General features: G+C 71.8%; 60 protein-coding genes and 1 pseudogene (1 of these 61 only partly in view). 32 read left to right on the top strand and 29 right to left on the bottom strand.

Features of this window, described 5'->3' with window-relative positions:
- Positions 1 to 193: part of a lycopene cyclase family protein coding region (locus AC156L_RS22745; RefSeq protein ID WP_484407241.1), annotated on the top strand (this coding region is incomplete at its 5' end). Its footprint begins 913 nt before the window's first position; the window shows 193 of its 1106 annotated nt.
- Between the two features lie 45 nt (positions 194 to 238).
- On the opposite strand, the gene AC156L_RS22740 is transcribed toward AC156L_RS22745, so the two are convergent.
- The 4 genes from AC156L_RS22740 to AC156L_RS22725 form a co-directional block, all read right to left on the bottom strand.
- The gene (locus AC156L_RS22740; protein WP_330880251.1) at positions 239 to 619 is read right to left on the bottom strand and encodes a hypothetical protein; all 381 of its coding nucleotides are present in this window, start codon (positions 617 to 619) and stop codon (positions 239 to 241) included.
- A gap of 98 nt (positions 620 to 717) precedes the next feature.
- Positions 718 to 1521 carry an ABC transporter permease subunit gene (locus AC156L_RS22735; RefSeq protein WP_330880249.1) on the bottom strand — a complete coding sequence of 268 codons (804 nt, stop codon included), beginning with the start codon at positions 1519 to 1521 and terminating at the stop codon, positions 718 to 720.
- Positions 1511 to 2413, bottom strand: coding sequence for an ABC transporter ATP-binding protein (locus tag AC156L_RS22730; RefSeq protein ID WP_330880247.1), 903 nt, complete (start codon positions 2411 to 2413; stop codon positions 1511 to 1513). Before AC156L_RS22730 ends, AC156L_RS22735 begins: the two co-directional genes overlap by 11 nt.
- A complete protein-coding gene (locus tag AC156L_RS22725) occupies positions 2410 to 3033 on the bottom strand; it encodes a hypothetical protein (protein WP_330880245.1) in 624 nt (207 codons plus the stop codon). The genes AC156L_RS22730 and AC156L_RS22725 overlap by 4 nt, the downstream gene beginning before the upstream one ends.
- Positions 3034 to 3286: 253 nt before the next feature.
- Here AC156L_RS22725 and AC156L_RS22720 point away from each other — a divergent pair, with 253 nt between their 5' ends.
- Both AC156L_RS22720 and AC156L_RS22715 read left to right on the top strand, forming a co-directional pair.
- The gene (locus AC156L_RS22720; protein ID WP_330880243.1) at positions 3287 to 4651 is read left to right on the top strand and encodes an MBL fold metallo-hydrolase; all 1365 of its coding nucleotides are present in this window, start codon (positions 3287 to 3289) and stop codon (positions 4649 to 4651) included.
- A gap of 101 nt (positions 4652 to 4752) precedes the next feature.
- Positions 4753 to 5355 carry a DUF21 domain-containing protein gene (locus AC156L_RS22715; protein ID WP_330880240.1) on the top strand — a complete coding sequence of 201 codons (603 nt, stop codon included), beginning with the start codon at positions 4753 to 4755 and terminating at the stop codon, positions 5353 to 5355.
- 197 nt (positions 5356 to 5552) lie between these two features.
- Here the strand turns inward: AC156L_RS22715 and AC156L_RS22710 are convergent, their stop codons facing one another.
- Entirely contained in the window at positions 5553 to 5930 is a 378-nt protein-coding gene (locus tag AC156L_RS22710) for a helix-turn-helix transcriptional regulator (RefSeq protein ID WP_330880238.1), read from the bottom strand.
- Between the two features lie 243 nt (positions 5931 to 6173).
- On the opposite strand from AC156L_RS22710, the gene AC156L_RS22705 reads away from it, so the two are divergent.
- Positions 6174 to 7118: a TerC family protein gene (locus AC156L_RS22705; protein ID WP_330880236.1), complete on the top strand. Its 945-nt coding sequence runs from the start codon at positions 6174 to 6176 to the stop codon at positions 7116 to 7118.
- 389 nt (positions 7119 to 7507) lie between these two features.
- Here AC156L_RS22705 and hypE read toward each other — a convergent pair whose 3' ends face one another.
- From hypE to AC156L_RS22680, 5 genes are all read right to left on the bottom strand, one after another.
- A complete protein-coding gene (hypE, locus tag AC156L_RS22700) occupies positions 7508 to 8548 on the bottom strand; it encodes a hydrogenase expression/formation protein HypE (RefSeq protein WP_330880234.1) in 1041 nt (346 codons plus the stop codon).
- A complete protein-coding gene (hypD, locus tag AC156L_RS22695; RefSeq protein WP_484407239.1) occupies positions 8545 to 9642 on the bottom strand; it encodes a hydrogenase formation protein HypD in 1098 nt (365 codons plus the stop codon). The genes hypE and hypD overlap by 4 nt, the downstream gene beginning before the upstream one ends.
- On the bottom strand, positions 9639 to 9884 hold the full coding sequence (locus tag AC156L_RS22690) for a HypC/HybG/HupF family hydrogenase formation chaperone (RefSeq protein WP_330880230.1): 246 nt from the start codon (positions 9882 to 9884) through the stop codon (positions 9639 to 9641). Before AC156L_RS22690 ends, hypD begins: the two co-directional genes overlap by 4 nt.
- Before the next feature lie 7 nt (positions 9885 to 9891).
- Entirely contained in the window at positions 9892 to 12138 is a 2247-nt protein-coding gene (gene hypF, locus AC156L_RS22685; RefSeq protein WP_330880228.1) for a carbamoyltransferase HypF, read from the bottom strand.
- A gap of 123 nt (positions 12139 to 12261) precedes the next feature.
- The gene (locus AC156L_RS22680; protein WP_330880226.1) at positions 12262 to 12714 is read right to left on the bottom strand and encodes a universal stress protein; all 453 of its coding nucleotides are present in this window, start codon (positions 12712 to 12714) and stop codon (positions 12262 to 12264) included.
- Between the two features lie 162 nt (positions 12715 to 12876).
- On the opposite strand from AC156L_RS22680, the gene AC156L_RS22675 reads away from it, so the two are divergent.
- From AC156L_RS22675 to AC156L_RS22665, 3 genes are all read left to right on the top strand, one after another.
- The gene (locus AC156L_RS22675) at positions 12877 to 13347 is read left to right on the top strand and encodes a universal stress protein (protein WP_330880224.1); all 471 of its coding nucleotides are present in this window, start codon (positions 12877 to 12879) and stop codon (positions 13345 to 13347) included.
- Positions 13348 to 13441: 94 nt separating this feature from the next.
- Positions 13442 to 14020: a CBS domain-containing protein gene (locus AC156L_RS22670; RefSeq protein WP_330880222.1), complete on the top strand. Its 579-nt coding sequence runs from the start codon at positions 13442 to 13444 to the stop codon at positions 14018 to 14020.
- Positions 14017 to 14895 (top strand): universal stress protein, encoded by an 879-nt coding sequence (locus AC156L_RS22665; protein ID WP_330880220.1) that lies wholly within the window; start codon positions 14017 to 14019, stop codon positions 14893 to 14895. Before AC156L_RS22670 ends, AC156L_RS22665 begins: the two co-directional genes overlap by 4 nt.
- 56 nt (positions 14896 to 14951) lie before the next feature.
- Here the strand turns inward: AC156L_RS22665 and AC156L_RS22660 are convergent, their stop codons facing one another.
- Positions 14952 to 15377 (bottom strand): universal stress protein, encoded by a 426-nt coding sequence (locus AC156L_RS22660; protein ID WP_330880218.1) that lies wholly within the window; start codon positions 15375 to 15377, stop codon positions 14952 to 14954.
- A gap of 183 nt (positions 15378 to 15560) precedes the next feature.
- Here AC156L_RS22660 and AC156L_RS22655 point away from each other — a divergent pair, with 183 nt between their 5' ends.
- Together AC156L_RS22655 and AC156L_RS22650 are read left to right on the top strand one after the other, a co-directional pair.
- Entirely contained in the window at positions 15561 to 16073 is a 513-nt protein-coding gene (locus tag AC156L_RS22655; protein WP_330880216.1) for a universal stress protein, read from the top strand.
- A 34-nt stretch (positions 16074 to 16107) separates the two neighbouring features.
- The gene (locus AC156L_RS22650) at positions 16108 to 18744 is read left to right on the top strand and encodes a bifunctional acetate--CoA ligase family protein/GNAT family N-acetyltransferase (protein WP_330880214.1); all 2637 of its coding nucleotides are present in this window, start codon (positions 16108 to 16110) and stop codon (positions 18742 to 18744) included.
- A 282-nt stretch (positions 18745 to 19026) separates the two neighbouring features.
- On the opposite strand, the gene AC156L_RS22645 is transcribed toward AC156L_RS22650, so the two are convergent.
- Together AC156L_RS22645 and gap are read right to left on the bottom strand one after the other, a co-directional pair.
- On the bottom strand, positions 19027 to 19497 hold the full coding sequence (locus AC156L_RS22645) for a Crp/Fnr family transcriptional regulator (RefSeq protein WP_330880212.1): 471 nt from the start codon (positions 19495 to 19497) through the stop codon (positions 19027 to 19029).
- A gap of 26 nt (positions 19498 to 19523) precedes the next feature.
- Entirely contained in the window at positions 19524 to 20534 is a 1011-nt protein-coding gene (gene gap / locus AC156L_RS22640; RefSeq protein WP_484407236.1) for a type I glyceraldehyde-3-phosphate dehydrogenase, read from the bottom strand.
- Positions 20535 to 20734: 200 nt separating this feature from the next.
- On the opposite strand from gap, the gene AC156L_RS22635 reads away from it, so the two are divergent.
- From AC156L_RS22635 to ppk2, 3 genes are read left to right on the top strand one after another with little or no spacing between them, the layout of a single operon-like run.
- Entirely contained in the window at positions 20735 to 21328 is a 594-nt protein-coding gene (locus tag AC156L_RS22635; RefSeq protein ID WP_330880206.1) for an Rv1733c family protein, read from the top strand.
- Between the two features lie 23 nt (positions 21329 to 21351).
- Positions 21352 to 21795, top strand: coding sequence for a CBS domain-containing protein (locus AC156L_RS22630; RefSeq protein WP_484407235.1), 444 nt, complete (start codon positions 21352 to 21354; stop codon positions 21793 to 21795).
- Positions 21795 to 22604: a polyphosphate kinase 2 gene (gene ppk2, locus AC156L_RS22625; RefSeq protein ID WP_330880202.1), complete on the top strand. Its 810-nt coding sequence runs from the start codon at positions 21795 to 21797 to the stop codon at positions 22602 to 22604. The genes AC156L_RS22630 and ppk2 overlap by 1 nt, the downstream gene beginning before the upstream one ends.
- Before the next feature lie 137 nt (positions 22605 to 22741).
- Here the strand turns inward: ppk2 and AC156L_RS22620 are convergent, their stop codons facing one another.
- The 5 genes from AC156L_RS22620 to AC156L_RS22600 all read right to left on the bottom strand — a co-directional run bounded on the left by AC156L_RS22620 (position 22742) and on the right by AC156L_RS22600 (position 27413).
- Positions 22742 to 24163 carry an alpha/beta hydrolase family protein gene (locus tag AC156L_RS22620; RefSeq protein WP_330880200.1) on the bottom strand — a complete coding sequence of 474 codons (1422 nt, stop codon included), beginning with the start codon at positions 24161 to 24163 and terminating at the stop codon, positions 22742 to 22744.
- 101 nt (positions 24164 to 24264) lie between these two features.
- Positions 24265 to 24978, bottom strand: a complete 714-nt coding sequence (locus AC156L_RS22615) for a hypothetical protein (protein WP_330880198.1) — start codon at positions 24976 to 24978, stop codon at positions 24265 to 24267.
- Between the two features lie 94 nt (positions 24979 to 25072).
- Positions 25073 to 26464, bottom strand: a complete 1392-nt coding sequence (locus tag AC156L_RS22610; RefSeq protein ID WP_330880196.1) for a wax ester/triacylglycerol synthase family O-acyltransferase — start codon at positions 26462 to 26464, stop codon at positions 25073 to 25075.
- 38 nt (positions 26465 to 26502) lie between these two features.
- Positions 26503 to 26745, bottom strand: coding sequence for an SHOCT domain-containing protein (locus AC156L_RS22605; RefSeq protein WP_330880194.1), 243 nt, complete (start codon positions 26743 to 26745; stop codon positions 26503 to 26505).
- A gap of 83 nt (positions 26746 to 26828) precedes the next feature.
- Positions 26829 to 27413, bottom strand: coding sequence for a DoxX family membrane protein (locus tag AC156L_RS22600; RefSeq protein WP_330880192.1), 585 nt, complete (start codon positions 27411 to 27413; stop codon positions 26829 to 26831).
- A 266-nt stretch (positions 27414 to 27679) separates the two neighbouring features.
- Between AC156L_RS22600 and AC156L_RS22595 the strand changes: the two genes are divergently transcribed.
- From AC156L_RS22595 to AC156L_RS22580, 4 genes are read left to right on the top strand one after another with little or no spacing between them, the layout of a single operon-like run.
- Complete coding sequence (locus AC156L_RS22595) at positions 27680 to 30070, top strand: phosphoketolase family protein (protein WP_330880190.1); 2391 nt, start codon at positions 27680 to 27682, stop codon at positions 30068 to 30070.
- Positions 30070 to 31161, top strand: coding sequence for an acetate/propionate family kinase (locus tag AC156L_RS22590; protein WP_330880188.1), 1092 nt, complete (start codon positions 30070 to 30072; stop codon positions 31159 to 31161). The genes AC156L_RS22595 and AC156L_RS22590 overlap by 1 nt, the downstream gene beginning before the upstream one ends.
- A gap of 15 nt (positions 31162 to 31176) precedes the next feature.
- A complete protein-coding gene (locus AC156L_RS22585) occupies positions 31177 to 31485 on the top strand; it encodes a CBS domain-containing protein (protein WP_330880186.1) in 309 nt (102 codons plus the stop codon).
- The gene (locus AC156L_RS22580; RefSeq protein ID WP_330880184.1) at positions 31482 to 31814 is read left to right on the top strand and encodes a BON domain-containing protein; all 333 of its coding nucleotides are present in this window, start codon (positions 31482 to 31484) and stop codon (positions 31812 to 31814) included. Before AC156L_RS22585 ends, AC156L_RS22580 begins: the two co-directional genes overlap by 4 nt.
- 57 nt (positions 31815 to 31871) lie before the next feature.
- On the opposite strand, the gene AC156L_RS22575 is transcribed toward AC156L_RS22580, so the two are convergent.
- The 5 genes from AC156L_RS22575 to AC156L_RS22555 form a co-directional block, all read right to left on the bottom strand.
- A complete protein-coding gene (locus tag AC156L_RS22575) occupies positions 31872 to 32486 on the bottom strand; it encodes a CBS domain-containing protein (RefSeq protein ID WP_330880182.1) in 615 nt (204 codons plus the stop codon).
- 3 nt (positions 32487 to 32489) lie between these two features.
- Positions 32490 to 33272: a universal stress protein gene (locus AC156L_RS22570; RefSeq protein ID WP_330880180.1), complete on the bottom strand. Its 783-nt coding sequence runs from the start codon at positions 33270 to 33272 to the stop codon at positions 32490 to 32492.
- On the bottom strand, positions 33269 to 34291 hold the full coding sequence (locus tag AC156L_RS22565; protein ID WP_330880178.1) for an Acg family FMN-binding oxidoreductase: 1023 nt from the start codon (positions 34289 to 34291) through the stop codon (positions 33269 to 33271). The genes AC156L_RS22570 and AC156L_RS22565 overlap by 4 nt, the downstream gene beginning before the upstream one ends.
- A gap of 156 nt (positions 34292 to 34447) precedes the next feature.
- The gene (locus AC156L_RS22560) at positions 34448 to 35269 is read right to left on the bottom strand and encodes a universal stress protein (RefSeq protein WP_330880176.1); all 822 of its coding nucleotides are present in this window, start codon (positions 35267 to 35269) and stop codon (positions 34448 to 34450) included.
- A 180-nt stretch (positions 35270 to 35449) separates the two neighbouring features.
- On the bottom strand, positions 35450 to 36460 hold the full coding sequence (locus AC156L_RS22555; protein ID WP_330880174.1) for an Acg family FMN-binding oxidoreductase: 1011 nt from the start codon (positions 36458 to 36460) through the stop codon (positions 35450 to 35452).
- A 218-nt stretch (positions 36461 to 36678) separates the two neighbouring features.
- Between AC156L_RS22555 and AC156L_RS22550 the strand changes: the two genes are divergently transcribed.
- Positions 36679 to 38370 carry a sensor histidine kinase gene (locus tag AC156L_RS22550; RefSeq protein ID WP_330880172.1) on the top strand — a complete coding sequence of 564 codons (1692 nt, stop codon included), beginning with the start codon at positions 36679 to 36681 and terminating at the stop codon, positions 38368 to 38370.
- A gap of 2 nt (positions 38371 to 38372) precedes the next feature.
- Here the strand turns inward: AC156L_RS22550 and AC156L_RS22545 are convergent, their stop codons facing one another.
- Positions 38373 to 39029, bottom strand: coding sequence for a response regulator transcription factor (locus AC156L_RS22545; protein ID WP_330880170.1), 657 nt, complete (start codon positions 39027 to 39029; stop codon positions 38373 to 38375).
- A 143-nt stretch (positions 39030 to 39172) separates the two neighbouring features.
- The gene (locus AC156L_RS22540) at positions 39173 to 39667 is read right to left on the bottom strand and encodes a universal stress protein (RefSeq protein WP_330880168.1); all 495 of its coding nucleotides are present in this window, start codon (positions 39665 to 39667) and stop codon (positions 39173 to 39175) included.
- A gap of 167 nt (positions 39668 to 39834) precedes the next feature.
- On the opposite strand from AC156L_RS22540, the gene AC156L_RS22535 reads away from it, so the two are divergent.
- Positions 39835 to 40452: a hypothetical protein gene (locus AC156L_RS22535; protein WP_330880166.1), complete on the top strand. Its 618-nt coding sequence runs from the start codon at positions 39835 to 39837 to the stop codon at positions 40450 to 40452.
- Here AC156L_RS22535 and AC156L_RS22530 read toward each other — a convergent pair.
- On the bottom strand, positions 40427 to 40879 hold the full coding sequence (locus AC156L_RS22530) for a universal stress protein (RefSeq protein WP_330880164.1): 453 nt from the start codon (positions 40877 to 40879) through the stop codon (positions 40427 to 40429). The genes AC156L_RS22535 and AC156L_RS22530 overlap by 26 nt on opposite strands.
- 175 nt (positions 40880 to 41054) lie before the next feature.
- Here AC156L_RS22530 and AC156L_RS22525 point away from each other — a divergent pair, with 175 nt between their 5' ends.
- From AC156L_RS22525 to AC156L_RS22470, 12 genes are all read left to right on the top strand, one after another.
- Entirely contained in the window at positions 41055 to 41501 is a 447-nt protein-coding gene (locus tag AC156L_RS22525; RefSeq protein WP_330880162.1) for a universal stress protein, read from the top strand.
- Between the two features lie 93 nt (positions 41502 to 41594).
- Positions 41595 to 41984 (top strand): hypothetical protein, encoded by a 390-nt coding sequence (locus AC156L_RS22520; protein ID WP_330880160.1) that lies wholly within the window; start codon positions 41595 to 41597, stop codon positions 41982 to 41984.
- Between the two features lie 61 nt (positions 41985 to 42045).
- A complete protein-coding gene (locus tag AC156L_RS22515) occupies positions 42046 to 43086 on the top strand; it encodes a zinc-dependent alcohol dehydrogenase family protein (protein WP_330880158.1) in 1041 nt (346 codons plus the stop codon).
- Positions 43087 to 43111: 25 nt separating this feature from the next.
- Positions 43112 to 43993, top strand: coding sequence for a universal stress protein (locus AC156L_RS22510; RefSeq protein WP_330880156.1), 882 nt, complete (start codon positions 43112 to 43114; stop codon positions 43991 to 43993).
- A gap of 34 nt (positions 43994 to 44027) precedes the next feature.
- A complete protein-coding gene (locus tag AC156L_RS22505) occupies positions 44028 to 44549 on the top strand; it encodes a flavodoxin family protein (RefSeq protein ID WP_330880154.1) in 522 nt (173 codons plus the stop codon).
- A gap of 21 nt (positions 44550 to 44570) precedes the next feature.
- On the top strand, positions 44571 to 47150 hold the full coding sequence (locus AC156L_RS22500; protein WP_330880152.1) for a cation-translocating P-type ATPase: 2580 nt from the start codon (positions 44571 to 44573) through the stop codon (positions 47148 to 47150).
- Between the two features lie 103 nt (positions 47151 to 47253).
- Positions 47254 to 47598 (top strand): hypothetical protein, encoded by a 345-nt coding sequence (locus AC156L_RS22495; RefSeq protein ID WP_330880150.1) that lies wholly within the window; start codon positions 47254 to 47256, stop codon positions 47596 to 47598.
- Positions 47599 to 47682: 84 nt separating this feature from the next.
- The gene (locus AC156L_RS22490) at positions 47683 to 48879 is read left to right on the top strand and encodes an HAD-IC family P-type ATPase (RefSeq protein ID WP_330880148.1); all 1197 of its coding nucleotides are present in this window, start codon (positions 47683 to 47685) and stop codon (positions 48877 to 48879) included.
- 49 nt (positions 48880 to 48928) lie between these two features.
- Positions 48929 to 49624, top strand: coding sequence for a CBS domain-containing protein (locus tag AC156L_RS22485; RefSeq protein WP_330880146.1), 696 nt, complete (start codon positions 48929 to 48931; stop codon positions 49622 to 49624).
- A 45-nt stretch (positions 49625 to 49669) separates the two neighbouring features.
- Positions 49670 to 49867 (top strand): DUF4342 domain-containing protein, encoded by a 198-nt coding sequence (locus AC156L_RS22480; protein ID WP_330880144.1) that lies wholly within the window; start codon positions 49670 to 49672, stop codon positions 49865 to 49867.
- Between the two features lie 110 nt (positions 49868 to 49977).
- On the top strand, positions 49978 to 50247 hold the full coding sequence (locus AC156L_RS22475; RefSeq protein WP_330880142.1) for a DUF1918 domain-containing protein: 270 nt from the start codon (positions 49978 to 49980) through the stop codon (positions 50245 to 50247).
- Positions 50248 to 50588: 341 nt separating this feature from the next.
- Complete coding sequence (locus tag AC156L_RS22470; protein WP_330880140.1) at positions 50589 to 51020, top strand: pyridoxamine 5'-phosphate oxidase family protein; 432 nt, start codon at positions 50589 to 50591, stop codon at positions 51018 to 51020.
- A gap of 23 nt (positions 51021 to 51043) precedes the next feature.
- Here the strand turns inward: AC156L_RS22470 and pflA are convergent, their stop codons facing one another.
- From pflA to AC156L_RS22455, 3 genes are all read right to left on the bottom strand, one after another.
- Complete coding sequence (gene pflA / locus AC156L_RS22465) at positions 51044 to 51769, bottom strand: pyruvate formate-lyase-activating protein (RefSeq protein WP_330880138.1); 726 nt, start codon at positions 51767 to 51769, stop codon at positions 51044 to 51046.
- Positions 51766 to 54012 (bottom strand): formate C-acetyltransferase, encoded by a 2247-nt coding sequence (gene pflB / locus AC156L_RS22460; protein WP_330880136.1) that lies wholly within the window; start codon positions 54010 to 54012, stop codon positions 51766 to 51768. Before pflB ends, pflA begins: the two co-directional genes overlap by 4 nt.
- Before the next feature lie 178 nt (positions 54013 to 54190).
- Entirely contained in the window at positions 54191 to 54634 is a 444-nt protein-coding gene (locus AC156L_RS22455) for a hypothetical protein (protein WP_330880134.1), read from the bottom strand.
- A gap of 193 nt (positions 54635 to 54827) precedes the next feature.
- Here AC156L_RS22455 and AC156L_RS22450 point away from each other — a divergent pair.
- A pseudogene (locus AC156L_RS22450) lies at positions 54828 to 55046 on the top strand (alcohol dehydrogenase catalytic domain-containing protein); the annotation flags it as partial.
- A 76-nt stretch (positions 55047 to 55122) separates the two neighbouring features.
- Complete coding sequence (locus AC156L_RS22445; protein ID WP_330880132.1) at positions 55123 to 55668, top strand: zinc-binding dehydrogenase; 546 nt, start codon at positions 55123 to 55125, stop codon at positions 55666 to 55668.
- Positions 55669 to 55881: the final 213 nt, after the last annotated feature.

The following is a 55881-nucleotide window of genomic DNA, read 5'->3' as shown; positions in this document are numbered from 1 at the left end:
TCTGCTCGACGTGGTCACCCGCGAGCCGGGGGAACTGGAGCGGGCGTTCGCCGCGCTGTTCCGGGGTTCCTCGGCGGAACCGGCGCTGCGCTTCCTCGACGAGCGCAGTTCGTTCGCGCAGGAGAGCCGCCTGTTCGCCGCGATGCCCGTCGGGGTCTACCTGAAGGCGGTCGGCAGGCGGTTGCGGGCGTAGCGCGGCCGTGGTCGCGCGGGTGCGCGGCCACGGCCACGTGGTTCGTCAGGTGTGATCGGCCGTCGTGCCCATGTGACGACCCGCGGGCAGCACCTTCGTGTGGATCAGCGTTCCGAGCGCCCACGTGGCGACCATCAACCCGATGAACGTCGCCAGCAGTACCTCGTCCTCCGTCCACAGCGCGGCGATGCCCGTTCCGAGCGCGGCGATGCCGAGCACCAGCGCAACCCTCACGAACGTCCCGCGTGCCAACGCGGTCCGCCCGGTCAGCAGAGCTGCCGCGGCGCCGAGCACGATGCCGGTGGCGGCCATGCCACGGGGATCCTGGATGAAGGGCATGTCGCCCCTGATCAGGTAACCGAAGTAGGGAACCACGACCGCCGCGACGAGCACCGCGGCCAGGGTGTCCTTCCAGGTGAACCTCATCGTCTCCACCTCCTTTCCCGACAGCTCCAGCGTCGTCGTCGCGGACGGGAGGGTGAAGGGCCCAACGTCCTCGGAGTGGCGGCGTTGGGCCCGGTTCGTCACGGTGAGGCGAGGTCGCGGCGCTCGAACGCGAGCACGGCGAGCACGAGCAGGACCGCGGTCGCGCACAGCAGCACGACCGCGCCCACCCCGTTCGCGTTCCCGGACAGCGCGTCACCCACCGCGGCGTGGTGGAACGGCGACAGCACCCGCCACGGCCGCAGCCAGTCCGCGAGTTCGGCCAGCGTCTGCAGGAGGAACGCCGCCACCGCCGCACCGATCGGGATCGCGACGGCGAGTCCTCGGCGGCCGGTGAGCGCACCGACGAGCAGGGCCAGCGCGCCGAACGGCAGGGCGAGCAGCGCGGCGAGCAGGCTCGCGGTGACCAGGTCCGCGGGAGGAACGTCCAGACCGACCAGCGCGTTCGACGCGAGGAGCACCGCCGCGAGCGCCGCGGCGACCACCAGCAGGTCCACCAGCACGGCAAGGGCCTTGTCCAGCAGCAGTTCCCGCCGGGACACCGGGTTGACCGCCAGCAGGTCCATGGTGCCCGCCCGCTCCTCGCCCGCGGTGGACCGCCCGGCCTGACCGATGACGACCCCGAGCAGCACGAGCGGGGCCAGGAACCCGAACACCTCGGCCCGGATGTAGCCGACGCCACTCGTGAACGCGCCCTGCACGTCGAACATGGCCTTGAACGCCTCGGGGTAGGACGCCAGCAGCTGCTCGAAATCCCCGGCGGCCTGCTTCACGGTGGGGTAGACGGCCATCTGGAGGGCGACGCTCGCGACGAGCGCGGCGCCCCAGCCGATCGTCCCCGACCTGTTGTCCCGCAACGACTTGGTCACCAGGTCACGCGACATGGGATTCCCGCCTCTCCACGTAGTCCAGGAAGATCTCCTCCAGGTCCGGCTCCGCGCTCGTGACGTTCACCAGGCCCAGACCGGCGGCCGCGCGGACCAGGTCGCCGACGTCGCCCACCACGTGGCAGGCGACGGTGGCACCGTTCGACGTCACCTCCCGCACACCGGGGATCCGCTCGAACACCTCGGCGTCCACCGGCGCGGCGAACGTGAACGTCAACGCGCGCAACGCGGTGGCCTTCAGGTGGTCGACCCTGTCCACCACCACGAGCCTGCCGTCGAGCAGGATGCCCACCCGGTCTGCGACCTGTTCGACCTCCGACAGCACGTGCGAGGAGAACAGCACGGTCCCGCCCGCTGCGGCGTGCTCGCGGACGGCGGCGTGCAACTCGCGCTGTGCCAACGGGTCCAGTCCGCTCGCGGGCTCGTCCAGCACCAGCAGGTCCGGTTCGTGCTGGAATGCCTGCACCACGCCGAGCTTCTGCCGGTTGCCCTTCGACAGCTCTCCCGCCCGACGGCCGAGGTCGAGTTCGAGCCGCTCGGCGAGCCGCAGCGCGGCGGTCACGTCGCGGTGCCCCCTCAGCCCGGCCAGCAGCTTGAGCAGTTCGACGCCGGTCAGGTCGTCGTAGAGCGCGAGGTTCCCCGGCAGGTAGCCGACCCGGCGACGCGCTCCGACAGAGTGCGACGCGAGGTCCTGGCCGAAGAGCAGCACCCGGCCACGAGTCGGGCGGATGAGGTCGAGCAGCAGCCGCAGCGTGGTGGTCTTGCCCGCGCCGTTCGGGCCGAGCAGGCCGAACACCTCGCCTTCGCGCACCTCCAGGTCGAGGTCGCGCAGCGCGGAGGTGTGCCCGTACCGCTTGGTCAGCCGCTCGGTCCGCACGACGGGGGTCATCGCGGTCCGCCGTGCTCGGCGGTGTCGGCGATGGTCCGCAGCGTGGCGCGCTGGATCGCGCCGACGAAGGGCCTGACCAACCGCCAGTACCTGCGGAACCCCACCCAGGACAGCGGGTCGTCGAGGATCGTGCGCACCTCGTAGGTGACCAGCGAGCGCCTCGTGCCGTAGGGCAGCACGGACAGCGAACAGACGATCTTGCCGAAACCGGGTTCGGCGAAGTCGGTGAAGTCGCGCGGCTCGATCGGACGCCATTCGACCACCGGCTGCCAGAAACGGCCCACGGCACCGAAGGTGATCTCCTCGCCGGGCCGTTCGCCGAGCACGACCCAGTCGGACCCCGCGGTGAGGTCGTCCAACGTCATCCTGGTCGGGACGCGCACCGGACCGCGCTTGCGCGACCTCATCCGCTCGGGGATGGCGCGGATCAACAGCGACGCGTCGACCAGCGCGCCGTGGACCTCGGTGAAGTCCAGTTCGCGCACCGCGCGGTACGCCGTCTCCGGATCGGCGTCCACGACCCGGTGGCCGGCCAGGGCGAAGTCGGACCGGGGCGCGAAGCGGTCGATCAGCAGCTCCCGCGGGACGGTCGTCGGGTGCTCGGCGTAGATCTGGGACATGGCGGAGGACCTCCTCGTGTGGTGCGGAACGCGGCAGCGCGACGCGGCGTCGCCCGACCTGCCCCCACGGTCGCGCGCGCGGGTGCGGCCCGACAGAGCTGGGCGCAACCTCCACGGCGGGACCGAAGTCCCCGCACACCGGGGCCCGGCGCTGGTGGAGCAGCGCTCAGATCACGAGCACGGTGATCTGGCGAACTGGCCGACATCGAAGGGAACGACGGACGCGATGGCACATCACGGGAGAACGGCCGCGGTGACGTTCCTCGGCGGAACGGGCACGGTGACCGGCAGCAAGTTCCTGCTCGAATCGGGGAGGTCGCGGGTGCTCGTGGACTGCGGTCTCTTCCAGGGGCTCGCCCCGCTGCGGCGGCGCAACTGGCGGCCGCCGCCACTGGACCTGGGCGCACTCGACGCCGTCGTGCTGACCCACTCGCACCTCGACCACTGCGGCTACCTGCCGGTGCTGGTTCGCAACGGCTGGCACGGTCCGATCCACTGCACCCCCGGCACGGCGGACCTCGCGGCGATCGTCCTCGCCGACAGCGCCCACCTGATGGCGGAGGACGCCGCACAGGCCAACGCGGGCGGCTGGACCAAGCACCACCCCGCCCTGCCCCTCTACGGCGCGGACGACGCCGCGCGCACCACCCGGCTGTTCCGACCGGTGGACTTCGACGTGAGCCGGATCATCGCGGACGGCGTCGAGCTGGAACTCGGTCGCGGGGGCCACATCCTGGGGTCGGCGTGGGCCCACCTGGGCCTGTCGGGCCGCGATGTCGTGGTGAGCGGCGATCTCGGCCGGCCGGTGCACCGGGTGCTCCGGCCACCGCAGCCCCGGCCCGCGTGCGACGCGCTGCTGCTGGAGTCGACCTACGAGGACCGCACCCACGACGATGCGGCCGCGGCCACCCTGTTCGCCGACACGATCCGCCGCACGATCGGCCGCGGCGGTAGCGTGCTCATCCCGGCGTTCGCGGTGGACCGCACCGAGGTGATCCTCGTCGAGCTGGCCCGCCTGGTCCGCGAAGGCGACATTCCCGACGTGCCGGTCCTGGTGGACAGCCCGATGGCCTTGGCATCGCTGCGCGTCTACCGCCGGGCGGTAGACGCGGCGTGGCCCGAGGTCCGCCCCGAGCTGGTGGGCGCGGCCGACCCGTTCGATCCGGGCCACCTCGCCGAACTGCACACCGCCCAGCAGTCCATGACGGCCAACGAGCCGCGCACGCCGTCGATCGTCATCTCGGCGTCGGGCATGGCCACCGGCGGGCGGGTGCTGCACCACCTGGAGCGCGTGCTGCCCGAGGAGAAGCACACCGTGCTCGTGGTCGGCTACGCCGCTGCGGGCACCAGGGCACGCAGGCTCGTCGACGGCGCACGGGAGATCAAGATCCACGGCCGCTACGTCCCGGTGCGGGCCGAGGTGGTGGTGATCGACGCGTTCAGCGCACACGCCGTCGCCGACGAACTCGTCGACTGGGCCACGGCCGGACCACCGCCCACCACGACCTACCTCGTGCACGGCGAGCCCGCGGGGGCGACGGCGCTGGCGTACCGCCTTTCCGCGAAGCACGGGTGGACCGCGGTCGTGCCGGAGGACGGTGAACGCGTCCTGCTGTGAACTGGCCTTCGACCGCGGAGCCGTGCGCGCGGCCGTTCGCCGCCGAGGTTCGTGCACTGCTCGCCGTGCTCGGTCGCCGTGGTGCGCGAGACGGGGAGGCCGTGATCCGCGCCGTCTCGTCCGCGGCGGTCTCGACCTGTCCGGCGGGCCGGTGTAGCCGAAGATCGACCGGTGCGGTCGGGTACGGCTTCGACATCGTGCTGGTCGCGGCGCTGGCGTTGACCAACGCGGTGTTCGCGGGCGGCGAGATGGCGTTGATCTCGTTGCGCGAAGGGCAGTTGCGGGCGTTGGAGCGCGACGGCGGACGCGGTGCGCCCACGCTGGTGAGGCTTGCCCGCGACCCGAACCGTTTCCCGGCGACCATCCAGATCGGCATCGCGCTGGCGGGATTCCTCGCCTCGGCGACCGCCGCGGTGTCGCAGGCCCAACCACTGGTGCCGTTGCTGGGTTTCCTGGGAGGCGCGGCGAACGCGGTCGCCGTGGCGTTGGTGACGATCGTGCTGACGCTCCTGACCCTGGTGTTCGGGGAATTGGCGCCCAAGCGGCCGGCGATGCAGCACGCCCAGGGGCGGGCGCTGCTGGTCGTGCGTCCGCTGGATCTCCTGTCGACGATCTCCCGTCCAGTCGTGTGGACGTTGAGCGCGGGGACCAACGTGGTCGTGCGGGTGTTCGGTGGTACCCCGACGCGGGCGACGAGGACCTGAGCCCCGAGGAACCGCGGGATCTGGTCGCCACCCGGAGAGGTCCCAACCCCGAGCAGCGCTCCCGGCGGGAGCACGGCGATCCAGCCGCCGCGGCACAGCACGGTCTCGATGAGTTCGTCGACGGCGTCGGCGATGACCTCGGGGTCGTCGACGCCGTTCGAGAATGACGAACTGTGGTTCGCCTGTCAAGTGTGCGGTCAGGCGGTTCCCCGTGACGGCCGGACGGCGCGGGACGTTCGACGCGGCGGGCCGAGGGCGGTGATGAGGTCTCTGATGCTGTGGTGGGCTTCCAGCGGGTGGCGCAGGCGGCCCTCGGTGTTGACGCGGTATTGGTTGCGGCGGCCGACCTTGGTGCGCTCGACGTAGCCGTCCCGGATCAGGTCGGCCAGGATGAGCTGGACCCCGCGGCTGGTGATGCCCACCTGCTCGGCGATCGTCGACAGTGTCTGGTGCGGGTCCGCGGCCAGGCACAGCAGGACGTGGCCGTGGTTGCTCAGGAACGTCCACGACCCGCTCGCCGTCCCAGCGCGCGTCACGGCGGAGTCGTGGTCGGCGGAGGGATCGGTGGGCCTCATGGCGCAGACCATAGGCCATTCCTCCACGGTGCGTGCCGTGACATCGACGAACCGCGGTTCGTCTGTCTCGGGTTGACAGACGAACCGTGGTTCGTCATTCTGGTGGTGCGGAGGGGAGTACCCGCCTCATCCGGGATCGTCACTACGGAAGCCCCGTGCGGCTGCCCGGTCCCGGACGCCACCGCTGGACGTGGTGGTCGGGGAGACCTCTGGTTCATCCGAGTGGACCGGAGGTGCGTTGTCGTGGTTGTGCCGTTGTGGGCGTGGGCCGCAGTGCTCGGCGTGATCCTGGTGATGCTCGCGATCGACCTGTTCGCCCACCGCAGGGCGCACGTGGTCGGTGTGCGGGAAGCAGCCGTGTGGTCGGGCGTCTGGGTCGCGTTCGGCCTGGGGTTCGGCGCCGTCGTGTGGTGGGCGTGGGGCGGGGAGTTCGCCGCGCAGTACTTCGCGGGCTACGTCATCGAGAAGTCGCTGGCCGTGGACAACGTGTTCGTCTTCGCGATCATCTTCGGCTACTTCGCCGTGCCGCGGGAGTACCAGCACCGCGTGCTGTTCTACGGGGTGCTCGGCGCACTGGTGTTCCGAGCGGCGTTCATCGCCGCGGGCTCCGTCCTCATCGCGAGCTTCGCCTGGGTCCTGTACGTGTTCGGCGCGTTCCTCGTGGCCACCGGTGTCCGGATGGCACTCCACCGCGACGAGACCATCGACCCCGACCGCAGCGTGGTGCTGAAGCTGTTCCGCCGCGTGGTCCCGGTCACCGACACCTACCACGGCAACAAGTTCGTGATCCGGCGGGCGGGGCGTTGGGCGGCCACCCCGTTGCTGGCGGTGCTGGTGCTCGTGGAGGTCACCGACATCGTGTTCGCGGTCGACTCCATCCCGGCCGTCTTCGCCGTCACGCAGCAGGCGTTCCTGGTGTTCACCTCCAACGCGTTCGCGATCCTCGGCCTGCGCGCCCTGTACTTCCTGCTGGCCGACCTGATGCACCGCTTCGTCTACCTCGAGCTCGGCCTCGCGCTCGTGCTGGTGTGGGTGGGGGTCAAGATGCTGCTGCTCGACCTCTGCAAGATCCCGACCGGGCTGTCCCTGGCGGTGGTGGCCGCGACCCTCGCCATCGCGGTGACCACCAGCTGGATCCGCACTCGAACCGCGCCGGAGGCGCAGGCGTCCGGCGCGGAACGGGGATGATGCGAGCACCGCGGCGAATCCCGGCACACGCGCACCACCGGTGGCGGACGCGCCGACTACGACCACTGGCCGCTGTTCCTCGACAAGACCGTCGGCGTGACTGGGTGACCCTGTCGTCAGCGTGGTCCAGCTCGAGTGGTCGACGCCACACACGGGGTGGTGCTCCACGATCGCCCGGATGTCGTCGATGGACGGGTCGGGCGTGGCGGCGGCGGATGACGGCTCGGCCCCTGGCGGCCCCGGACGTTCCTGACCCGCTGGGACTCCCCGGCGAGCGCTACCAGGTGGTCCTCGCCCTGGTAGCGGGTTCGCAGGACCGGCACCCGCCGATGCCCGCCGGACGTGCGGCCCCGGACCTGAAGGGGCACCGCGGCCCGAGGCATTCCGCGTCAGCAGATCCGGGGGAGCTGTTCGCCCACCAGAACGTCCACGATGCGGGACGACCCGACCAGTGTGCGTGCGGTGACCCGGCCCGCGGGACCTTCCCGCACCTCGCCGAGCACCACGCTGTGCGCTCCTTCCGGACAGGCGCGCATCGCGTCCAGCACCGCGCCAGCCGACGCGGGCGCCACCAAGGCGACCAGACAGCCCTCGTTCGCCACGTGCAGGGGATCGAGGCCCAGCAGTTCGCACGCGGCGGCCACCTGCCTCGGCACCGGCAGCGCGGACTCGACGATCTCGATGGCCACCCCCGACGCCGTGGCGACCTCGTTCAGCGCGCTCGCCAGGCCGCCGCGCGTCGGGTCGCGCAGCACGTGCACGTCGCCGCCGCCCGCTCGCACCATCGCGGCGACCAGGTCGTGCAGGGCACGGCTGTCCGACTCGATCCCCGACTCGAAGCCGAGTCCTTCGCGTGCGCTGAGGATCGCGGTGCCGTGCAGGCCGATCGGACCGGACAGCAGCACCACGTCGCCCGCCACTCCGTTCGCGGCCGACGGCCGCGCGCTCGGCAGCCGGGTGCCGATCCCGGTGGTCGTGACGTACAGGCCGTCGGCGGCGCCGCGGCCGACGACCTTCGTGTCGCCGGTGACGACCCGGACGCCCGCGGCGTGCGCGGCGCGGGCGACCGACCGGGTGACCGCGCGCAGCTCGGCGAGGGGCAGCCCTTCCTCGACGAGGTAGGCCAGGCTCAGCGCGACCGGCCGCGCGCCGCGCATGGCCAGGTCGTTGACGGTGCCGTGCACCGCGAGCGAGCCGATGTCGCCGCCGGGGAAGAACCTCGGGGTCACCACGAACCCGTCCGTGCTGAACACCACCTCCGCGCCGTCCACCGCGACCACCGCCGCGTCCTCGAGCGGGCCCGTCACCCCGAGTTCGGTGTTCACCACCTCGTCCAGCAGTTCGGCCATCAGCTGCCCGCCCGAGCCGTGGCCGAGCAGCACGCGCTCGGTCTCCACCGCGGGCACGGGGCACACCGGTTCCCCGGTCATCGCGCCACCAGCCCCCGCCCCGCGTTGTGGAAGGCCGCACAGGTGCCCTCGCTGGACACCATCGGCGCCCCCAGCGGCGTTCGGGGTGTGCACGCTCGCCCGTAGGCGGGGCACTCGGTCGGCAGGCGGGTGCCCCGCAGGATCTCGCCCGCGACGCACACCGGTGGCTCACGGGTCACCACCCCCGCCGTGTCGAACCTCGCCTCGGCGTCGTGAGCGCTGAACTCGGGTGCCAGCGCGAGGCCGCTGGCGGCGATCGGCCCGATGCCCCGCCACGTCCGGTCCGTCACCCGGAACACCCGCCCGACCGCGTCCCTTGCGGCGGTGTTGCCCTGGCGGCGCACCGCGCGGACGTACTGGTTCTCCACGACGGAACGGCCCGCCTCCAGCTGCCGCACCGCCATCAGCAGGCCCTCCAGCAGGTCCAGCGGCTCGAACCCGGTCACCACGATCGGCACGCCGTAGCGGGCCGCGATCGGCTCGTACTCGGTCCACCCCATGACCGCGCACACGTGGCCCGCGGCGAGGAAGGCCCGCACCTGGTTGTCCGGGTCGTCGAGCAGCGCGGTCATCGCGGGCGGCACCAGCACGTGGCTCACCAGCACGCTGAAGTTCGCCGTCCCGGTGTTCGCCGCGTGCAGCACGGCCATCGCGTTCGCGGGCGCCGTCGTCTCGAACCCGACCGCCAGGAACACCACCTCGCGGTCCGGGTTCTCCCGCGCGACGCGCACCGCGTCCAGCGGCGTGTACACCACCCGCACGTCCGCTCCGCGCGCCTTGAGCCCGAGCAGGTCGCCCGAGGTGCCCGGCACCCGCAGCATGTCGCCGTAGCTGGTGAACACCACGCCGGGACGGGCGGCGATGGCGAGGGCCTTGTCGATGGTCTCCAGCGGTGTCACGCACACCGGGCACCCCGGCCCGTGGACCATCCTCATCCCGGCGGGCAGCAACTCGTCGATGCCCTGGCGGACGATGGTGTGCGTCTGCCCGCCGCACACCTCCATCACCGTCCACGGCCGGGTCGCGGTGGCCCGCAGCTCGGCGAGCAGCCTGCCCGCCAGCACAGGATCGCGGTACTCGTCGAGGTGCTTCACGGTCCCAGCTCCGATTCGACCGCGTCCGGCATCGCCCGCAGCACCGCGAGGGTCCTCGCGGCCTCGTCCTCGTCCACGACGCTGATGGCGAACCCGACGTGCACGATCACGAAGTCGTCGACGTCGGCCCCCGGCGTGTAGGCCAGGCAGACGGCTCTGCGCACGCCGTCGAAGTCCACCGTCCCGACGCGCAGCCCGTCGTCGGTGACGCTCACGATCCGTCCGGGGATGCCGAGGCACACGGTTCCCTCACCTCCCCGCCAGCCGAGCCGCCGCCACCGCGGCCTGCCCGTAGGCGATGCCGCCGTCGTTGACCGGCACCCGTTCGCCCACGTGCACCTCGTAGCCCAGTGCGTCCAGGCCGCGGACCACCGCGTCGGTGAGCCTCCGGTTCTGGAACACACCGCCGCCCAGGCACACCGTGTGCACACCCGTCGCGTCCGAGACCTTCTCCACCAAGGCCGCGGTGACCTCGGCGACCGTGGTGTGGAAGCGGGCGGCCAGCACCCCCGGCGGGCCACCCGCCGTCAGCAGGTCGGCCAACGTCGGCACCGGGTCGTACACCCACAGGTCGTCCCGCCGGTGCAGCGCCCACTCCAGTGCCTTCCCGTCGGGGTGCCCGGTCGCGGCGGCCTCCAGCAGCACCGCCGCCTCGCCCTCGTAGGAGTTGTCCTGGCACAGCCCCAGCGCCGACGCCGCCGCGTCGAACAGCCTTCCCGCACTGGAGGCGAGCGGGCTGTTGACCCGGCGCGCGATCATGCGCCGGACGATCTCGCGGTCGCGCTGCTCGGGCAGGAGGTCCAGGGGAGGCGCGGGAGCGCCGAAGTCCTCCGCTCCCAACAGGTAGCCCAGCGCCATCCGGGACGGGTGGCGCACCGCCGCCGCGCCACCGGGCAGCGGGGCCCGCCCGAAGCGGGCCATCCGCCGGAACCCCCGGTAGGTCGCGAGCAGCACCTCACCGCCCCACAGCGTCCCGTCGTCGCCGAAACCGAGGCCGTCGTAGGCCACGCCGAGAAAACGTCCGCGCACACCGTGCTCCGCGGCCGTCGCGGCGACGTGCGCGTGGTGGTGCTGCACGGGCACGCGCCGTTCCCGCGGCCAGTGCCGTGCCGCGTGCCTGGTCGACAGGTAGCCGGGGTGCTGGTCGTGCGCGCAGAACCCCGGTTCGACGTCGTACCACCGGCACAGGGCCTCCGCGGTGCGCTCGAACGCGGCGTAGGTCTCCGCGTCCTCCAGATCACCAGTGTGGGGGCCCAGCACGGCGCGACCGCCGATCGCGAGTGCTGTGGTGTGCTTGAGCTGCGCGCCGAGGGCGAGCAGGGGAACAGGTGCCGCGGAAGGCAGCGGCAGCGTGCCGGGTGCGTGGCCCCGCGCCCTGCGCACCAGCCGTCCCGCGCGCACCACCGAATCGTCGTGGCGCAGCACGATCGCCCGGTCGTGGGACAGGACGCCGTCCACCAGCGGTCCCAGCGTCCTCAACGCTCGCCGATCGGACGTCACGATCGGTTCACCACCGACGTTCCCGCTGGTGACCACCAGTGGTCGCCCCAGGTCGGCCAGCAGCAGGTGGTGCAGCGGGCTGGTCGGCAGGAACACCCCCACCTCGGGGAGTCCGGGGGCCACGGCCGCGGACAGCGGCGCGCCGGGCAGCCGGGGGAGCAGCACGATCGGCGCCGCCGCGGAGCAGAGCGCCCGTTCGTCGGCAGAGGTCACCGCCGACAGCCTCCGGGCGTCGTCGAGACCGGCCACCATGACCGCGAAGGGCTTGCTGGGACGCTGTTTCACGGTCCTCAGCCGGTGCACGGCGACCTCGTCGTCGGCGTCGCACACCAGTTGGTAGCCGCCGATCCCCTTGATCGCGACGACCCCGCCGCTCGCGACCACCTCCACGGCCGCGGTCAGTGCGGCCGCGCGGACCGCGCCGTCGTGCCAGCGCAGGTGCGGGCCGCAGTCGGGGCACGCGACGGGCTCGGCGTGGAAGCGGCGGTCGTCGGGGTCCCGGTACTCCGCCGCGCACTCGTCGCACACCGGGAAGTCGCGCATCGCGGTGCGGGACCGGTCGTAGGGCAGCGATTCGACGATCGTCGCCCTCGGTCCGCACTCGGCGCAGTTGGTGAAGGGGTAGCGGTAGCGGCGGTCGTCGGGGTCGAACAGCTCGGCGACGCACGCGGCGCAGGACACCAGGTCCGGCGGCACGTCGCGCGGACCGGAGCCGAATCCGCTCTCCCGCACCACGAACCGGTCCGCCGCGGTGTTCCCGCGCAACGCGGTGACGGTGATCCCGTCGATCCTGGCGTGTCGGGGCGCGTCGTCGCGCACGGTCCGCTGGAAGTCGGCGAGCACCTCGTGCGAACCGGTCGCGGTGATCACCACGTGGCCGCCGACGTTCCGCACGTCACCGCGGATGCCCAGTGTGGTGGCGACCCGGAAGACGTGAGGTCGGAAGCCGACACCCTGCACCGTGCCGTGCACCTCGATGCGGTGCGTCTCGGTCACCGGGTCTCCCTCCCACGCGGTGGAACCCGACCGTGGCACAGCCGGCTCGGGTGTTTGAGTGCCAGAGGTCCCCGAACACCAGGGACTGTCGGCACCCGTGCCCGGGAGGTGTGCGTGACGGGATCAGTCGACGGCGGCAGGAGGGATGACCACCACGGGGCAGGCGGCGTGCCGCACGCAGTGCGCCGTCACACTGCCGGGGAACACGTCCGCGATCCGGTTGTGCCCCTTGGCGCCGAGCACCAGCAGGTCGGCCCGCCGCGACGCCTGCACCAGTGCGACGGTCGGGTCGCTGGCCACGACGATCTCCGCGACCTCGGGCGCGCCCGGTACCCCGGCCGTGACCTCGGTGACCACGTCGTGCAGCTGCCGGTCCGCCGGGCGGCGGCGTTCTGCTTCGGGCTTGTAGGCGTACGGGTAGACGCCCAGCGACGTCGCGGGCACGAACGCCGGTTCGCGGACGGCCGCCACCACCGCCTCCACCGTGTTGTCGCCTTGTGCGATGGCCCACCGCAGGGCGCTCTTGCTCGCCGCGGAGCCGTCCACGCCCACGACGATGACTTTTCTGTGCGACACCGGAATTCTCCTCTCGGCCCCCACCACGAAGGCTCCTCCGGTGGCCGAGCGGCGGCGAGGGTATTCCGGTCCCCGTGCCGTGGACCTTCGGACCTGTTCCGCGGCCACGTCCGATCCCAGGCTGGAACCGACACAGCGGATTCGGACGAGTCGGGAGTGGTGATGGACGAGCAGAAGGTGATCGTCGTCGGTGTGGACGGGTCCGAGGCGGCGCAGCACGCGCTGGACTGGGCGCTGGACGAGGCACGGATCCGCGGGTGCGCCGTGCGCGCCGTGCGGGTGTGGAACTTCGAGCCGATGTCCGACTGGGTGCCGACGACCCTTCAAGAGGTGCGGGCGAGCGCCGTGGAGGCGCTCGCCGAGTCGGTGCGGACGGCCGTGGCGGGCCGGTCGGAGGCGCCCCCGGTCGAACAGGTCACCACCGAGGGTGACGCCGCCACCGAACTGGTTCGCGCGGCGCACGACGCGGCGCTGCTGGTCGTCGCGGGACACCGCGGTGAACGGCTCCGCAAGGTGGTGCTCGGCTCGGTCAGCTCGGCCTGCGTCCGGAAGTCCCACGTGCCCGTCGTCGTGCTGCCGCCGAAGCTCGACCTGACCGCCGACGTCGAGGACGCCGAGAAAGCGTGGGCATGACCGTCGGACCCCGCGTTCTCGGGACCAAGGACCACGTCGCGGGGCAGGTCGTCCTCCTAGCTTGGGAAGTGGAATCCCGAGGAGGAGGAACACCATGCGCGCCCAGGACATCATGACCCGTCCGGCGGTGACCGTGACACCCGACGTGCCGATCCGCGAAGCGGCGGCCCTGCTGGTGTCGCACGGGTTCACCGCGCTGCCCGTGGTCGACGCGGACCAGCGCATGGTCGGCATCGTGACGGAGGCCGACCTGCTGCACAGCCGCTACGACACCCGGTCCGAGTCGCCCAGCGCCCCGGTCCAGCAGGTGATGACCTCGCCCGCCTTCGGCATGGGAGCGGGGTCGTCCGTGGAACTGCTCGCCAGGGTCATGCTCGACGACCGCGTGCGGTGCCTGCCGATCATCGAGACCTCGCGGGTGGTCGGCGTGGTGACGCGGCGCGACCTGGTCCGCGCGCTGGCCAGGACCGACACCGCCATCGCCGCGGACGTGCGCCGCAGGCTGGATATCTACGGCGGACCGCGCGAGTGGTCCGTGGACGTTCACGACGGTGCCGTGACCATCAGCGCGGAATTCGTCGACACCGAGTCCGCACGGGTCGTCACCGCGCTGGCAGAAGGAGTGCTGGGCGTCGCGACCGCGACCGTCCGCACCGGAAGGGACTCGTCATGACCACAACACCCGCACCCATCGTCGCTGGCGTCGACGGGTCGAGTTCCGCGCTTGACGCCGTGGAGTGGGCGGCACGGGAGTGCGCGCGGCACCGGGTGCCGCTGCGCCTGGTGCACGCCCTGCTGATCCCCGTTCAGGGCTATCCCGAACTCCTGATCAGCGCGCACGAGGCGCGCCAGGCCATGGAAGGCCAGGCTGAGGCCTGGCTCGCCGAGGCGGAGAAGGCCGCGCGCGCCGCCGCGCCGACCGTCGACGTCGAGGCCGTGCGGTTGAGCGGGGCGGTGGTGCCGGTGCTCGTCGAGGAGTCCCGCGAGGCCCGGATGGTCGTGCTGGGCTCGCAGGGGCTCGGTGGTTTCACCGGCCTGCTGGTCGGTTCGACGGCGGTGGGGCTGTCGGCTCACGGCCTCTGTCCGGTCGTGGTGGTCCGCGGCGACCCGGGCCCTGACGCCCCGGTGGTCGTCGGCGTGGACGGGTCTCCCGCGAGCGAGGCGGCGATCGGGTTCGCCTTCGAGGCCGCGTCGACGCGTGGTGCGCCGCTGACGGCGGTGATGACGTGGACCGACTTCCTGGTGGACAGCCCGTACAACGAGGCGCGGCTGGCGATCGACTGGGAGCGGGTGGAGGAGGCCGAGCGCAGGCTGCTCGCCCAGCGGATGGCCGGGTGGCAGGAGAAGTACCCCGACGTGCGCGTGAACCGCCTCGTGCTGCGGGACCGTCCGGTCCGCGCACTGCTGAAGCTGGCCGAGGACGCGCAGCTCCTCGTCGTCGGCAGCCGTGGACACGGCGGGTTCACCGGGATGCTGCTGGGTTCCACCAGCCAGGCTCTGGTCTACCACGCCCCGTGCCCGCTCGCCGTGGTGCGCCCGACGTCCTAGAGCACCGGAACGGGCCGCGTCCCCCTTGCTGGGCGAGGGGACGCGGCCCGTTCGCGTCAGAGCGCCATGCCGGGTGGGATCACCACGACCGGGCACGCGGAGTGCCGCACGCAGTCTGAGGCGACGCTGCCCATCACCAGGTCGACCAGCGGTCCGCCTCCCCGCGTGCCGACCACCAGCAGGTCCGCCTGCCGCGACGCGCCGACCAGTACGGACGAGGGATCGCCGACGACCGTCACCTCGGCCACCTCAGGTGCGCCGGGGACCTCGGCGCGGACCTCCTCGACCACCTGGTGCAGGTCCCGCGCCGGGTGCTTGCGCACGGGCGGCCCGCCACCGGTCGCCACGGCCGGTTCGCGCTGCCAGGCCGTCGTCGCCTCGACGAACGCGCCGGTGCGGGTCGCCTCCCCGAGCGCCCAGCGCAGCGCTGTCCTGCTGGCGGGTGATCCGTCCACGCCGACCACGATCACGGATGACGTCATGCCGAACCTCCTGGGGTTGCCGAGCTCCTGGTTCAAGGCTGCTCCCCGGTCGCACCGCTCGGCAGTGGCGAACGCGCCGGCCCATCCAGTGACGAAGGTCCCGGCCACGCGGGACCGCCGCCACTGACCCGGTTCCGAGCCGAACGGCGAAGCTCGGTGGAACCAGCACAGGAGGAGCGGACCATGACGAACATCGATCCCCGGCCCATCGTGGTGGGCGTGGACGGGTCCCCGGCGAGCCGGGCGGCGCTGGCGTGGGCGGCGGAGGAGGCCGAGCGGCGCGGCTGCGCCGTCGAGGCGATCACCGGCGAGCACCGGGACTTCGGCATGGCGGTCGGCGCCGTGCCGATCGACATGGTGCTCGGGCTGCTGCCCGAGGAGTTGCGCGCCGCACAACAGAAGGTGCTCGACGACGCGATCGCCGGGGTGACGTCCTCCGCGGAGATCCGCACCGCCCCGGCCACCGAGGAGGCGAAGTTCGCCCTGACCAAGGCCTCCGAGCACGCCTCCTTGCTGGTCGTCGGCAGGAGGGGCCTCGGCGCGGCGATGGCGACGCTGCTGGGCTCGGTGAGCCTGTACTGCGTGCACCACGCGTCCTGCCCGGTCGTCGTGATCAACGACCCCGCCGCCGCGGAGCCGGTGCCGGAGCCCTCGCTGCGCTCCACCGAGCCGATCACGCCCGGACCCCTCTGCTGACCACGCTCGACCACGATGCCGAGAAAGGCTCGTCATGGCCGTGAACCTCGAACCCGACCGCGCCCTGCTCACCGACGGCACAGTGGTGGCGGTGCGCGAACTGGGGGCGGGCGACGCCGGTGCGCTGCTGGAGCTGCACGAGTCGCTGCCGCTGGAGGACCGCTACCTCAGGTTCTTCTCGACCTCGCCCCGGCAGGTGGAGGACTTCGTCAGCCGGGTGATGACGCCTGACGACCCCAGGCACGTCACGGTCGGCGCCTTCCGCGACGGCAGGCTGCTCGGCGCGGCGAGCTGCATCGTGCTGGACGAGCCGTCCGAGGCGGAGGTGGCGCTGGTCGTCACGCACGCCGAGCAGACGCACGGCGTCGGCACGCTGCTGCTCGAACGCCTCAGCTCGCTGGCGGTCCGCCGGGGGGTGCGGCGCTTCGTCGCCGACGTCATGACCATCAACTCCCGGATGTTGCACGTCTTCACCGACATGGGTCTGGTGTGGACGGTCACAGCCGACCGCGACGTCGTGCACGTCGACCTCGGCCTGGAACCGGTCGAGGCGTACCTCGACGCGGTCGCCGACCGGGAGCTGACCGCGGACGTCAACAGCCTGCGCGCGGTGCTCGAACCGACGTCGATCGTCGTCATCGGCGCGAGCCGCGAGGAGAGCGGCGTCGGCAACGCCGTGCTGCGCAACCTGGTGTCGGGCGACTTCACCGGCGACCTCTACGCGGTCAACCCGCACGCCACCTCGATCGCGGGTGTGTCCTGCTACGGCTCGGTCGCCGAGGTGCCCGACGTGCCCGAACTGGCGGTGCTGTGCGTCCCCGCCGCGCAGGTTCCCGCGGTCGCCGAGCAATGCGGACGTCGAGGCGTCAAGGCACTGGTCGTCATCACCGCGGGCGTCACCGAACACCCGGAACTGGCGAACGGGCTCGCGGCGGCGGTCCGCGAGCACGGGATGCGGATCGTCGGGCCCAACTGCCTCGGCGGCTCCACCGGTGAACCCGGTGTGCGGATGGACGCCACGTTCGCCCGGAACAAGACCACCGCGGGCGACATCGGCGTGGTGACCCAGTCCGGCGGGATCGCGATCGCCGTGGTCGAACGCCTGCGCCGCATCGGGCTCGGCACGTCCAACCTGGTGTCCACCGGCGACAAGTACGACGTGAGCGGCAACGACCTGCTGCTGTGGTGGGAACGCGACGAGCAGACCCGTGCGGTCGTGCTGTACCTGGAGTCCTTCGGCAACCCGCGCAAGTTCTCCCGGCTGGCCCGCCGGGTCGCCCGGCGCAAGCCGGTGCTGGCGATCCGGTCGGCCAGTTCCGCGGCGGGGCAGCGCGCCGCCGCGTCGCACACCGCGGCGACCGCCACCCCCACGGTCACCCGCGACGCGTTGTTCCGCCAAGCCGGGATCACCGCCGTGGACGGCGTGTCCGAACTGGTGGACGTGCTCGCGGCCCTGCACACCCAGCCGCTGCCCGCCGGTCGCGCGGTGGCCGTGCTGAGCAACGCGGGCGGACTCGGCGTGCTGGCGGCCGACGCGTGCGTGCACAACGGCCTCGACGTGGCCGAGCTGTCACCCGCCACGGTGGCCGCGCTCCACGCGCTGCTGCCCGCCACCGCCAGCGTGCACAACCCCGTCGACACCACCGCGGTCGTGGACGAGCAGACCTTCGCCCGGTGCCTCGACGTCATGGCAGCCGATCCCCGTGTGCACGCCGTCATCGCCGTCACGGTCCCCACCGCGCTCGGCGACCCGGCGGCCGGTGTCCACCCCGTGCCCGGTGGCAAGCCCGTCCTCGCGGTCGACGCCGGGCAGGACGAGGCGGTGCGGTCCGGCGCGGCGCCCAGCTACACCGATCCCGCCCAGGCCGCCGCCGTGCTCGCGAAGCTGGCCGAGCGCGCGGAATGGCTGGCGCGCCCGCCCACCGGAGGCGATGAACTCGACGGGATCAACCCGGCCAAGGCCCGGTCGGTCGTGACCGACCACCTCGCCGACGAACCCGACGGCGGATGGCTCGGCCCGGACCAGGTCGTCGAACTGCTGGGCGCGTTCGGGCTGCCTGTCCTCGGCGGGATCGTCGTGGCGACGGCCGAGGCCGCGGCCTCGGCGCAGCGCGGGTTCGGCTGCCCCGTCGTGCTCAAGGCCATCGCTGCGGACCTGCTGCACAAGAGCAGGGGCGGCGGTGTCGTGCTCGACCTGGACGCACCGGACGCCGCGGCGGAGGCGTACGACCGGTTCCGGACGTCGTTCGGCGACCGGCTGGGCGGTGCCTTCGTGCAGCCGATGGCGGGCCGTGGCCGGGAACTGCTCGTGGGCGTGGTCAACGACCAGCAGTTCGGCCCGCTCGTGGTGACCGGGCTCGGCGGTGTCGACACCGACCTCCTCGACGACCGCGCCGCCGCGCTCGCCCCGCTGTCCGACGCCGCCGCCGATGACCTGCTGCACGGGTTCCGCGCCGCCGGAGGGGTGTTCCGCGACGTGGCGGAGGCCCCGGTGCGCGACGTGCTGCTGCGGGTGGCGAAGCTGGCCGATCTCCTACCCGAGGTGGTCGAACTGGACCTCAACCCGGTGATCGCCACCGCTGAGCGCTGCCAGGTCGTGGACGCGCGGGTGCGTGTGGTGCCCGCGCCGCCGGTGGACCCGTTCCTGCGCGGCCTGCGCGCGAAGGGCTAAGGACTGACCATTCCCCCCCACCACCGCCGAACACGTGCACACCGCCGTTCACCACGGGATGCCGCCGCACGAGCACGCTCGCGCGGCGGCATCCCGTTCATGTCGACCGTCCTGCTCGGGGCGTAGTTCGGCGTGCTCCACTGGTGGCTCGCCTCCGACACCTCGCCGGACAAGTGGCGGGAGCGCGCAACAGCCCGTCGGCGGGAAGTGCCCGACCGGAATGAGGAGACGTCGGATCCGCGCAACCCTGGGGGGATGGCGCGGATCCGGCGTGCGTCGAGATCAGTCGAGCGCGGGGTGGTCGTGCAGGTCGAGCAGCCGGGTCCTGGTGGCTTGAAGACGGTTGAGCAGCGCTTCGACGAGGATCAGCGAGAGCTGGTAGCCCAGCGCCGGATCGGCGTTGGCGAGCTTGCGCAGCTCCTCGGCGTCGACCACGACGGCGGTGGTGGGGGAGACCACGGTGGCGCCGAAGTGCCACCGGTAGGGTGGGATCAGCCAGGACCAGCCGAGCAGCTCGCCGGGACCGACGCTCTGCACCGCCATCCGACCGTGGTCGGGCGCGTCGGAGTCGATCACGGCGCACCCCTTGAGGACGATCCAGCAGCGGTCCGCGGGCGTGCCCTGCTCGAACAGCGTGGTGCCGGGGTAGTAGTCCTCGCGCCTGCTGATCCCGGCCATCGCGGCGCGATGGGTGTGCGACAGGGCCGCCAGCAGCGGCAGCCCGTCGAGTTCGATCATGACCGCGGACGTCATCGTCTTCTCCCAGCGGTAGGAGCGGTCTACGGCAGCGTGCGGGCGACCAGGTTGGCGAGGTCGATCGTGCGGTTGGCGTAGCCCCACTCGTTGTCGTACCAGCCGAAGACCTTGACCAGTCGACCGTTGGCCTTGGTCAGGCTCGCGTCGAAGACGCAGGAGGACGGGTCGCCGATGATGTCCCTGGAGACGATCGGGTCGGTGGTGTAGCGCAGGTAGCCCTTGAGCCCGCCCTCGGCGGCGTCCTTGAACGCCCGGTTCACCTGGGCGGCCGTGACCGGCGTGTCGAGCATGGCGGTGAGGTCGGTCAAGGACCCGTCCTCCAGGGGGACGCGCACCGCGAGCCCGTCGAGCTTGCCGTCCAGCGCGGGGATCACCTGGCCGACCGCGCGGGCGGCGCCGGTGGAGGTGGGGATCATGTTGACCGCCGCCGAGCGCGCTCGGCGCAGGTCCTTGTGCGGTCCGTCGAGCAGCGACTGGTCGTTGGTGTAGCTGTGGATCGTGGTCATCTGCCCGGCCTGGACGCCGAAGCGCTCGTGCAGGACCCAGGCCATCGGAGCCACGCAGTTGGTCGTGCAGGAGGCGTTGGACACGACGTGGTGGCGCTCCGCCTCGTAGTCGTCGTCGTTGACGCCCATCACGATGGTCGCGTCGACGTCCTTGCCCGGCGCCGTGATGATCACCTTCCGGGCCCCGCTCGTCAAGTGCGCCCCGGCGGCCTCACGGGTGCGGAACCGGCCGGTGGCCTCGATCACGATGTCGACCCCGTGCCTGCCCCAGTCCACCTTGGACGGACAGGCTTCCGAGGTCACCGCGATGCTCCGCCCGTCGACCACGAGTTCGTCCCCCTCCACCGCGACGGTGTGGGACCAGGGGCCGTAGGTCGAGTCGAACGCGAGGAGGTGGCCCAGCGTGTCCGGTGTCGTGAGGTCGTTGACCGCGACCACCTCGAACGCGGTGTCGCCGCGCTCGACCGCGCTGCGCAGGACGTCCCGCCCGGTCCGGCCGAACCCGTTGATGCCGACGCGTACCACCATGGTGCCCTCCTCGTGAAAAGTCCTGACCTGTCGATGCTCTCCCCACCGGGCTTCGCGTTCCAGAGAACGAGGGCGCCAGGCCGAGGGACCAAAGACCTTGTCGTCACAGGACGTGCCGCGCGAACCGGTCCGACGGGCGACCCTGTGACCGCGCCGCCGCGCGGAGAACCCTGGTTGCCGAGCAACCGAGGGAGGAAGTCGTGAGCACCCAGTCGATGTCACCGGCCGCGCGCCTGGCGAGGCGCGTGTTCCACGGACGCAACCCCCTCACGCGGACGAGCGACCGCGTCGAGAGCGCGGTGTTCATGACGGCACTCCTGATCGCCCTGCTCGGCGTGCCGATCGCCGCGGCGACCGGCTCCGAGGTGTACGCGCGGGAGTCGGTCAGCTCGGCCGAGCAGCTGCGCACCCGCCACCAGGTAGAGGCCACCCTGCTGGAGGACACCGGAACGCATGTCGCGACCGGGGTGACCGGCCCGGTGGTCCGAGCGTCATGGCAGTCGCCGGACGGCACACCGCGGCAGGGCGGGGTCACCGCGGCCTACGACCTGAAGACCGGCAGCACGGTCCTGGTGTGGATCGACGAGAACGGGGCGGTCACCACCCCGCCGCTCACGTCGGAGGGTGCGGTGATCACCGCCATCGGCTGGACGGCGACGATGTTGCTGGGGCTCGTGTGCGCGCTGTGCTCCGCGCACCTGCTGACCGTCCACCTCAACAGGCGGCGGAACGCCCGGCGGTGGGAAGCCGAATGGGCGGCGGTCGAACCCGAGTGGACACGACGACGTCGCTAGGCGACGAGGACCGGAGGACCGGCATGGCTGAAGCGACCGTCAACTCGGTGATGACCGACGAGGTCGTCACCGTCGGCATCGACACCCCCGTCGAGGACATCGTCCGGACGCTGTCGGAGCACCGCTTCGGCGCGGTGCCGGTCATCGACGACCTCGGTCTCGTCGCGGGGGTGGTGTCCGAGGCCGACCTGGTCGCCCGGATCGAGTTCGGCGGGCCGTCCGCGGTTCCTCCGACGAGCCGGGCCGCCAAAAGCAGGCTGCGCAAGGCAGGCGGACTCGTCGCCTGGCAGGTGATGACCCGCCCGGTGGTCACCGTCGACCGGAAGGACCCGGTCGGCTTGGCCGCGCGGCGACTGGCGGAATCCGGGGTGCGCAGGCTTTTCGTCCTCGGTGACGACGAACTCGTGGGCGTGGTGACCCGAGGTGACCTGCTCCGACTGCTCGCGCGGAACGAGGAGCCAGGGTGATGGCGGGCAAGCGGATGCGCCGCGAACCCTACGAGCGCGAGTTGTACCGGTTGCAGGCCGAACTGGTGAAGCTGCAGGAATGGGTCCGGGCCGAGGGCGCGCGGCTGGTGGTCGTGTTCGAGGGGCGGGACGCGGCGGGGAAGGGCAGTGCGATCAAGCGGATCACCGAGCACCTCAATCCGCGCGTCGCCCGGATCGTGGCGCTGCCGAAACCGACGGAACGCGAGCGGTCCCAGTGGTACTTCCAGCGCTACGTCGAGCACCTGCCCGCCGCGGGTGAGATCGTCCTGCTCGACCGGAGCTGGTACAACCGCGCGGGCGTCGAACGGGTCATGGGGTACTGCACCCCCGAGGAGCACCGCAGGTTCCTGCAACAGTGCCCGATCTTCGAGCGGTTGCTCGTTGAGGACGGGATCCTGCTGCGCAAGTACTGGTTCTCGGTCAGCGACACCGAGCAGGAGCAGCGGTTCCGCCGCAGGCTCGAGGACCCGATGCGCCGCTGGAAGCTGTCCCCGGTCGACCTGGAGTCGCTCTCGCGCTGGGAGGACTACTCGCGCGCCAAGGACGAGATGCTGGTGCACACCGACATCGCGGAGTCCCCCTGGTTCGTGGTCGACGGCGACGACAAGCGGCGGGCCCGCCTGAACGTGATCGCGCACCTGCTGTCCGGCATCGACTACCACGACGTCCGCCCGCCCGCGCTGGAACTGCCGGGCAGACCCGTGTCCACCGGCTACCTGCGGGCGCCGCGCCACCTGCAGACGTTCGTGCCCGACCACAGCGCGTCCGTGAGGGCCGGGAGGAGCTGAGCGGCATGGGTCCCCACGCAGGCTTGGCAGGAGGACTCGAGTCGCACGTGCTCGACCGTCGGCTTCGTCGCCGAGCGCCTGCGTCATCCGGATGATCGCTGTTGACCTTCGCGCCCGTGACGCGGGGGCGGCAGCGGTCACGCGCTGCCGGTGCGGTGCGCGAAGATCACGTCGGGATATTCCTCGACGGGGCCGTCGAGCAGGGCCGACGGCTCGCCCTTCGGGTAGCGGTCGAAGAAGGCCGTAGTGTAGGTGTTGACGATGGCGTGGGCGCGTTCGCCGTCCACCGGTCCGCTGATGCCCAGCGCGCGGACGAGCGGCGAGAGTAGTTGGGTGTCGCCGAGGTCCGGGTGGAACACGCCTGGCACGTGGATGAAGTAGCCGTCCGCACGCGGGTTCTCGTACACGGCCCGCACGGTGTCCAACGTTCGGACGATGTCCGGTTCGGTCCAGCCTTCGAGCCGCGTGGTCGCGGCGTCGCGGGTCAGCCACGTGGTCGGCTGCTCGAGACCGGCGTCGACCACACTGGGCGGCATCCACACGTCCATCGGCAGGCACGCCCGGAAACGGGGGTCCAGCCTGCACCCCTCGGCGGCTGTCTCGCCGCCCAGTGACAGGCCGACGTGGTCCAGGTCGATCCGCCCGGTGAGGATGTCTCGAGGGTCGGCCCGGTTGAGCGAGGTCACCTGATCGAGGGTGAACAGGGAGTCTTGGGCTAGGAAGGGGACGATCGAGTCGACGAGATCGTGGTCGAACGTGCGCTGGTCGGAGGAAGCGACGCGACCGTCGGGGAACACCACCGCCGCGCCGGAGCACGGGTGGTCGATGCCGGCGACGACGTGTCCGCGCGACACCAGTTCCTCCACACCCGGGGTGTTGTGCTGCCGGTAGCCACCGCGACCGGTCGCCAGGACGAGCAGGGGGTAGGCGTGGTCGGCGTCGGCCACCGGTGCGGCGTGCACGGCGTTGGTGGTGACGTGCTCCAGGTGCGAAAGGGTGAATCCCGGCAGACCGACCAGGCGCGCCAGCGGTGCCAGTGCTTGCGAGTCGGGCACGTAGGCGGCGCGCGGTGCGGAGGCGTCGACGCGAGCCGGGTACCAGAGCTGCACCACCACTTCACGGTGGTCTCCGGGGTCGGCGGTGAACACTTCGCGGCGGTCGGTGTCCGCCCAGTGGTAGGTGAGCGTGCCGATACCGTAGGGGCCGGTCGGCGGCGGGAAGCGGAATACCGGGACAACGGTCGGCAGCACCGCGGACGCCGTCAGAGCGAGAACGCCCGTCGCTGCACCCACCCCTGGGGAGAGCCGGCGTGTTCTGCCGGTTTTCCGGCCGTCTCGGCGTGCCGGCTGGACCGGGCCGAGGACGACGAGCACCCCGCCCAGGACGTAGGCCGGGACCAGTTGCCAGCGCGTCCCCTCGACGAGGACTTGAAGCCCCGCGACGGGCAGGGGCAGGAACACCCCGTGGCGCGGCCACCGGGGAGCGCCGAGCAGCGGGAGCACCACCGGGGCGAAACCGATCACTTCCGCGGTCAGCAACGCGATCTCGACAGGTCTCACCGTTCAGTCGTTCCCGCGGGCTCGCGTCACCGCGCGTGCCCGCTGGTTCGTCGTTCGCCTCGGAGCAGTGGCACCTCGACGAGCACACACGTCCAGGGGGACTACGTCGAGGAGGGTTTCGGGGTGCTCCGGAACCCCTGGTGAGCACCGGTGGATCGGCCAGGGTTCACCGGTGCGGGGAGCAGGCGGTGCAGGGCGTACCCGGTGACTGTGGTGGTCGCGGCCATCAGCAGACCCCTGCGACACCGATCAGCACAGTCAGCGGGAGGGGCTGGCCGGGCTGCCACAGCGGCGTGGCGAACCCGACGAAGGCGGCCGGTCCGAGCAGCCAGGCGGCCGCGGTGGTGGCGATCCAGCTGCCCGCCCGCGGCACGTGGTGGCGCAGGAGCGCCGAGTCCCGCAGCAGGGGGTTGGTCGACCGTGATCGCCACGACCTCGGCGTCGGCGGTCACGCGGGGGAAGGCGCCGCGACAGGCGTTCAGCGCCACGCGGTGCTGGGCTCCGCGCAGGACGACGGCCGACCCGGTGACCCGGTCGCCGCCCACCGGCACCTCGACGGGCGCGTCGGCGCGGAAGTGCGGCCACCACCGCTCGCCCGACGCCCCACCCGCGACCACGACCAACCGGTCGCCGTCGCAGACGCACCGCACGGGCAGTCCGACGATGGCGCCGCCCACCGTGCGGCAGCGCAACCCGCACACCTTCCGGCCCACCAGCCGACGTGCCGCCGAGCCGAGCAGGAGCAGCACCACCCGGTTCACCACCGGACTACTCCGACGGGTGGACGTCACACCGTTCTCGGCCTTGAACTCCACGTCCCCGGCCCACCTCCGCCACGGAGGGTCGAACGGGGTCCGTGGCCCCGCGCAGGCGGACACCTCCGGCTTCGCCGCAGGTGTCCGCACACCCTCAGCCGCCGGCCCGGATCGACGGTGCCGGGTCGACCAGAGCGGCGGAAACGATGAAGGACTTGACGGTGCTCTCCACGGTGCCGACCAGCAAGTCGATGTCCGGGGTGCTGTCGTAGTCGGCCGTGATGCCGATGGCCAGCGTCCCCGCGTAGCTGAGCACCGCCACACCCGTCCGCAGCCGGAGTGCGATCGGGACGTAGGGGAGGATGTCGACGATCGGTCTCCCGAGCACCCGCACGGGCACCGGCGGGCCGGGCACGTTCGTGGTCACGGTGACGACGGTGCGCTGCGGCAGCGCGCCCACGAGCCGGATTCCCCACGACAGCGGTGCGTGCGGCTCGTGCCCCGCGAGCGCGGTGAGGGCCGCACCCGCCTCGCTCTCCTTGTCCGCCTTGAGCTTTCGCGTGCGCTCGTGCACCTCGCGCAGCACGTCCACCGGGTCGTCCAGCTCGACGGGGAGGAACGGCAGCAGGACGGACACCTGGTTGTCCAGGTCGTCCGTCGTGCGGACGGAGACCGGGACCATCGTCCGCACGCTGTCGGCCGTCGGGGTCTCGCCGCGGTGCAGGAGCAGGGCGCGGAACCCCGTGGTGATCGCGGCGAGCACCACGTCGTTCACGGTCACGCCGAACCTCTTGCCGACCCCGACCACGTCGGGCAGCGCGACACGGGTCACCCGGTAGCGCCGGGGGACGCCGATCGGTCCGGAGAGCGACGACGCCCTGACGGGAACGAGCGCGCCCGCGAGCGCGGCGACGCCCTTGACGGTGTCGGTGACGTGCCCCGCGAGCCTGGCGGGCAGCTGGAGCAGGAGCCGTGCCTGCTCCACCGGGTTGACGGCCAGGTCGACCAGAGCGCGCGCGAGGAGCTGGACCGCGCCCGGCGCGGACCGGGGCACGAGTTCGTCCGGGGCGGGTGGCGCCGAGTCGTCGAACACCGCGCTGTAGAGGCGGGTCCCGGCCACGCCGTCGACGAGGCAGTGGTGCACCTTCGTCAGCATGGCCCAACGCCCGCCTGCCAGGCCTTCGACCACCCAGTTCTCCCACAGCGGCCGGTCGCGGTCGAGCCGCTGGGCCATGATCCGGGCCACGAGGTCGGTCAACGCCCGGTCGTCGCCCGGCGCGGGCAGCGCGGTGCGTCGCAGGTGGTAGGACAGGTCGAACTCCGGGTCGTCGACCCATAGCGGCAGACCGAGGTCCCAGGGCACGCGGCGGACCTTCTGCCGGGCACGGGGGACCGCCGCGAGCCGCGTGCCGACCGACGCGGTGAACTCGTCGCGGCTGGGAGGTGGTCCTTCGAGCACCGCCACCGACGCGATCGCCAGTGAAGCGCGGGGATCTGCGTCCTCGATCTCCAGGAACGCCGCGTCCAGGGTGCTCAACCGGTCCACTTCTCCTCCAACGGTCGCGTTTCCAGCGGTTCGTCGACTCACACCGAGGAGCGCAGCGCCTTGAGCCGCTGCTCGAACTCCTCCTGATCGACCTCGCCGCGAGCGAACCGCTCGGCGAGGACCTGCTCCGCGGCGGAGCCGCGGGTCGTGCCCGCCGGGCGGGTGAGGTGGCGCACCAGGGCGACACCGCCGAGGATCGCGACCGCCCAGAACAGGACCATCCCGATCGTCATGACCGCGTAGCCCCAGCCGTTCATTCCGTTGCCGTACCAGTACATCATCGTTGAACGCCTCCATCCGACACCGTGATCGGGGATGCGGCCCGACCGGTGACCGTCACGGGTCACCGGTCAGGTCCGCGCTGTCAGCGCAGCCACTGGTTGGTCTGGACGAAGGGCAGCTTCGCCCACATCCTTCCCAGGCCCCAGGTGTTGCCCGCGGCGGCGTAGGCCAGTGCGATGGCGACGAGGGCGTAGATGACGTGGTAGTCGATCAGCGGGTTGGTGGAGCCGCTGGGCTCACCTGCCGAGGTGTGCTGGGCCAGCGGCCATTCGGCGGCCCACATCATCAGCATCATCAGGGCGGTGGAGACCGCGGCGACGCGCAGGCCGATGCCCAGCACCAGCGCGACACCGATGGCGAGCAGACCGATCATGAACAGCCAGTCGGCCCAGGCAGCGCCCGCCCAGCTGTGGAAGGTGGACTCCAGGGGGCCGACGGCGACGTGGCTGAGGAAGCCCTTGGTGGGGGAGCCGCCGTTGATCCAGGCGCGTTCGGAGACGGTGCTGTAGCCGAGGCCGAAGGCCTTGTCCAGGAAGGCCCACAAGAACGTCAGACCGGTGACGATGCGCAGGACCGCCAGCGATCGGGCCGCGCGGTCAGCCGGCACAGCCGTCTGAACGCTCGGCGACACGCCGCGGGACTGGACGGGGATGTGCTTGGTGGACATCGAATCCTCCTTGGTCGTCGACCGCTCATCGGGCGGCCTTCGTGATGACGCTCGGAGCCGTCATCCGCTGCTTCCAGCGTGGTCCGCGCCCCCGTCGGCGGGCAGGGCACAACGTCGTCGTCCGGCAGGACTTTGGGGTCGCCCAAGCACGGTCAGGGTCGAAGGTCCCGGTGCAGAGGGGACTGCCTGCGGTGCCGCTCACACGTCGAGTCGAGCAGTCTCTGAATCGAGGAACCCCAGGAGCCCAGACCCGAACAGGAGCACCCATGTCCACCGACACCGCGGCAGGCATCCCGGCCAGGTCGGCAACCCCCGAAACGCCTTGGCTCACCAGGCTGGACGCGTGGTGGCGGGCGGCGAACTACCTGTCCGTGGGCCAGATCTACCTGCTGGACAACCCGCTGCTGCGCGAGCCGCTGCTCCCCGAACACGTCAAGCCGCGCCTGCTCGGGCACTGGGGGACCGTGCCCGGCATGACGCTGATCTACGCGCACCTCAACCGGGTGATCGTGGAACGGGACCTGAGCGCCCTCTACATCGCCGGACCCGGCCACGGGGCCGCGGGCTTGAACTCGGCCGCGTGGCTGGAGGGCACCTACTCCGAGCTGTACCCGCACATCTCGCGGGATGTGGATGGGATGCGCGGCCTGTTCCGGCAGTTCTCCTTCCCGGGCGGGGTCCCCAGTCATGCTTCGGCGCACCTGCCGGGGTCGATCCACGAAGGCGGTGAACTGGGCTACTCGCTGGCCCACGCCACCGGTGCGGCGTTGGACAACCCGGACCTGCTGGTGGCCTGCGTGGTCGGCGATGGTGAGGCGGAGACCGGTCCGCTGGCGGCGAGTTGGCACGCCCCGGCGTTCCTGGACCCGGTCCACGACGGGGCGGTGTTGCCGGTGCTGCACCTCAACGGCTACAAGATCGCCAACCCGACGGTGTTGTCCCGGCTCGACCACGCCGACCTCGGCGCACTGCTCAGCGGCCACGGCTGGCGCCCGATAGTGGTGTCGGGCAGCGACCCGATGGAGGTCCACGAGGCCTACGCCGCCGCGCTGGACGACTGCTTGGACCAGGTCCAGCAGATCCAGCAGGACGCCCGCGAGGGCGGGCACCGCGGCCGCGTCCGGTGGCCGATGATCGTGCTGCGCACGCCCAAGGGCTGGACCGGTCCCTCCACCGTGGACGGCCACGAGGTGGAGGGCAACTGGCGCTCCCACCAGGTGCCGCTCACCGCCGTTCGGGAGAACCAGGAACACCTGGCCCGGCTGGAGGAGTGGATGCACTCCTACCGGCCGCAGGAGCTGTTCACCGCGACCGGTGCGCCCGCGCCGCTGATCGACACCCTGCACCCGACGGGCGACTCCAGGATGAGCGCCAACCCCCACGCCCACGGCGCCACCCAGCACGCTCTGCGCCTGCCCGACGTCGGCGACCACGCCGTCACGATCACGAAGCCGGGAGGTGAGCGCGGCGAGGCCACCAGGGTGCTCGGCCGTTACCTGCGTGACGCGGTGGTGCTCAACGCCGAACAGCGCAACCTGCTGCTGTTCTCGCCCGACGAGCACGCCTCCAACCGGCTGGACGCGGTGTTCGAGGTGACCGACCGGCGGTGGGGGCTGTCGATCGAGGACGGCGACGACCACCTGGCTCCCGACGGGCGGGTGCTGGAGGTGCTCTCGGAGCACCTGTGCGAGGGCTGGCTGGAGGGCTACCTGCTCACCGGCAGGCACGGGATGCTGTCGAGCTACGAGGCGTTCGCGCACGTGATCGACTCGATGGTCGCCCAGCACGCCAAGTGGCTGCACACCGCCGCCGACATCCCCTGGCGGCGTCCGGTGCCGAGCCTGAACATCCTGCTGTCCTCGCACGTGTGGCGGCAGGACCACAACGGCGCCTCGCACCAGGACCCCGGCTTCGTCGACCACGTCCTGAACAAGCGGCCCGAGGTGGCGCGGGTGTACCTGCCGCCGGACGCCAACACCCTGCTCGCCGTGGCCGACCACTGCCTGCGCAGCCGTGGCCTGGTCAACGTCATCGTCTCCGGCAAGCAGCCCGCGTTGCAGTACCTCGACATCGACGAGGCCGTCGCGCACTGCGAGCAGGGACTCGGGGTGTGGAGCTGGGCCAGCACCGACCTCGACGGCGACACGGACGTGGTGCTGGCCTGCGCGGGGGACGTGCCGACCCAGGAAACCCTGGCCACGGTGGAGGTCCTGCTCGGCCTGGTGCCGGACCTGCGCATCCGGGTGGTCAACGTGGTCGACCTCGCCAGGCTCGCCCCGGCGGAGCTGCACCCGCACGGCATCACCGACAAGGCCTACGAGGAGATCTTCACCGGTACCGCGCCGGTGATCTTCGCCTACCACGGCTACCCGTGGCTGATCCACCGGCTGACCTACCGCAGGCCCGGCCACGACCGGATGCACGTGCACGGTTTCCACGAGAACGGCACCACGACCACGCCGTTCGACATGTGCGTGCTCAACGAGATCGACCGCTACACCCTCGCGCTCGCCGCCCTGGAGCGGGTGCCGAGGGTGGCGGGTCGGATCGGGCACCTGCGGCAGCACTTGCAGGACAAGCACACCGCGCACCACAACCACATCCGCCGCACCGGCGAGGACCTGCCGGAGATCCGCGACTGGACCTGGACCCGGTGATGAGGACACTCGTGGTCAACCCCGGCTCGTCCAGCCTGAAGCTGTCCGTCGTGGACGACGGTGTCCCGATCGACTCGCGGACGCAGCAGGACTGGGACGGCACACCTACCCGGCGGCCGCTCCAGGACGTTCTGGCGGCCGCCGGACCGGTGGACGCGGTCGGCGTGCGGGTCGTGCACGGCGGTGATCGGGACGGGCCGCGGGTGTTGGACGAGGCGGAGTTGCGGGCGCTGGAGGAGTTCGTGCCGCTGGCCCCGCTGCACCAGCCCAAGGCGTTGGCGTTGGCGCGGCTGGTCGCCGAACTGCTGCCGGGCGTGCCGGTCGTGGGCTGCTTCGACACGGCGTTCCACGCCGGGATGCCGGCGCGCGCCACGACGTACCCGGTGCCCCGCGAGTGGACGGAGCGGTTCCGGTTGCGCCGCTACGGTTTTCACGGCCTGTCCTGCGCCTACGCGCTGCGGACCGCCGCCGGGATGCTCGACCGCGATGCCGGTGAGCTGAACCTGATCTGCTGCCACATCGGCGCGGGCGTGTCCGTCACGGCGATTGCGGGTGGGCGTGGCGTCGACACCTCGATGGGGTTCACGCCGCTGGACGGTGTCGCGATGGCGACCCGGTCCGGCGGTCTGGACCCCGGCCTGCTGCTGCACGTCCTGCGCACGAGCGGGCTGTCGGTGGACGAGGTCGAGTCGGCGCTGACCCGCCGGTCCGGGCTGGCGGGGATGTCGGGCACCACCGGCGACGTGCGGCAGGTGCTCGCGGCTCGTGCGGCGGGCGACGAACGCGCCGACCTGGCGGTCGGGGTGTACCTGCACCGGCTGCGTCGGGAGATCGCCGCGGCACGGGTGTCGCTCGACCGCCTCGACGCGCTCGTGCTGACCGGGGGAGTCGCCGAGCACCAGCCGGGTCTGATGGCCGAACTGGTCGACGGTCTGGCCCACCTGGGCCTCGCCGTCGTGCCGGACGCCGGGCACGGCACGGGGGACCGGGTGGTCGGCCCGGAGACCGCGCGCACGCGGGTGCTGCTGATCAAGGCGGGGGAGGACGTCGAGATCGCCCACCAGGTCGACTTGGCCAGGCTGGCGGTGTGACCGGGAGGAGAAGCCGTGGGTGAACCCACCGTGGCATCGGTGATGACCAGCCCGGTCGTCACCGCGGAGCTGGGCACGCCCGTCAAGGAGGTGACCGCGCTGCTGGTCGAGCACGGGGTCAGCGCCGTCCCGGTGCTCGACGGCGGCCGGGTTGCCGGTGTGGTGTCCGAGGCGGACCTGCTCGCCGACCGGGAGTACCGGGGCGGCAGCGTTCCCGCGCCGACGACGGGTGGCGGGCGGGCGCGGTGGCGCAAGGCTTTCGGCGCCACCGCGAGCCACGTCATGACCACACCCGCGATCGTCATCGCCCCGACGCGCCGGTGAGCGAAGCCCTCGGCCTGCTGGCCCAGTCGACCGTGCGACGGCTGTTCGTGGTAGACCGCGACGGCGTGCTGGTCGGTGTGGTCGCGCGACGCGACCTGCTCCGGGACTACCTGCGCGAGGACGACGACGTCCGGGCCGACGTGCTCGGGGTGCTCCGCGAGGACGTCGGCATCGACCCCCACCCGGTCACCACCTCCATCCGCGACGGGCGGGTGCGGCTCTCGGGATGGCTGGAGCGGCGCGATCAGGTCGACCGCGCAGTCGCACTGGTCAGGCTCCTGCCCGGCGTCGTGGACGTGCACGGCGAACTCGGCTGCGACGACCGGTAGGCGGACCAGCGAAATCGCCCCCCAGGTCGACGTTGCGACCTGGGGGCGACGGACGGTTCAGACCTTCTCGTCGAGCCGCGACGACACCGTGACGGCTTGGACGCCGGGGACGCTCCGGGCCAGCACGGAGGCGACGTGCCGGTCCTCGGCGCTGTCGAACTCGTCGACGATCGCGACCACCCCGTCCGCGACGGAGACGACCCAGCGACCGTGTCCGCCGTACCTCGCGAGCACGTGCCGAACATCGGCCACGATCGCCTCGTCATCGCGCGCCAGCGTGCGCAGCAGGTCGCGGCGGCTCACGACGCCGACGAGCCGCTCGCCGTCGACGACGGGCGTGCAGCGCAGGTGGCCGTCCAGCATCACCTTCGTCACCTCGGCGATGTCGGCGCCGACCCGGACCGCGATCGCCGGACTGGTCATCACCTCACCCACCGTGGCCGGGGGTGGTGCCGCCGGGGTCGGGTCCTCGCGCCAGATCAGCGTGCGGGGGTCGGGGATGACGCGGTCGCGCACCAGGTCGGCCTCCGTGACGATGCCGATCAGCCGGTCGTCGTCCACCACGGGCAGCGCGGTGAACCCGTGCGAGGTGATCAGGCCGATGGCGGCCTTGACCGGTGTGGTGGGTCGGACCGTGATGGCCGGACTGGACATGACGTCTTCCGCTCGCATGGTTCAGCTCCTCGCACTGCCGAGTTCGGACACCGCCGCGGACCGGCGGGCCTGTCTGCCGATCACCACGACGGGGCTGCCGCCGTGGCGCAGGACCGCGCGCTTGATCGAGCGGAACAACGCGCCGCGGACGATTCCTCCGCGCCGCGAGCCGACGACGACCATCGCGCCGAAGTGGGCGTGCCACGCCAGCGCACGTGGCGCGCTCGCGGCGAGCACCTCGGAGTGCACCGGCACGTCCGGGTGGCGAGCGGCCAGTTCGGCGAGCAGTTCGTCCAGGTCCGCGGGCCGCCGCGGTGAGGTGCAGCGCACCAGGCGGACGCCCGTGCCCAGCCGCTGGGCCTCGGCGAAGGCGAACTCGAGCTTCTGCGGCGTCCGCTCCCGGTGGTGGACGCCGACGACCACCGGCGCGGGCTGTTCCTGCCACCGGGCGCCGGGGGGAACGCTGACCACGGGGCATCCGGCGATGGCGCTCAGCGCGGTCACCACCGACTCCCCGTCGAAGTTCTCCTCGCCGGAGTCGTCGACCACGATCGCGTGGGCGTGCTCGGACTCGGTGACCAGCGCGTCGCCGAGCGCGTCGGCCACGAACCGGTGGTCGACGCGCAGGCCGGGGTGACGCCCGCGCAGTTCGTCCAGCAGATCGGCCGCGAGCGGCGAGAGGTGCAGGACGAACAGCGGTGATCCGCGCCGGTGGGCGTAGCCCGCCGCCCACCGGACGGCGTCGCGCCGGGCTGTCGCCACGACGACGACCGGATCGTCGTCGTGGCCGGGGTGGCGGATCATCGGGTACCTCCGAGATGGGGGGCTTTCACCGACGGGTAGCCGCCGAGCACTTCGGCGGTGGGACGGCGGGGCGTGGCGGGGAGCGGTTCGCCGCCGACCGGGACCCAGCCGACGCGGAGCACGATCTGGGGGAAGGCGATGCCGTCGAGCACGTCCTCGCGCAGCGCGTCCCTGGTCGGGCCGAAGTCGATCGGCTGGCTGAGCGGGCAGGTGGCGAGCCGGAAGTCGGTGGCGGCCAGCAGGACGGCGCTCAGGGCCTCCCCGGCGCGCAGCCGGGAGACCCGGTCGTCCGCGGTCGTGGCGAGCACCAGCAGTTCGCCCGAGTCCTCCTCGGACGCCGCCGGCGGTGCGTCGAGCGCGCCATCGGGGAAGGTCCGCATCGTCACGTCACCGTGCCGGACCGGAGTCGACGGGGTGTTGGCCGCGGGCACGCCGTCCACGGCGGCGTAGCCCCGGCCTGCCCACGCGGCGAGTTCAGCGGAGTAGGCGGCGTCCATGCCCTGCTGCCAGGCGGCCATCGTGATGGCCGCCGTCAGCCGGAACCGGTCGCGCGGGTCCTCGGCGGCCACGGCGACGACGCCTTCGCACGACGCGCGCTCGGCCAGCACGTCCACCATCGCGGCGGGCACGGGCCAGGAGCTGAAGCGCCTGCGGTCGGTGCGGCGGTGCGGGATGGCGGCGGCCAGCGCGATGTCGTCGGCGGTCGCCTGCCGGGCGATGAACGTGACCGCGGCCAGGTGGTCGGGTTCGGCGGGGTTGGGCAGGCGGTGCACGACCGTGGCCCAGCCGAGTGCGGCGAAGCCGACCCGCAGGTGGTGCAGCGCCGCGCCGCAGCTGATCAGCAGGTCGCGTCCGTCCGGGTCGGTCGTGGGCAGGGCGCGCTCGGGGTCGGCGAACAGGTGCACCGAGCTGTCACCGATCGCCCACCGCCACGGCTGGGTGTTGTGGATCGACGGCGCGCGGGTCGCGAGTGCGATCACGGCCTCGATGGTCCTGCGGTCCGGTGCGTCCTGCGGCATCGCGAACACCTCCTGCTCTGCGGTCCGGGCAACTGGGCGGATCGACGTGATCCGCGGTTCCCACTCCCAGATTCCCCTGCCCGCCCTGGACATCGGAGAGTCGAAGGTCCTCTTCAGCGGGGCTGAGGTCCCGCATCCACCGTCGACAGAGGACGGTCAGTGCAAGGCGCGGGCGAGGTGCCCGACGACTTGGCGGGGTGGTTCGAGCACGTGGGGATGCCGGACGACCAGGACGGGACAGGCAGCTTGGTGCAGGGCCGATCTGGTGACCGAGCCGCAGCGGCCGGTCCGGGTGGGCTGGTCTCCTGGGCCGACCACGAGCAGGTCGCTGTCGGTGTGGCGGGCGACGGCCTCGTGAGGTTGGCCGTGGAGCAGGACGACGGTGTGCGGCGGGTGCTGGTCGAGCTTCTCCAGCAGCCGGGCAGCGTGGTCGAGCACGAACTGGTGATCGGTGGCGAGAGCGTCCCCGGTCGTCGGCAGGGGGAGCGCGTGCACCACGCGCAGCGCGGCGCGGCGGTCGAGCGCCATGGCCGCGGCTCGCGTGATCACCAGGTCGTCGTCCTGGCCACCGCTGATCAACGCGGTGATCCGCCGGTTGTCGCCGCGCACCGCCGTCGGCCTGCCGCGGACGACGACGGTGTCGCACGTCGACCGGCAGACGAGGGGCAGCACGAGTCCGCCGAGGCGGAGCGGGTTCGTCGAGTGCCCCTGGTAGCCGACCACGATCAAGCCCGCGGCACGTCCCGCCGCTCCCAGGGCCCGCACGGGGTCGCGGCCCGACTCGTGCACCCTCACCCGCAGCAGGGGGAAGTCGCTGGTCACGTGGTTCAGCCCGCTGTTGGCGGGCACCGTGCCGGGAACCTCGGAAGCCGGGTCCCACAGCCAGACGTCCAGCTCCGCGCCCGTGTGCCACGCGTGCTCGGCGGCCCACCACAGGGCTGTTCGCCCCCAGTGCGACCCGTCGTTGCCCACGACCACCGGCGGAGGGAACCGTCCGGGTTCCTCGACACGGTCTGCTGGACTCGGTTCGTCGTGCATGAGCGCTCCAGTGTTCGCACGGGCCCGGCACCTCAACGGTCGCGCGGTGACCTGTGCGACGGCAGAGCTCACCTGACCTCCTCCGGCGGGACGAAAGGCCCTGCGGGTCGGGACCGGGGGTCAGGACCCCGATTCGGTGGTGCAGGGTTCGAGGACCAGTTCCTCGACCGGCCTGCGCGGTGTCGCTGGCACGGGCGACCCGAAACCCAGGCGCAGCACGGTCTGCGGGAAGAGAGAACCGCCGAGCGAGCGGCGCAGGTCCTCCCGGACCCGGCGCACCTCGACCACCTGCGACAGGAAGGACGCCGACAACCCCAGCGCGGTCGCGGTCAGCAGCACGCGCTGCAAGGCCTGGCCTGCTTGGAGTTCGGCGGCCGTCCCGTCGTAGAAGGAGCAGAGCACCACCACGAAGGGGTCCGGCTCGTAGTCCTTCCCGGAAGGTCGGTCGATCACCGTGCCGGGGGAGAAGTCGCGCAGTGCCCACTCGTCCTGGGGCGCGGGCGTTGGTCCGGCCGAGCCGGGTGGCACGCCGTGGCCGGGGTCGGCCCGGTTCCCGGTCCAGCCGACCAGTTCGGCCTGCACGCGGGGATCGGCGAGCTGCTCCTGGTGCGCCCGTCCGATCAGCTCCCGCAACCGCACCTTCTCCTCGCGCGTGGCCATCACGTGCAGCCAGGCCCGTTCCTGCTCGGCGGCGCGGACCAGGTGCTGCCGGTGCGTGGCGGGGACCTCGCTGTCGACGAACGGGTGGCGGTTGGTCCTGCGCGACCGCACCGCCTTGAGCAGCGAACGGCTCTGCTCCGTCGGGGTGAACCGCCCGCCGCGCCGGACGACGGCCAGTGCTCCTTCGGCCTCCCGGCCGGGCAGCAGGGTGACCAGCGGCCGGATGCCCAGTCCTTGCAGGGCGAGTCGCATGTTCAGCAGGGCGGCGCCGCACGACAGGCGCAGTTCGCGGGATTCCGGATCGGTCGCGTGCAGCTGCTTGGTCGGGTCGCAGTGCAACTCGATCCGGTCGGCGTGCAGCGCGAACCGCCACGGTTGGCTGTTGTGGATGGACGGGGCCAGTGCGGCGACCTCGAGCACGCCGCGGACGTCGCCCTCCGCCAGACCCAAAGCCGGCACTACCGGACTCATGACTTCTCACCTCGTCGCACAGGGGGCGGCTGACCTGTCACGATCCACTGTCGTTCGTCATGGGGGACGCGCACACCGTCGAAGGTCCTCTGCCGACAGGGCCGTCCTCCGTGAAACGATCGTGGAGCGATTGGTGACCTGGTCTCCCGACAACCACCGTGACAGGCTGGGTGGATCGGCACGTTCGCGTCCACGTGTGTCGGGGAAGAGGTAGACAGATGGTTTACGGGCCTGATCCGAGCGGTGGTGGAGCGAAGGTGAGCTTGGCCGGCCTGCGCCTGGATGAGCTGCTGGGCGAGGTCCAGGAGCGGCTCACGGAGATCGCGGCGTCGCGGGACCAGATGCAGAGCCTGTTGGACGCGGTTCTGGCGGTCGGGTCGGGGTTGGAGCTGGACTCGACGTTGCAGCGGATCGTGCAGGTCGCGGTGGACCTGGTGGGGGCGCGGTACGGGGCGTTGGGGGTGTTGGGCACCAGGGACGACCTGTCGGCGTTCGTGTACGAGGGCATCGACGCGGAGACGCGGTCGCACATGGGGCACCTGCCGGAGGGCAAGGGTCTGCTGGGTCTGCTGATCAAGGATCCTCGGGCGATCCGGTTGTTGGACCTGAGCAAGCACGACGCGTCGGTGGGCTTCCCGCCCAACCACCCGCCGATGCACAGCTTCCTGGGTGTGCCGATCCGGTTGCGGGACGAGATCTTCGGCAACCTGTACATGACCGAGAAGAAGGGGATGTCGGAGTTCACCCCGGATGACGAGGTGGTGTTGCAGGCGTTGGCGGCCGCGGCGGGGGTGGCGATCGAGAACGCGCGCCTGTTCGAGCGGTCCCGGTTGCGGGAACGCTGGTTGGAGGCCACCGCGGAGATCAACTCCGAGCTGCTCGGCGGCGCCTCCGCCCAGGACGCCCTCCAGCTGATCGCGCTGCGCACGGTGGAGCTCACGGGCGCGCACTCCTCGATGATCGTGCTGTCGGAGGAAAGCAGGCTGTTCATCACCGCTGGTGCGGGTCCGCAAGCGGAGGAAGTCGTCGGGTCAACCGCACCCGACCACGAGTCAACCATCGAGGAGGTCCTGCGGACGGGTGTGCCCAAGGTCGTCGAAACCCTGGAGGAGTTCGTCAACGCCTCCACCGAGTTCGGTCCCGGCATCGCGGTGCCGATGCGCGCGGGCTCGGTCGTGACGGGTGTGCTGGTCGCCGTGCGCAGCAAGGGCGAGCCACCGTTCGTGGCCGACCAGATGCCCGTGCTCGCCTCCTTCGCCGACCAGGCGGCGCTGGCGTTGCAGCTGGCGGAGAAGCAGCGGTCGCTGCGGCTGCTGGACGTGCTGGAGGACCGCGACCGCATCGCCCGCGATCTGCACGACCACGTGATCCAGCGGCTGTTCGTCACGGGCATGAGCCTGCAGGGCAGCCTGCGCCGGATCACCGACAAGGAGGTCCACGGCCGGGTGACCACCGCCGTGGAGCAGCTCGACCAGACCGTGCGGGAGATCCGCACGTCGATCTTCGACCTCCAGAGCGCGGGCGACGAGGGCGTGGGCCTGCGCAGACGGCTGCTGGACCTGATCGCCGAGCTGACCGAGCACACCGACCTGTCACCGGCCGTGCGGATGTCCGGGACGGTCGACAACTCCGTGTCCGACGAGCTGGCCGAGCACGTCGAGGCGGTCATCCGCGAAGCGGTGACCAACGCGGTCCGGCACGCGAACGCCACGTCCCTCACCGTGACGGTCGAGGCCGGAGCGGACTTGGTCATCTCCGTGGTCGACGACGGGGTCGGGATGCCGGAGGACGTCGCGCGCAGCGGCCTGCGCAACCTCGAAAGCCGAGCTCAACAGTTCGACGGCACCTTGTCGGTGGCCTCCGAGTCGGGCAGGGGCACCCGTGTGACCTGGCGGGTGCCCCTGGGCTGATCTCACTCCTCGGGGGACATCTGGCCGGGTTTGCGCAGTTGGCTGGAGAAGACGGCGGCCTGGGTGCGGCGCTGCATCCCGAGCTTGGCCAGCAGGTGCGACACGTAGTTCTTGATGGTCTTCTCGGCCAGGAACATGCGGTCGGCGATCTGCCGGTTGGTCAGGCCCTCGCCGATGAGGTCGAGCACCGTGCGCTCCTGGTCGGTCAGCGTCCGCAGCGGGTCGCCGGTCTCGCGTTCCCGGCGGATCCTGTTGAGCAGCGCGGACGTCGACTTCGCGTCGAGCAGCGACTGGCCGCTCGCCACCGTGCGCACGGCGTTGACCAGGTCGCCCCCGAGGATCTGCTTGAGCACGAAACCCGATGCCCCGGCCATGATCGCGTCGAACAGGGCCTCGTCGTCGGCGAACGAGGTCAGCATCAGCACGTTGAGGTCGGGCAGTCGGGAGCGCAGGTCGCGGCACAGTTCGATGCCGTTGCCGTCGGGCAGCCGGATGTCGAGCACGGCCACGTCGGCGCCGCTGGCGGGGACGCGGGTGAGCGCCTCGGTCACCGACGACGCCTCACCGATCACCTGGAGGTCTTCCTCCTCACCGAGCAGTTCCGCGACACCGCGACGGACGATCTCGTGGTCGTCCACCAGGAAGATCTTCGTGGGCACCCCCACCACCTCCAGAGAGCGCAGGCCCCGGCCTGCCGTCACGCGTTTGAGCCCCAGTGCACATTACGCCGTCGGTGGTGACGGTGCCGGTGTCGACCGTGCGCGAACAGGGTCCAAGGACTCTGCCCGCCGAGGCCCGACGGTCAGCGGAACTCCTGCGCCGCCCCAGGTGTGACCAGACCGCCCGCATCGACGGCGGCCGGCGGGACCACGGTCACCGGGCAGGTCGCGTGCCGCAGGCAGTACGCGGCCACCGACCCGATCACGGTCAGCCCCGACTTGCGGTAGCCGTGGCCGCCGAGCACGAGCGCGTCGGCCTCGGCGGCCAGTTCCACCAGGACCTTGCCGGGGTCGCCGGTCGGCACGAGCTGGTCGACCAGCACCCCGTCGGCGTCCTGGCCCACCCGCTCGACCGCTGTCCGCAGGGCACGCGCGTGCTGCTCGCGGAACGGGTCGCTCCCCACGGGCCGGGTGACCGGCAGCGGTGTGCTGGACGGGGGTTTGGCGTCGAGCCTGCACACCGACACCGCCAGCACCGAATGCCCGGTGGACTTGGCCTGGCGGACCGCCCAGGCGAGGGCGGCGGTGCTCGCGGGCGAGCCGTCGATGCCGACGATGATCCGTTGTGCGGTCTTCATGGTGGTCAACTCCTCGTCTGTGGTCCCTCGATGCTCTAGTCCGGCGAGGGGGCCGGGCGAGGGGCGAAGGGCCCCGTCCGGACGGGGCCATCGCCGCCCGTGAGGGGACTCGGCGCACTGTCGGCGCGCCGCGCTCCTCGGCACCGTGGTGGGGGGAGGTGGCCGACGTGCGCGGGACGCGGACCGAAACACCGGAGTGGAGCTCCAGCGAGGTGGACCTGCTGGTCCGCGCAGCGCGCAGCGCACCGGTCTACGGCGGCGGGCACCCGTGGGTGCTCGAACCGCACGGGCGCGCTGTGGCCCTCTACGAGCTGCCGCGCCACTCGTTCCGGGACCGGCTCGGCATCGGCCGCTTGCTGACCTGCGGCGGTGTCCTGCACAACCTCCACGCGGCTCTCCGTGCGGCCGGTTGGCGGGTCGAGGTGTCGCTGCCGAGGGACGCGGCGAAGCCGGACCTCCTCGCGGTGCTGGCAGCTGTTGGCCGACAGGCGGTGGAGGAGCGGGGGACGTCCGACCCGGCCGTGCTGCCTGTTCTCGTGGCGGCGAACCACTGGGAGGGAACGCGGGTGCGGCCGGTCGACACCGGCGGCTCGGTCACGCTGCACGTGTCGACCGAGGGGGACAGCAGGCGTGATGTGCTGCTCGCGGGTGCCGCCCTTCAGGCGGTCCGGCTCAAGGCTCGGGAACTGGGGTTGACGGCGACGGTGGGCCGCGGCCCGCTGCCTGCGCACGTGTGGGCTTCGCTCACCGTCTCCGGGATCAGCGAGCCGCACCCGGCGGGATGACCACAACGGGGCAGGCGGCGTGGCGCAGGCACTCGGAGACGACGCTGCCGAGCAGCATCCCGGCCGCCCTGCCGTGACCGTGGGCGCCCAGCACGAGCAGGTCCGCGTGGTGCGACATGCGCGCCAACTCCACCGCCGGATCACCGAGCAGGACCGCCTCGGTCACCTCCGGCGGGTTCTCCAGCCGCGAGGAGACGTCCCGCACCATCTCGTGCAGTTCGCGCACCAGATGCCGGTGCGGCTTCTCGCCGTGCGGGAAGAAGCCCGTCGACGTGGCGGGCGCGAACGCCGGTTCGCGTTCGCGCGTCGTGATCGCCTCCACCTCCGCTCCCCCGCGCACCGCTTCCTCCAGCGCCCACCGCAGTGCGGCGGCGCTCGCGGGTGATCCGTCAACGCCGACCACGATGGTCTTGGGCGAGTTCTCCACGGCACTCCTCCACATCGGACTGGAACGGTGCACCCGATCGCGACTCCCACTGTCGTCCGGGCGCTCCGGATCCGGCAGTGACGAATGGTCCCCGTCGGCGGTGACTTCCGGCTCTCGTCGCACCTCGCCGATGCGACGACCGTTGGGGCGGGGCGAAGCCGAAGGGAGTGGCGTGATGAGCGGTCCGAAGCCGATCGTGGTGGGTGTCGACGGGTCGGAGGCGGCCCAGCGCGCACTGGACCGGGCGCTCGACGAGGCACTGCTGCGGGGCTGCGGCGTGCGCGCCGTCCGCGCGTGGGTCTTCGAGCCGCTGGGGCTCACCGCTCTCGCCGCGCTGCGAGAAGCCGAGCACTGGGCGGCGGTCGAGCTGGCGAAGGCCGTGGCCGCCGTGGTGGGCGGGCGGAGCGAGACCCCGCCGATCGAGCAGGTCAGCGCCGAAGGAGGCCCGGCGGAGGTGCTGATCCGCCATTCGGAGGACGCCGCTCTGCTGGTCGTCGCGAGCCATCGCGGTGAACGCCTGCGCAAGGCCGTCCTCGGTTCGGTGAGCACGGCGTGCGCGCGGCGGTCGACCGTGCCGGTAGTCGTGCTGCCCGCCGGCGTGAACGCCCCCCGTGTGAGCTGACCGGCCCGGTGTCGAGCGGACCAAAGGCCCTGTGCCACCCCACCGCGACGCGACACCGTTGAAGGCGAAGCCCGGCCGGGACTGGAGGTCCACATGAGACCGAACGTGAAGGACACCTGGGCGACGGTCCTGGTCATCGCGGCCGTCGCCTTGTACACCGAGCACCTCGAGCTGACGTCTCAGCCGTTCCTCGGGGACGTGCGCGTGGTCGCGGCCGTGTGCTTCGCCCTCGGCGTCAGCGCCGCGGCGGTCGGTGGCCGGCACCGCGCCACCGACGACCTGGCCATGCGAGTGGGTGCCGTCCTCGGCACGACCGCGACCCTGCTCGGCGTGGCCACGCTGATCACCGCCCACTCCTTGCTGCTCTTCGTGTTCGTGCTGAACATCGTCGGGCTGTGGGGATTCGCGACGCTGCGCCACACCGGGCTCTTCACCGCGGCCATGGCCGACGACGACGGCCGCGCAGGCTCCCCGCGGCCGTGACACCGCACCGCAGTTGCCGATCACTCGGACGGCGGCGAGCCCGCCGGGAACAGGAGAAGTCATGAAGGCCTTGGTGTACCACGGACCCGGCAAGCGCTCGTGGGACGACGTGCCCCGTCCGGAGGTCCAGGACGTGTCCGACGCGGTCGTGCGGGTCGACGCGGTGACCATTTGCGGCACCGACCTGCACATCATCAAGGGCGACGTGCCCGCGGTCGAGCCCGGCCGGATCCTCGGGCACGAGGCGGTCGGCACCGTGGAGCAGGTCGGCGCCGCGGTGCGCGGGATCAAGCCCGGCGACCGGGTGCTGGTCTCGTGCATCAGCGCGTGCGGCCGGTGCCGGTACTGCCGGATCGGCATGTTCGGCCAGTGCCTCGGCGGCGGGGGCTGGATCCTCGGCCACCGCATCGACGGCACCCAGGCCGAGTACGTGCGGGTCCCGTTCGCCGACACCTCGACCCACCTGCTGCCCTCCGGGGTCGGTGACGAGGCCGCGCTGATGCTGGCGGACATCCTGCCCACGTCCTACGAGGTCGGTGTGCTCAACGGCCAGGTCGCCCCCGGTGACACCGTGGTCGTCGTCGGTGCGGGCCCGATCGGTCTCGCCGCGATCATGACCGCGCACCTGTTCAGTCCCCGCCACGTAGTGGCGGTAGACCTCTCGGAAGCCAGGCTCCACGCGGCCAAGCAGTTCGGCGCCGACGTCACCGTGACCCTGACCGACGATCCCGAGGCGGTCGTCGCGGAGCTGACCGAAGGCTTGGGCGCCGACGTGGTCGTCGAAGCGGTCGGCGTGCCCGAGAGCTTCGAGCTCTGCACCAGGCTGGTCCGTCCGGGCGGTCGAGTGGCCAACATCGGTGTGCACGGCAAGCCCGCCACGCTGCACCTGGAAGACCTGTGGATCCGCAACGTCACCATCACCACCGGTCTGGTCGACACGCGGTCCACCCCAGCCTTGCTGCGGATGCTCGCCACCGGCCAGCTCGACGCGACCAGGTTCCTCACGCACCGGTTCGGCCTCGACGAGATGGAGGCCGCCTACGACGTGTTCGCCCGACCCCAGGAAACGGGCGCCCTCAAGGTCGTCCTGTCCCGAGGCTAGAACGACCAGGAGGGAATGAGCGGACATGACAGTCCACAACGAACAGGGCGCCGCCGTGGTGGTGGGTGTCGACGGGTCCCGGTCCGCGCTGGACGCGGTCGCCTGGGCAGCACGGGAAGCCCAGCGGCGACACCGGAGGCTCCTGGTGGTGCACGCGCAGCTCCCGCTGCCGTTCGACAACCTCGAACTCACCGACCGGCTGCGCGACGACTTGCACCGGGTGGCCTGGCGGTGGCTGCACGAAGCCGCCGACGTCGCCCGCGAGGCCGCACCCGGCCTCGAACCCGAAGTGCGCCTGGAAGCCGGTGAGCCGGTGACCGCACTCATCGGGTTGTCCGCCTCCGCCTACGAGGTCGTGGTCGGCTCCCGCGGATACGGGGGCTTCACCGGGCTGATGGCGGGCTCGACCGCGATGGCGCTGAGCGCGCACGCCCACAGCCCGGTCGTCGTGGTCCGCGGCTCCGTCACGGGCCGTGGGCCGGTCGTCGTGGGGGTCGACGGGTCGCCCGCGTCCGAACAGGCGATCGGCCGCGCGTTCGAGCAGGCCGACCTGGAGGGGACCGACCTGGTCGCGGTGCACGTGTGGCACCGCCTGCCCACCTGGATCGACGCGATCGCCCTCGACGAACGCGACCGGGTGGAGAGGGAGGCCGAGCACCACCGGTTGCTGTCGGAGCGGCTCGCGGGGTGGCAGGAGAAGCACCCCGACGTGCACGTGGAACGGGTCGTCGCCGAAGGGCACGTGGCCCGGCGCCTGGTCGACTACTCCGACACCGCTCGCCTGGTCGTGGTCGGATCCCGCGGCCGGGACGGCTTCGCCGGTCTGCTGCTCGGCTCCACCGGCCAAGCGCTGCTGCACCACGCGCCCTGCCCCGTCGTGATCGTCCGCGACGAGCAGCGGCACTGACGTCGAACCGTTGTCCAGCAGGAAGGGGAGAGCCATGACACGAGTGCTGGTCGTCTACGAATCGATGTTCGGCAACACGAGGGAGGTCGCGAAAGCGGTGGCGGAAGGCCTCGCCGACGCGGGAACCGTCGACCTGGTGGAGGTGGGGGAGGCTCCGGTCCCGCTGCCCGACGACGTCGACCTGCTGGTCGTCGGCGCTCCCACCCACGCGTTCGGGCTGAGCAGGCCCACCACCAGGAAGTCGGCGGCCGACCAGGCGGTCGGGGAGATCGTCTCCACCGGGATCGGCTTGCGCGAGTGGCTGGACGAGCTGACGCCCGGCACCGCGGTGGTCTCCGCGTTCGACACGCGGGTCAAGCTCGCCATGATGCCCGGTTCCGCGGCCCGCCGGGCGCTCGGTCGGTTGCGCAGGCTCGGCTTCCCGCCGCTCCTGCGGTCCGAGAGCTTCTACGTCCACGGCACACCAGGCCCGCTCAAGGACGGCGAGATCGACCGCGCCCGGAGTTGGGGAGCGAAGCTCGCGGCGACGCACTCGGCGCGCCAGCACGTCAACTGACCCAAGAGGAAGGCGAACACCGTGCTGTCCACCTCGACCACCGGCAGGGAGGGGCTGAGCGGGGCCGAAGCGGCGATCAGGCTGCGCCGCGACGGCCCCAACACGTTGCCCACTGGCAAGCGCGCGCATCCGCTGGTGCTGTTGGCCAAGCAACTCGTGCACATCTTCGCCGTCATGCTCTGGGTCGCGGCCGTGCTCGCCCACATCGCCGGTATGCCGTCGCTGTCGGTGGCCATCGCCGTGGTCGTGCTGCTCAACGGCGCGTTCGCCTTCGCCCAGGAGTACCGGGCCGACCGGGCCGCGCAGAAGCTGCGCGACCTGCTGCCGGTCAAGACCAAGGTACTGCGCGACGGCCGACCCGTCCTCGTGGACGCCACCGACCTGGTGGTGGGCGACGTGGTGCTGCTGGCGGCGGGCGACCGGGTGAGCGCGGACGCCGAGGTCGTCGACCTCGCCGGTCTGGCCGTGGACGAGTCCATGCTGACCGGTGAGAGCAAGCCCGTGCGCACCCAGCGGGGGAGCGCGGTGCTCGCGGGCACCCACCTCGTGGAAGGCGAGGCGACCGCCGTCGTCACGGCCACCGGTGCGAGGACCCGGTTGGCGGCCATCGCCGCCCTCACCGGCCGCGCGACCCGGCCGCCGAGTCCGCTCACACTGCGGCTCAACAAGGTCGTGCGCGTGGTCGGGTTCACCGCCATCGCGGTCGGTACCACGTTCCTCGGCATCGCAGTACTGCTCGGCCTGCCGCCGATCGAAGCGTTCCTCTTCGCCGTCGGCGTGACCGTCGCTCTGGTGCCCGAGGGCCTGCTGCCCACCGTCACCTTGTCGCTCGCCCGTGCCGCGCAGCGCATGGCTGGGCGCAACGCGCTCGTGCGCAGGCTCGACGCCGTGGAGACGTTGGGCGCCACCACCTTCATCTGCACCGACAAGACCGGAACCCTGACCCGCAACGAGATGTCGGTCGTGACGGTCTGGACCCCGATCGGCGAAGCGAAGGTCGAGGGCGTGGGTTACGACCCGGCCGGCGAGGTCGTTGGATCGGAGGCGGTCCGGGTACGGGTGCGCGAACTGGCCGTCAGCGCGGCCCGGTGTTCACCGGTCGCGCACGTGGAACACCGCGACGGGAAGTGGCTCCCGGTGGGCGACCCGATGGAGGTCGCCCTGCACGTGCTGGCCGCTCGATCCGGTGCGGAAGTCCCGACCACCGCCGAGGTCAAGCACCCCTTCGACCCGCGGCGCAGGCGCTCTTCTGTGGTCGATGCGGACGGCGTGCACGTGTCCGGCGCGCCCGACTCCGTCCTGCCGCTCTGCGCGTCCACCACCGGTGCCGCGGAGGCGATCACGACCCTGGCCGACAGCGGCCTGCGGGTGCTGGCCGTGGCCCGGCGCCGGGAACGGCGAGCCGGTGACGACACGGGGTGGGAGGCCGCCGAACGCGACCTGGAACTCGTAGGCCTGGTCGGCTTGCAAGACCCGCCGCGCGACGACGTCACCTCCGCCATCGAGTCCTGCCGCACCGCCGGGATCCGGCTGCTCATGGTGACCGGCGACCACCCCGCCACCGCGCGGTCGATCGCCCGCCAGGTGGGGCTTCTCGGACCGGACGAGCTCGTGCTGGAAGGAGCGGGTCTGCCGCAGGACGAGGCCGAGTTGGGAGAGCTGCTCGACCGCGACGGCGCGGTCGTCGCGCGGGTCACCCCCGAGGACAAGCTGCGGATCGCGAAGGCGTTGCAGGCCAGGGGACACGTGGTCGCCATGACCGGCGACGGCGTCAACGACGGGCCCGCCCTGCGCGCCGCGGACATCGGCGTGGCGATGGGCGCGTCCGGCACCGACGTGGCCAGGGAAGCAGCCGACCTTGTCCTGCTGGACGACCACTTCGCCACCATCGTCGCCGCCGTCGAACTCGGCCGCGCCACCTTCGCCAACATCCGCCGGTTCCTGACCTACCACCTGACCGACAACGTCGCGGAACTGACGCCGTTCGTGGTCTGGGCTCTGTCCGGCGGTTCCATCCCGCTCGCGCTGACCGTGCTCCAGGTGCTGGCGCTCGACATCGGCACCGATCTGCTGCCCGCGCTCGCACTGGGCGCGGAACCACCCAACCCCAAGACCATGCACGGCAAGGCACCCACGGGCGCGCTCATCGACCGCACGGTGCTCGTCCGGGTGTTCGGCGTCCTGGGCCCCAGCGAGGCCGTCGTCGAGATGGGCGCCTTCCTCGGCGTGCTCCTGGCGGGCGGTTGGGCACTGGGCCGCACACCGGACGCCGAACTGCTGACGGTCGCGTCGGGCACCGCGTTCGCCGCGGTCGTGCTCGGCCAGTTGGCCAACGCGTTCGCCTGTCGCAGCGGTTCGCGCACGGTGGCAGGCGTCGGCCTGCGCGGCAACCGGCTGCTCGGCTGGGCGATCCTGGTGGAACTGGTGCTGCTGCTCGCGTTCCTCGGCGTGCCACCGGTCGCAGACCTGCTGGGCGGCACCTTCCCCTCGGCGCTGGGCTGGGTCCTGGCGGCCTGCGCGGTACCCGCTGTCCTCGCGGCGGACACCCTGCACAAGTCGATCAGGGCGAACCGCCGCGCCACCAGGGCAGCGGTCGGGTGACCGCGTTCGAGCGAACCCGCAGCCGCGCGAGCCGGAAGTTCGCGGGCGAGGTCCTGCTGTTCAGCGCGGTCAGCCTGCTCCTCGCCGCCGTGTCGGGCTGTGGGTGGCCGGGGTTCCGGGAGCCGAGTGGGCGTGGACCGCGGCGGCGGTCGTCGCCGCGGTGCCCGCGGTCGTGCGGGTCGCCGCCGACCTGCGTTCCGGCCGGTTCGGAGCCGACGTGCTCGCCCTCGTGGGCACCGTCCTGGTGGGCTTCGCGGGTGCCGTCGTCGCGGTCATGTTCGGCGGCGGACGCGCGCTCGACGCCTACGCCCAGCGCCGAGCAGGCCGCGACCTGAGCGCACTGCTGGACCGCGCGCCGTCCGGCTGCGCACCGACACCGGACTGCGGCTGCTCCCCGTGCGGGACGTGCGACCGGGGCAGCACCTGGTGCTCGGCCAGGGCGAGGTGACCCCGGTGGGCCCCACGCCGCTCGGACCGGCCACCCCCGACGAATCCGCGTCGACCGGCCAAGCCGCGCCCGGCGGGCGACCGGGTGCGCAGCGGCGTGGTCGACGCGGGAGCGTCGGTCGACCTGCGTGCGGTCGCCACCGAACGCGACAGCACCTACGCCGGTGCGCTTGACCTGGCACGGGACGCCGCGGCTACCACCGCGTCCGCGATCCGCCTCGCCGACCGGGTCGCGACCGTGTTCCTGCCGGTGGCGCTCGCCGTGGCCGGCCTCGCGGCGTTCCTCGCCCACGACCTCACCCGCGCGGTCGCCGTCCTGGTGACCGCGACGCCGTGCCCGCTGCCGCTCGCGGTGCCGGTCGCCATCACCGCGGGCATGTCCAGGGCCTCGCGGGTCGGTGTGGTCGTGCGTGACGGGCGTTCGCTGGAGGTGCTCGGCGACCTCCGGACCGGCGTGCTGGACACGACCAGGACGATCACGCTCGGACGACCCGCCGTGACCGGGGTGCTGACCGCTCCGGGCCGGTCCCGCGACCACGTGCTCGACCCCGCCGCCGCGGTGGAGCAGGTGTCCTCCCCCGTGTTCGCGGCGTGCGTGGTCGTCGCAGCCGAGACGGCAGGCCGTGGACCGGCTCCCGCCACCGACGTGGTCGAGCGGTCCGGACAGGCGACCGCGGGCACCGTGAACGGGCACCGGATCGCCGTGGGTGGGCTCGATCCCGCGCAGCGGGGCCGAGCGGACTGGATCCGGGAAGCCGAGACCAGCGCCCGTCAGGATGGCGCGGGCACCGTGTGGATCTCCGCCGACGGCGACCCCGTCGGCGTTCTCCTCGTGCGCGACCCCGTCCGGTCCGACGCGGCCCAGACCACGGGCAGGCTGCGCTCGGCCGGGTTGACCAGGCTCGTGCTGCTCATCGGTGACCGCTGGGCGGTCGCGCTGAGGACCGCGGACGGGCTCGGTTTCGACGAGGTGGACGCCGCGTGCGACCCGGCGGACAAGGTCGCGAGGGTGAGGGCGGAGAAAGCGGCAGGGGTGACCGCGATGGTCGGCGACGGCATCGACGACGCTCCCGCGCTGGCCGCCGCGGACGTCGGAGTGGCCTTGGGCGGCTGGGGCTCGGCCGCGGCCGAGCGTGCGGCCGAGCCCCAGCCGTCCCGGTCAGGTCCGCGGAGTCCGGCCGCGGGCACCACAGCGCCGCACGGAGCCGACGCCGAACCCGCCGCCAGGGGAAGCCGGGACCTTCGCCCCGGTTCGGCGGACTTTGGCCACTGCGATCCGTGACCGGCGGAGTCGAAGCTGGAAGGAGAAGTCCCCGGAGTTGGAGGTCGAGATGCGAGAGCCCAGCGTTGATCAGGTGATGACCCGCGAGGTGGTCACCGTCGGGACGGCCACCCCGTTCAAGGAACTGGTGGAGCTGCTCGACAGCGGTGGTTTCAGCGCGCTTCCCGTGGTGGACGAGCGCAAGCGGGCCATCGGCGTCGTGTCGGAGGCCGACCTGCTGGCCAAGGAGGAGTTCCTCGGCGGCACCGCACCGTCGCCCGCGCTGTTCGCCGCCCGCGCCCGCAAGGACAGGTGGCGCAAGTCCGGAGCCGTTTCCGCGGGTGAGATCATGACCGCTCCTGTCATCACCATCACCCCGGAGGCGCCGGTGAGCGCCGCAGCGCGCCAGTTGGCGAGGTCCGGTGTGCGCAGACTGTTCGTGGTCGACCCGGAGGGGACACTGGTGGGGGTCGTCTCCCGGCGCGACCTGCTGCGGCTGTTCCTCCGCGACGACGAGCAACTGCGCGCCGACGTGCTCCAGCAGGTGTTCCACCGCGTGCTGCTCGCCGACCCCGCCACCTTCGAGGTCCACGCCAAGGGCGGCGTCGTGTCCGTGCGAGGGCGGCTGGAACGACGTGGCGACACCGAGTTGGCCGTCCGCCTGATCCAGGCGATGCCGGGAGTGGTCGACGTGGAGTCCGACCTCACCTATGGCTGGGACGACACGGTCGTCAAGGCCGAATCGGGTCTGAGGCCCAGGTACTGAACCCTGCCGAGTCGATCCGCGGAAACATCCCACCGGGAGACCGTCGTGCCGACCCTCGAACAACCCGCTGTCGACGCCGCGGCGCACCACGCCCACCACATCGTCGTCAGGGATCGCAGCGGCCACCCGGTCGTCGAGGTGTCCATGGACGCGGGTGTGCTCGCCGCGGTGGTCGCACCGCTGGTGGCCGCCGTAGGAACCGTCGCCGCGCCTGCCAACGACTGGTCCGCCGAGATCGAGTGAGCGCGACGGCACCGAACACCCGGTCGTGCGCGCTCAGTCGCGCTCCCGGAAGACCTTGTCCGAAACAACAGCCGACGGCGTGGGACGTCCGGTGAACGGAGGAGAACACCATGCGGGCCCAGACCGGTGACTGGTTGCTCGTCGAGCAGTCCAGCGTAGACAGACCAGCGCGCAGGGGACGGATCGTCGGCGTCCGCCGTGCTGACGGCGGGCCGCCCTACCTCGTGCGATGGCTCGACACCGGGCACGAGACGCTCGTCTACCCCGGACCTGACGCCCACGTGGTGACGGCTGTCGAACTGGCCGAGTCGGACGCGCGCACCGCAAACCGGGCCGTCGCGCTGCAACGGCTCATCAGCGCCCGCCACCGCGGGTCCTGACGTGCTCGTCGAATCGTCCCGCCAGGGTCCTGGCGCTTGATCATCAGGGACTTTGTGCCCTGCTGAACCCGAATCACCGCTGTCGACAATGAACGCCAGCACGCGCGGTGCATCCGGTGGCGGCGATGGCCCGTCCGCCTCGTGCGCGGTGTCGACAGTGCCACAGGAGTCGAGTTGCGCCAGCGAGAAACGCGCCACGGAACCGCGGTGCGATCTGCGGTCGAGATGCCGAGCTGCCACGCGTGTGGGCGGAGCGAGCTCCCGGTGACCCGGATACCCTCCTCCAGGACCCTGCCGCTGGTGCGACGGTCACCGCGGGACCTTCACCTCGGCGGCGCGCGATGAGCGGCGCCACGCAGGACGAGCCCAGGGGACTGGTGCGGTTGTCGGAGGCGAAGTCCCTGGACCTGCTGGCCGGCGTGCCCTTCGGCCGTGTCGTGTTCTCGCGCGACGCGCTGCCCGCGATCCGTCCGGTCAACCACGTCGTCGACCGGGGCACCATCATCATCCGCACGCACCTCGGTGCCGCCGTGCTCTCCGCCGTGGGCATGGTGGTCGCCTACGAAGCCGATGCGATCGATCCCGTGTCGCGCCTGGGGTGGAGCGTGATCGTGGTCGGCGTGGCGAAGCGCGTCTTCGACCTCGACGACGCGGCCGGGTTCGAGGAGGTCCTGCGGCCCTGGGTGCGCGGGTCGATGGACCACGTCATCCGGATCGTGCCGGAGATGGTGACCGGGTTCGAACTGTCCACGGCTCCGGAGCCACAAGGCTGACGGCGGCTCCGGAGCCCGTCGGATCAAGCGCGCAGACCGTGGCGGATGAACTGCCCGCGAACTCTCCCGACCAGTGCCGCGTCGGGCGTCGGGGTGTCCGCGAGCGGGAACGGGATGCCCAGCCGCGCGTACTTGGGCGCGCCGAGCTTGTGGAACGGCAGCACGTCCACGTGCTCGACCGACTCCAGCGTCGCGACGAACTCCGCGATCCCCTCCACGTTGTCCCGGTCGTCGGTCAGTCCGGGCACCAGGACGAACCGGATCCACATCGGCTTGCCCATGGCCGAGAGCCGACGGGCGAACTCGAGCGTCGGTGCCACCTCCTCGCCGGTCACCCGCAGGTAGGTGGCCGGATCCCAGGACTTGATGTCCAGCAGCACCAGGTCGGTGTCGGCCAGCAGAGCGTCCGTCGCGTGGTGGCCGAGGAATCCCGAGGTGTCCAGCGCGGTGTGCAGACCGAGTTCCCTGCACCGGTGCAGCAGCTCGGCCACGAAGGTGTGCTGCAGCAGCGGTTCCCCACCGCTGACGGTGACACCGCCGCCCGCGACCTCGATGAACCGCCGGTACTTCACGATCTCGGCCATCAGCTCGTCCACGGACACGCGCTGCCCGTCGCGCTCGTGCCAGGTCTCCGGGTTCTGGCAGTACCGGCAGCGCAACGGGCATCCCGCGGTGAAGACGACGAAGCGGGTGCCGGGACCGTCCACCGCGGTCGCGATGTCCCACGAGTGGACCGCCCCGGTGCTCACAGCGACCCGTGGAAGGTTCGACTGATCACGTCCCGCTGCTGCTCGCGGGTCAGCCGCACGAAGTTCACCGCGTACCCGGAGACGCGGATGGTCAGCTGCGGGTGGTTCTCCGGGTGCTCCATCGCGTCGAGCAGGACCTCCCGGTTGAGCACGTTGGCGTTGAGGTGGAAGCCGCCCGCGTCGACGTAGGCGTCCAGCACACCGACCAGGTTGGTCACCCGCTCCTCCGGGGTGCGGCCCAGACCGGGGGGCGTGATGCTCGCGGTCAGCGAGATCCCGTCCAGCGCCTGGTCGTAGGGCAGCTTCGCCACCGACAGCGCGGCGGAGACCAGCCCGTGCCGGTCCTGGCCGTTCATCGGATTGGCGCCGGGCGCGAACGGTTCACCAGCTCGTCGTCCGTCGGGGGTGTTGCCGGTGTGCTTGCCGTAGACGACGTTGGAGGTGATGGTCAGCACCGACTGGGTGTGCACCGCGTCGCGGTAGGCAGGGTAGCGCCGCACCTTGGCCATGAAGTCCTCGACCAAGTCGACCGCGATGGCGTCGGCGCGGTCGTCGTTGTTGCCGTAGCGCGGGAACTCGCCCTCCACGGCGTAGTCGACGGCCATGCCGGACTCGTCGCGGACCACCCGCACCCGCGCGTGCTTGATCGCCGACAGGCTGTCCGCGACGACCGACAGGCCCGCGATGCCGCACCCGAGCAGCCGCTGCACCGGGTGGTCGTGCAGCGCCATCTCGATGCGCTCGTAGGCGTACTTGTCGTGCATGGAGTGGATGATGTTCAACGCGTCGACGTAGGTCTTGGCCAACCAGTCCGTCGTCTGGTCGAGCGCCGCACGGACCACCTCGTAGTCCAGGTACTCGCCGGTGATCGCGGGGAACGGGGGAGCGACCTGGTCACCGCTGACCTCGTCGCGTCCACCGTTGATCGCGTACAGCAGTGCTTTCGCGAGGTTGACCCGCGCGCCGAAGAACTGCATCTGCTCGCCGACCTTCATGGCTGACACGCAGCAGGCGATCGCGGTGTCGTCGCTGAACCTCGGCCGGATCAGCTCGTCGTTCTCGTACTGGATCGAGCTGGTGTCCACCGACACCCCGGCGCAGAACCGCTTGAAGCCCTCGGGCAACCGGGGCGACCACAGCACGGTGAGGTTCGGTTCCGGTGCGGGGCCGAGGTTGTAGAGGGTCTGCAGGAACCGGAAGCTGGTGCGGGTGACGAGCGGACGCCCGTCCTCGCCCATGCCACCGATGCTCTCGGTGACCCACGTCGGGTCGCCGGAGAACAACTGATCATAGGCAGGGGTGCGCAGGAAGCGCACGATCCGCAGCTTGATCACCAGGTCGTCGACCAGTTCCTGGGCCTGCTCCTCGGTCAGCGTTCCCCCGTCGAGGTCGCGCTGGAGGTAGACGTCGAGGAACGTGGAGGTCCGACCGAGCGACATCGCGGCACCGTTCTGCTCCTTCACCGCCGCGAGGTAGGCGTAGTACAACCACTGCACGGCTTCCCGAGCGGTTGTCGCGGGCCCGGAGATGTCGTCCCCGTAGCTCGCGGCCATCGTCCGGAGTTCGTCCAGCGCTCGCACCTGCTCGGCCAGTTCCTCCCGGTCGCGGATCACCGCTTCGGTGGAGGGGACCACGTCCAGGAGGGATCGTTCGGCCTTCTTGGCGGCCACGAGCCGGTCCACGCCGTAGAGCGCGACCCGCCGGTAGTCACCGATGATCCGGCCGCGCCCGTAGGCGTCGGGCAGGCCGGTGACGATCCCGGCCCGGCGGGCCCGCAGGATCTCCTCGGTGTAGGCGTCGAACACGCCGTCGTTGTGGGTCTTGCGGTACTTGGTGAAGACCTCCCGCACCAGCGGATCCATCTCGTACCCGTAGGCGTCGAGACTCGCCTGCACCATCCGCAGCCCACCGTTGGGCATGATCGCGCGCTTGAGCGGAGCGTCGGTCTGCAAGCCGACGATGATCTCGGTGGACCGGTCGAGGTAACCGGGTCGGTGCGCGGTGATCGACGAGGGGGTGTGCGTGTCGATGTCGAGGACACCGCGCTCGCGCTCCAGCGCGAACAAGCCCTCCAGGCCGTTCCACAGGTTCGAGGTCCGGTCGGTCGGCCCGCACAGGAAACCCGCGCCGCCCTCGTAGGGCGTGTAGTTGGCCTGGATGAACCCGCGCACGTCGATGCCGCCGCGCCAGTCCTCCCCGCGGAATCCGCGCCAGGCGTCAAGACGTTCCTCGGTGGTGGTCATGCCCTCACCACCATCGAGCTCCTCGTCCGGTCCTCGACCAGCGTTGCCATGTCGCCCCTCCTCGGATCTCATTTCCCACTTCGATCTTCCGGCCGGTGCGCATCCGGTGACAGGGCCCGAGGTCCCATCGCACTCCGGTGAAGGTCCTGAGCACGGACTTCCGGCCGCGGACCGGGGATCACCGCGCTTCGGGTCGCACCAGCGCGCGCGCCAATGCCACTGCCTGGACCACGAGCGCGATGAACACCACCACGCCCACCATCGGCAACGCGATCCTCGCGATGGTCGCCCAGTCGACCGAGAGGTCGTCGAAGTCGAACGGGAACACCACCCACATCCGCCACAGGACGGCCAGGGCGACCGCCGTGGTCACCACGTCACCGAGCAGAGCTACCTGACGTCGCGGCACGACCAGGCACACCAGGTTGACCACGATCCCCACCGCCAGACCGATGTCGGCCACTCGAACTACATCGCCTGCCTGCTCGGTCAAGAACGGAACCACCCGCCACCCCGGCGACACGTTGATCAACACCAACAGGACCACGTCGACCAGCGCGGCGACGAAGCAGCCCGTCCGCTGCGCCGTCCCACGGGTCGATCGAGCCGATGTGCTCGTCATGGTCGCCTCCGCGCGGTGCACCGTCCACGGATCGGGTCGACCAGTGGAACCCCTCCACCTTCGAGCGTTCTCGCCCCGGCGAGCGGGCGGAAGGGCTCAAGGAACCTGCTGACACGGGACCTCCGACCGCGTCGCTAGCGATGCGGTCGGCGAAAACTCCGACTCGGACGCACCACCACGATGAGCAGCCACCGTGGGGGAAGCAGTCGTCGCGACGCTGGACGCACTGCTGGAGATCCACGAAGTGCCGGTGCCGGAACCGGGTGCCGGCCAGGTTCGGGTGCGGCTGGAGGCATCGGGGATCCGCCACGCCGACATCCACGCCGCGCACGGCGACTGGTCGGTGAAGCCGACACCACCGTTCGTGCCGGGGCACGACGGCGTCGGCGTGATCGAGGCCGTGGGCGAAGGCGTCAGCGCCACGCGCATCGGGACGCGGGTGGCGATCCCGTGGCTCGGACACGCCTGCGGGGGAGTGCTCCTGCTGCGTGTCGGGGTGGGAGACGCTGTGCGAGCAGCAGCAGAACACCGGCTGCTCGGTCGACGGCTGCTACGCGGAGCACGTGCTGGCCGACGCCCGGTACGTCGTCCCGGTGCCCGAAGGGGTGTCCAGTGTGGACGCGGTACCGCTGACGCGCCCCGGTGTCACCACGTACAAGGCCGTCAAGGTGGCCGGTGTGCGGTCCGCCGAGCGAGTCGCGGTGTTCGGCATCGGCGGACTGGGCCACCTGGAGCTGCGGTACGCCCGGATCGCCGGGGGGTTCACCGTGGCGGTGGACGTGGAGGACACCAAGCTGGAGCCGGCCCTGCGCCTGGGCGCAGACCACACCGTCAACGCCGCCACGTCCGACCCGGTCGCCGAGATCCAGGCACTGGGCGGCGCCGACGTGGCGATCGCCCTAGCGGCGTCACCGCGGAGCTTCGAGCAGGCCTTTGCGTCCCTTCGTCGCGGTGGTCGGCTGGTCCGCGGCGGGCGGCCCGCGGACGGCCGGCTGGACCTGCCGGTGTTCGACGTGGTGCTCAGGGGCATCTGACGGGACCCCGATAGTTGGACCAGGTGATCTGGGTAAACCCAACGGGGTCACGTCAGTCCGGCTCATTCCTCCGCCACCACTCCAGCTGAGGTTCCCCCGATAGCTCGGAGGCTTTCCAAACATGGTCCGATAGGACCTGAAGGGAGTCGTCCGTGGCACCACCGAAGAAGTACCCTGACGAGTTGAGGACCCGTGCCGTCCGGCTGTACCGAG

This window comes from Umezawaea sp. (assembly GCF_057122925.1).
This window is presented reverse-complemented; position numbering and strand designations above follow the sequence as displayed.

Coding starts and splice junctions, on each gene's coding strand:
- AC156L_RS22740 (WP_330880251.1), bottom strand. CDS start 619: ATGAGGTTCACCTGGAAGGACACCCTGGCCGCGGTGCTCGTCGCGGCG.
- AC156L_RS22735 (WP_330880249.1), bottom strand. CDS start 1,521: ATGTCGCGTGACCTGGTGACCAAGTCGTTGCGGGACAACAGGTCGGGG.
- AC156L_RS22730 (WP_330880247.1), bottom strand. CDS start 2,413: ATGACCCCCGTCGTGCGGACCGAGCGGCTGACCAAGCGGTACGGGCAC.
- AC156L_RS22725 (WP_330880245.1), bottom strand. CDS start 3,033: ATGTCCCAGATCTACGCCGAGCACCCGACGACCGTCCCGCGGGAGCTG.
- AC156L_RS22710 (WP_330880238.1), bottom strand. CDS start 5,930: ATGAGGCCCACCGATCCCTCCGCCGACCACGACTCCGCCGTGACGCGC.
- hypE (WP_330880234.1), bottom strand. CDS start 8,548: ATGACCGGGGAACCGGTGTGCCCCGTGCCCGCGGTGGAGACCGAGCGC.
- AC156L_RS22675 (WP_330880224.1), top strand. CDS start 12,877: ATGGACGAGCAGAAGGTGATCGTCGTCGGTGTGGACGGGTCCGAGGCG.
- AC156L_RS22670 (WP_330880222.1), top strand. CDS start 13,442: ATGCGCGCCCAGGACATCATGACCCGTCCGGCGGTGACCGTGACACCC.
- AC156L_RS22665 (WP_330880220.1), top strand. CDS start 14,017: ATGACCACAACACCCGCACCCATCGTCGCTGGCGTCGACGGGTCGAGT.
- AC156L_RS22660 (WP_330880218.1), bottom strand. CDS start 15,377: ATGACGTCATCCGTGATCGTGGTCGGCGTGGACGGATCACCCGCCAGC.
- AC156L_RS22655 (WP_330880216.1), top strand. CDS start 15,561: ATGACGAACATCGATCCCCGGCCCATCGTGGTGGGCGTGGACGGGTCC.
- AC156L_RS22650 (WP_330880214.1), top strand. CDS start 16,108: ATGGCCGTGAACCTCGAACCCGACCGCGCCCTGCTCACCGACGGCACA.
- AC156L_RS22645 (WP_330880212.1), bottom strand. CDS start 19,497: ATGACGTCCGCGGTCATGATCGAACTCGACGGGCTGCCGCTGCTGGCG.
- gap (WP_484407236.1), bottom strand. CDS start 20,534: ATGGTGGTACGCGTCGGCATCAACGGGTTCGGCCGGACCGGGCGGGAC.
- AC156L_RS22630 (WP_484407235.1), top strand. CDS start 21,352: ATGGCTGAAGCGACCGTCAACTCGGTGATGACCGACGAGGTCGTCACC.
- ppk2 (WP_330880202.1), top strand. CDS start 21,795: ATGGCGGGCAAGCGGATGCGCCGCGAACCCTACGAGCGCGAGTTGTAC.
- AC156L_RS22605 (WP_330880194.1), bottom strand. CDS start 26,745: ATGATGTACTGGTACGGCAACGGAATGAACGGCTGGGGCTACGCGGTC.
- AC156L_RS22600 (WP_330880192.1), bottom strand. CDS start 27,413: ATGTCCACCAAGCACATCCCCGTCCAGTCCCGCGGCGTGTCGCCGAGC.
- AC156L_RS22595 (WP_330880190.1), top strand. CDS start 27,680: ATGTCCACCGACACCGCGGCAGGCATCCCGGCCAGGTCGGCAACCCCC.
- AC156L_RS22590 (WP_330880188.1), top strand. CDS start 30,070: ATGAGGACACTCGTGGTCAACCCCGGCTCGTCCAGCCTGAAGCTGTCC.
- AC156L_RS22575 (WP_330880182.1), bottom strand. CDS start 32,486: ATGCGAGCGGAAGACGTCATGTCCAGTCCGGCCATCACGGTCCGACCC.
- AC156L_RS22570 (WP_330880180.1), bottom strand. CDS start 33,272: ATGATCCGCCACCCCGGCCACGACGACGATCCGGTCGTCGTCGTGGCG.
- AC156L_RS22565 (WP_330880178.1), bottom strand. CDS start 34,291: ATGCCGCAGGACGCACCGGACCGCAGGACCATCGAGGCCGTGATCGCA.
- AC156L_RS22555 (WP_330880174.1), bottom strand. CDS start 36,460: ATGAGTCCGGTAGTGCCGGCTTTGGGTCTGGCGGAGGGCGACGTCCGC.
- AC156L_RS22550 (WP_330880172.1), top strand. CDS start 36,679: ATGGTTTACGGGCCTGATCCGAGCGGTGGTGGAGCGAAGGTGAGCTTG.
- AC156L_RS22540 (WP_330880168.1), bottom strand. CDS start 39,667: ATGAAGACCGCACAACGGATCATCGTCGGCATCGACGGCTCGCCCGCG.
- AC156L_RS22525 (WP_330880162.1), top strand. CDS start 41,055: ATGAGCGGTCCGAAGCCGATCGTGGTGGGTGTCGACGGGTCGGAGGCG.
- AC156L_RS22520 (WP_330880160.1), top strand. CDS start 41,595: ATGAGACCGAACGTGAAGGACACCTGGGCGACGGTCCTGGTCATCGCG.
- AC156L_RS22515 (WP_330880158.1), top strand. CDS start 42,046: ATGAAGGCCTTGGTGTACCACGGACCCGGCAAGCGCTCGTGGGACGAC.
- AC156L_RS22510 (WP_330880156.1), top strand. CDS start 43,112: ATGACAGTCCACAACGAACAGGGCGCCGCCGTGGTGGTGGGTGTCGAC.
- AC156L_RS22505 (WP_330880154.1), top strand. CDS start 44,028: ATGACACGAGTGCTGGTCGTCTACGAATCGATGTTCGGCAACACGAGG.
- AC156L_RS22485 (WP_330880146.1), top strand. CDS start 48,929: ATGCGAGAGCCCAGCGTTGATCAGGTGATGACCCGCGAGGTGGTCACC.
- AC156L_RS22475 (WP_330880142.1), top strand. CDS start 49,978: ATGCGGGCCCAGACCGGTGACTGGTTGCTCGTCGAGCAGTCCAGCGTA.
- AC156L_RS22470 (WP_330880140.1), top strand. CDS start 50,589: ATGAGCGGCGCCACGCAGGACGAGCCCAGGGGACTGGTGCGGTTGTCG.
- pflB (WP_330880136.1), bottom strand. CDS start 54,012: ATGACCACCACCGAGGAACGTCTTGACGCCTGGCGCGGATTCCGCGGG.
- AC156L_RS22455 (WP_330880134.1), bottom strand. CDS start 54,634: ATGACGAGCACATCGGCTCGATCGACCCGTGGGACGGCGCAGCGGACG.